Annotated in this window: 71 protein-coding genes and 1 other annotated feature (2 of these 72 cut by a window edge); of the genes, 2 read left to right on the forward strand and 69 right to left on the reverse strand. The window is 53.7% G+C overall.

The window, feature by feature from the left end; translation table 11 throughout:
* Positions 1-320 carry the 5' portion of a stage II sporulation protein M gene (locus NNL35_RS29730; protein ID WP_040730959.1) on the reverse strand. It extends 286 nt beyond the left edge of the window, so 320 of the gene's 606 nt are visible here — the first part of the coding sequence; its start codon is at positions 318-320; its stop codon lies off the left edge, out of view.
* 176 nt (positions 321-496) lie between these two features.
* Between NNL35_RS29730 and pdaB the strand changes: the two genes are divergently transcribed.
* Positions 497-1,300 (forward strand): polysaccharide deacetylase family sporulation protein PdaB, encoded by an 804-nt coding sequence (pdaB, locus tag NNL35_RS29735; protein ID WP_006676528.1) that lies wholly within the window; start codon positions 497-499, stop codon positions 1,298-1,300.
* 48 nt (positions 1,301-1,348) lie between these two features.
* On the opposite strand, the gene NNL35_RS29740 is transcribed toward pdaB, so the two are convergent.
* A complete protein-coding gene (locus tag NNL35_RS29740) occupies positions 1,349-1,951 on the reverse strand; it encodes a KinB-signaling pathway activation protein (protein WP_006676527.1) in 603 nt (200 codons plus the stop codon).
* Positions 1,952-2,086: 135 nt separating this feature from the next.
* Here NNL35_RS29740 and gerD point away from each other — a divergent pair, with 135 nt between their 5' ends.
* Entirely contained in the window at positions 2,087-2,785 is a 699-nt protein-coding gene (gerD, locus tag NNL35_RS29745) for a spore germination lipoprotein GerD (RefSeq protein WP_006676526.1), read from the forward strand.
* 73 nt (positions 2,786-2,858) lie between these two features.
* Here the strand turns inward: gerD and NNL35_RS29750 are convergent, their stop codons facing one another.
* The 67 genes from NNL35_RS29750 to NNL35_RS30075 form a co-directional block, all read right to left on the reverse strand.
* Positions 2,859-3,965, reverse strand: coding sequence for an Mrp/NBP35 family ATP-binding protein (locus tag NNL35_RS29750; RefSeq protein ID WP_006676525.1), 1,107 nt, complete (start codon positions 3,963-3,965; stop codon positions 2,859-2,861).
* A 76-nt stretch (positions 3,966-4,041) separates the two neighbouring features.
* Positions 4,042-4,812 (reverse strand): N-acetylmuramoyl-L-alanine amidase CwlD, encoded by a 771-nt coding sequence (cwlD, locus tag NNL35_RS29755; protein WP_006676524.1) that lies wholly within the window; start codon positions 4,810-4,812, stop codon positions 4,042-4,044.
* A gap of 108 nt (positions 4,813-4,920) precedes the next feature.
* On the reverse strand, positions 4,921-6,096 hold the full coding sequence (gene sat, locus NNL35_RS29760; RefSeq protein WP_254553961.1) for a sulfate adenylyltransferase: 1,176 nt from the start codon (positions 6,094-6,096) through the stop codon (positions 4,921-4,923).
* Positions 6,097-6,117: 21 nt separating this feature from the next.
* Positions 6,118-6,810 (reverse strand): phosphoadenylyl-sulfate reductase, encoded by a 693-nt coding sequence (locus NNL35_RS29765; RefSeq protein ID WP_006676522.1) that lies wholly within the window; start codon positions 6,808-6,810, stop codon positions 6,118-6,120.
* 236 nt (positions 6,811-7,046) lie between these two features.
* The gene (locus NNL35_RS29770) at positions 7,047-8,288 is read right to left on the reverse strand and encodes a DUF2264 domain-containing protein (RefSeq protein WP_006676521.1); all 1,242 of its coding nucleotides are present in this window, start codon (positions 8,286-8,288) and stop codon (positions 7,047-7,049) included.
* A 159-nt stretch (positions 8,289-8,447) separates the two neighbouring features.
* Positions 8,448-8,570, reverse strand: a complete 123-nt coding sequence (locus NNL35_RS30505) for a hypothetical protein (protein ID WP_274380378.1) — start codon at positions 8,568-8,570, stop codon at positions 8,448-8,450.
* A 75-nt stretch (positions 8,571-8,645) separates the two neighbouring features.
* Positions 8,646-9,038: a 30S ribosomal protein S9 gene (gene rpsI / locus NNL35_RS29775; protein WP_006284382.1), complete on the reverse strand. Its 393-nt coding sequence runs from the start codon at positions 9,036-9,038 to the stop codon at positions 8,646-8,648.
* 21 nt (positions 9,039-9,059) lie between these two features.
* A complete protein-coding gene (gene rplM / locus NNL35_RS29780; RefSeq protein WP_006676520.1) occupies positions 9,060-9,497 on the reverse strand; it encodes a 50S ribosomal protein L13 in 438 nt (145 codons plus the stop codon).
* A gap of 239 nt (positions 9,498-9,736) precedes the next feature.
* Positions 9,737-10,558: a tRNA pseudouridine(38-40) synthase TruA gene (truA, locus tag NNL35_RS29785; protein WP_006676519.1), complete on the reverse strand. Its 822-nt coding sequence runs from the start codon at positions 10,556-10,558 to the stop codon at positions 9,737-9,739.
* Between the two features lie 154 nt (positions 10,559-10,712).
* Positions 10,713-11,078, reverse strand: coding sequence for a 50S ribosomal protein L17 (gene rplQ / locus NNL35_RS29790; protein ID WP_006676518.1), 366 nt, complete (start codon positions 11,076-11,078; stop codon positions 10,713-10,715).
* A gap of 33 nt (positions 11,079-11,111) precedes the next feature.
* On the reverse strand, positions 11,112-12,056 hold the full coding sequence (locus NNL35_RS29795) for a DNA-directed RNA polymerase subunit alpha (protein WP_006676517.1): 945 nt from the start codon (positions 12,054-12,056) through the stop codon (positions 11,112-11,114).
* 137 nt (positions 12,057-12,193) lie between these two features.
* Complete coding sequence (gene rpsK / locus NNL35_RS29800) at positions 12,194-12,589, reverse strand: 30S ribosomal protein S11 (RefSeq protein ID WP_006676516.1); 396 nt, start codon at positions 12,587-12,589, stop codon at positions 12,194-12,196.
* Positions 12,590-12,608: 19 nt separating this feature from the next.
* Positions 12,609-12,977, reverse strand: coding sequence for a 30S ribosomal protein S13 (gene rpsM, locus NNL35_RS29805; protein ID WP_006676515.1), 369 nt, complete (start codon positions 12,975-12,977; stop codon positions 12,609-12,611).
* Between the two features lie 20 nt (positions 12,978-12,997).
* Positions 12,998-13,111, reverse strand: coding sequence for a 50S ribosomal protein L36 (gene rpmJ / locus NNL35_RS29810; RefSeq protein ID WP_003333770.1), 114 nt, complete (start codon positions 13,109-13,111; stop codon positions 12,998-13,000).
* Between the two features lie 97 nt (positions 13,112-13,208).
* On the reverse strand, positions 13,209-13,424 hold the full coding sequence (gene infA, locus NNL35_RS29815) for a translation initiation factor IF-1 (RefSeq protein ID WP_006676514.1): 216 nt from the start codon (positions 13,422-13,424) through the stop codon (positions 13,209-13,211).
* A 2-nt stretch (positions 13,425-13,426) separates the two neighbouring features.
* The gene (locus NNL35_RS29820) at positions 13,427-13,738 is read right to left on the reverse strand and encodes a KOW domain-containing RNA-binding protein (protein ID WP_006676513.1); all 312 of its coding nucleotides are present in this window, start codon (positions 13,736-13,738) and stop codon (positions 13,427-13,429) included.
* Between the two features lie 10 nt (positions 13,739-13,748).
* Positions 13,749-14,501: a type I methionyl aminopeptidase gene (map, locus tag NNL35_RS29825; RefSeq protein WP_006676512.1), complete on the reverse strand. Its 753-nt coding sequence runs from the start codon at positions 14,499-14,501 to the stop codon at positions 13,749-13,751.
* Positions 14,502-14,505: 4 nt separating this feature from the next.
* On the reverse strand, positions 14,506-15,150 hold the full coding sequence (locus NNL35_RS29830) for an adenylate kinase (RefSeq protein WP_006676511.1): 645 nt from the start codon (positions 15,148-15,150) through the stop codon (positions 14,506-14,508).
* Between the two features lie 141 nt (positions 15,151-15,291).
* Positions 15,292-16,587 (reverse strand): preprotein translocase subunit SecY, encoded by a 1,296-nt coding sequence (gene secY / locus NNL35_RS29835; protein WP_006676510.1) that lies wholly within the window; start codon positions 16,585-16,587, stop codon positions 15,292-15,294.
* Positions 16,587-17,030: a 50S ribosomal protein L15 gene (rplO, locus tag NNL35_RS29840; RefSeq protein WP_040730938.1), complete on the reverse strand. Its 444-nt coding sequence runs from the start codon at positions 17,028-17,030 to the stop codon at positions 16,587-16,589. The genes secY and rplO overlap by 1 nt, the downstream gene beginning before the upstream one ends.
* An 88-nt stretch (positions 17,031-17,118) precedes the next feature.
* Positions 17,119-17,304, reverse strand: coding sequence for a 50S ribosomal protein L30 (gene rpmD / locus NNL35_RS29845; RefSeq protein WP_006676507.1), 186 nt, complete (start codon positions 17,302-17,304; stop codon positions 17,119-17,121).
* Positions 17,305-17,317: 13 nt separating this feature from the next.
* Positions 17,318-17,815 carry a 30S ribosomal protein S5 gene (gene rpsE / locus NNL35_RS29850; protein WP_006284361.1) on the reverse strand — a complete coding sequence of 166 codons (498 nt, stop codon included), beginning with the start codon at positions 17,813-17,815 and terminating at the stop codon, positions 17,318-17,320.
* Positions 17,816-17,841: 26 nt separating this feature from the next.
* Positions 17,842-18,210 (reverse strand): 50S ribosomal protein L18, encoded by a 369-nt coding sequence (gene rplR, locus NNL35_RS29855; RefSeq protein WP_006676506.1) that lies wholly within the window; start codon positions 18,208-18,210, stop codon positions 17,842-17,844.
* A gap of 64 nt (positions 18,211-18,274) precedes the next feature.
* On the reverse strand, positions 18,275-18,817 hold the full coding sequence (gene rplF, locus NNL35_RS29860; RefSeq protein ID WP_006676505.1) for a 50S ribosomal protein L6: 543 nt from the start codon (positions 18,815-18,817) through the stop codon (positions 18,275-18,277).
* Between the two features lie 33 nt (positions 18,818-18,850).
* Positions 18,851-19,249 carry a 30S ribosomal protein S8 gene (gene rpsH, locus NNL35_RS29865; RefSeq protein WP_006676504.1) on the reverse strand — a complete coding sequence of 133 codons (399 nt, stop codon included), beginning with the start codon at positions 19,247-19,249 and terminating at the stop codon, positions 18,851-18,853.
* Positions 19,250-19,281: 32 nt separating this feature from the next.
* The gene (locus NNL35_RS29870; RefSeq protein WP_006676503.1) at positions 19,282-19,467 is read right to left on the reverse strand and encodes a type Z 30S ribosomal protein S14; all 186 of its coding nucleotides are present in this window, start codon (positions 19,465-19,467) and stop codon (positions 19,282-19,284) included.
* An 86-nt stretch (positions 19,468-19,553) separates the two neighbouring features.
* On the reverse strand, positions 19,554-20,096 hold the full coding sequence (gene rplE, locus NNL35_RS29875) for a 50S ribosomal protein L5 (protein ID WP_006676502.1): 543 nt from the start codon (positions 20,094-20,096) through the stop codon (positions 19,554-19,556).
* Between the two features lie 26 nt (positions 20,097-20,122).
* Positions 20,123-20,473, reverse strand: a complete 351-nt coding sequence (rplX, locus tag NNL35_RS29880) for a 50S ribosomal protein L24 (protein WP_006676501.1) — start codon at positions 20,471-20,473, stop codon at positions 20,123-20,125.
* 39 nt (positions 20,474-20,512) lie between these two features.
* A complete protein-coding gene (rplN, locus tag NNL35_RS29885) occupies positions 20,513-20,881 on the reverse strand; it encodes a 50S ribosomal protein L14 (RefSeq protein WP_006676500.1) in 369 nt (122 codons plus the stop codon).
* Between the two features lie 35 nt (positions 20,882-20,916).
* Positions 20,917-21,183: a 30S ribosomal protein S17 gene (gene rpsQ / locus NNL35_RS29890; RefSeq protein ID WP_006676499.1), complete on the reverse strand. Its 267-nt coding sequence runs from the start codon at positions 21,181-21,183 to the stop codon at positions 20,917-20,919.
* A gap of 61 nt (positions 21,184-21,244) precedes the next feature.
* A complete protein-coding gene (gene rpmC / locus NNL35_RS29895) occupies positions 21,245-21,445 on the reverse strand; it encodes a 50S ribosomal protein L29 (RefSeq protein WP_006676498.1) in 201 nt (66 codons plus the stop codon).
* Positions 21,445-21,870: a 50S ribosomal protein L16 gene (gene rplP, locus NNL35_RS29900; protein WP_006676497.1), complete on the reverse strand. Its 426-nt coding sequence runs from the start codon at positions 21,868-21,870 to the stop codon at positions 21,445-21,447. Before rplP ends, rpmC begins: the two co-directional genes overlap by 1 nt.
* A gap of 2 nt (positions 21,871-21,872) precedes the next feature.
* Positions 21,873-22,538, reverse strand: a complete 666-nt coding sequence (rpsC, locus tag NNL35_RS29905; protein ID WP_006676496.1) for a 30S ribosomal protein S3 — start codon at positions 22,536-22,538, stop codon at positions 21,873-21,875.
* A 13-nt stretch (positions 22,539-22,551) separates the two neighbouring features.
* The gene (rplV, locus tag NNL35_RS29910) at positions 22,552-22,884 is read right to left on the reverse strand and encodes a 50S ribosomal protein L22 (RefSeq protein WP_006676495.1); all 333 of its coding nucleotides are present in this window, start codon (positions 22,882-22,884) and stop codon (positions 22,552-22,554) included.
* Positions 22,885-22,919: 35 nt separating this feature from the next.
* Positions 22,920-23,198 carry a 30S ribosomal protein S19 gene (rpsS, locus tag NNL35_RS29915; protein ID WP_006284347.1) on the reverse strand — a complete coding sequence of 93 codons (279 nt, stop codon included), beginning with the start codon at positions 23,196-23,198 and terminating at the stop codon, positions 22,920-22,922.
* A gap of 71 nt (positions 23,199-23,269) precedes the next feature.
* Positions 23,270-24,100, reverse strand: a complete 831-nt coding sequence (gene rplB / locus NNL35_RS29920) for a 50S ribosomal protein L2 (protein WP_006676494.1) — start codon at positions 24,098-24,100, stop codon at positions 23,270-23,272.
* A gap of 32 nt (positions 24,101-24,132) precedes the next feature.
* Positions 24,133-24,423 (reverse strand): 50S ribosomal protein L23, encoded by a 291-nt coding sequence (rplW, locus tag NNL35_RS29925; protein WP_006676493.1) that lies wholly within the window; start codon positions 24,421-24,423, stop codon positions 24,133-24,135.
* Positions 24,423-25,046 (reverse strand): 50S ribosomal protein L4, encoded by a 624-nt coding sequence (rplD, locus tag NNL35_RS29930; RefSeq protein WP_006676492.1) that lies wholly within the window; start codon positions 25,044-25,046, stop codon positions 24,423-24,425. The genes rplW and rplD overlap by 1 nt, the downstream gene beginning before the upstream one ends.
* Before the next feature lie 25 nt (positions 25,047-25,071).
* On the reverse strand, positions 25,072-25,695 hold the full coding sequence (rplC, locus tag NNL35_RS29935) for a 50S ribosomal protein L3 (RefSeq protein WP_006676491.1): 624 nt from the start codon (positions 25,693-25,695) through the stop codon (positions 25,072-25,074).
* A gap of 48 nt (positions 25,696-25,743) precedes the next feature.
* The gene (gene rpsJ / locus NNL35_RS29940) at positions 25,744-26,052 is read right to left on the reverse strand and encodes a 30S ribosomal protein S10 (RefSeq protein ID WP_006676490.1); all 309 of its coding nucleotides are present in this window, start codon (positions 26,050-26,052) and stop codon (positions 25,744-25,746) included.
* Positions 26,053-26,366: 314 nt separating this feature from the next.
* Positions 26,367-27,716 (reverse strand): globin-coupled sensor protein, encoded by a 1,350-nt coding sequence (locus NNL35_RS29945; RefSeq protein ID WP_100226307.1) that lies wholly within the window; start codon positions 27,714-27,716, stop codon positions 26,367-26,369.
* 244 nt (positions 27,717-27,960) lie between these two features.
* Complete coding sequence (gene tuf, locus NNL35_RS29950) at positions 27,961-29,154, reverse strand: elongation factor Tu (RefSeq protein WP_006676488.1); 1,194 nt, start codon at positions 29,152-29,154, stop codon at positions 27,961-27,963.
* A gap of 96 nt (positions 29,155-29,250) precedes the next feature.
* Positions 29,251-31,326: an elongation factor G gene (gene fusA / locus NNL35_RS29955; protein WP_006676487.1), complete on the reverse strand. Its 2,076-nt coding sequence runs from the start codon at positions 31,324-31,326 to the stop codon at positions 29,251-29,253.
* A gap of 62 nt (positions 31,327-31,388) precedes the next feature.
* The gene (gene rpsG / locus NNL35_RS29960) at positions 31,389-31,859 is read right to left on the reverse strand and encodes a 30S ribosomal protein S7 (RefSeq protein ID WP_006676486.1); all 471 of its coding nucleotides are present in this window, start codon (positions 31,857-31,859) and stop codon (positions 31,389-31,391) included.
* Positions 31,860-31,981: 122 nt separating this feature from the next.
* On the reverse strand, positions 31,982-32,404 hold the full coding sequence (gene rpsL / locus NNL35_RS29965; protein WP_006676485.1) for a 30S ribosomal protein S12: 423 nt from the start codon (positions 32,402-32,404) through the stop codon (positions 31,982-31,984).
* Between the two features lie 141 nt (positions 32,405-32,545).
* Positions 32,546-32,800 carry a ribosomal L7Ae/L30e/S12e/Gadd45 family protein gene (locus NNL35_RS29970; RefSeq protein ID WP_006676484.1) on the reverse strand — a complete coding sequence of 85 codons (255 nt, stop codon included), beginning with the start codon at positions 32,798-32,800 and terminating at the stop codon, positions 32,546-32,548.
* A gap of 181 nt (positions 32,801-32,981) precedes the next feature.
* The gene (gene rpoC, locus NNL35_RS29975; protein ID WP_006676483.1) at positions 32,982-36,605 is read right to left on the reverse strand and encodes a DNA-directed RNA polymerase subunit beta'; all 3,624 of its coding nucleotides are present in this window, start codon (positions 36,603-36,605) and stop codon (positions 32,982-32,984) included.
* Between the two features lie 165 nt (positions 36,606-36,770).
* A complete protein-coding gene (rpoB, locus tag NNL35_RS29980; RefSeq protein WP_006676482.1) occupies positions 36,771-40,313 on the reverse strand; it encodes a DNA-directed RNA polymerase subunit beta in 3,543 nt (1,180 codons plus the stop codon).
* A gap of 379 nt (positions 40,314-40,692) precedes the next feature.
* The gene (locus NNL35_RS29985; RefSeq protein ID WP_006676481.1) at positions 40,693-41,298 is read right to left on the reverse strand and encodes a class I SAM-dependent methyltransferase; all 606 of its coding nucleotides are present in this window, start codon (positions 41,296-41,298) and stop codon (positions 40,693-40,695) included.
* Positions 41,299-41,494: 196 nt separating this feature from the next.
* A complete protein-coding gene (rplL, locus tag NNL35_RS29990; protein ID WP_006676480.1) occupies positions 41,495-41,860 on the reverse strand; it encodes a 50S ribosomal protein L7/L12 in 366 nt (121 codons plus the stop codon).
* Between the two features lie 70 nt (positions 41,861-41,930).
* On the reverse strand, positions 41,931-42,434 hold the full coding sequence (gene rplJ, locus NNL35_RS29995) for a 50S ribosomal protein L10 (RefSeq protein WP_006676479.1): 504 nt from the start codon (positions 42,432-42,434) through the stop codon (positions 41,931-41,933).
* Positions 42,435-42,494: 60 nt separating this feature from the next.
* Positions 42,495-42,659: a sequence feature (ribosomal protein L10 leader region), on the reverse strand.
* 101 nt (positions 42,660-42,760) lie between these two features.
* A complete protein-coding gene (rplA, locus tag NNL35_RS30000; protein WP_006676478.1) occupies positions 42,761-43,453 on the reverse strand; it encodes a 50S ribosomal protein L1 in 693 nt (230 codons plus the stop codon).
* Between the two features lie 62 nt (positions 43,454-43,515).
* Positions 43,516-43,941, reverse strand: coding sequence for a 50S ribosomal protein L11 (gene rplK / locus NNL35_RS30005; RefSeq protein WP_006676477.1), 426 nt, complete (start codon positions 43,939-43,941; stop codon positions 43,516-43,518).
* 77 nt (positions 43,942-44,018) lie between these two features.
* The gene (gene nusG, locus NNL35_RS30010; RefSeq protein WP_006284329.1) at positions 44,019-44,552 is read right to left on the reverse strand and encodes a transcription termination/antitermination protein NusG; all 534 of its coding nucleotides are present in this window, start codon (positions 44,550-44,552) and stop codon (positions 44,019-44,021) included.
* A 23-nt stretch (positions 44,553-44,575) separates the two neighbouring features.
* Positions 44,576-44,767: a preprotein translocase subunit SecE gene (gene secE, locus NNL35_RS30015; protein WP_040730953.1), complete on the reverse strand. Its 192-nt coding sequence runs from the start codon at positions 44,765-44,767 to the stop codon at positions 44,576-44,578.
* 38 nt (positions 44,768-44,805) lie between these two features.
* Positions 44,806-44,955 (reverse strand): 50S ribosomal protein L33, encoded by a 150-nt coding sequence (rpmG, locus tag NNL35_RS30020; protein ID WP_006676475.1) that lies wholly within the window; start codon positions 44,953-44,955, stop codon positions 44,806-44,808.
* A gap of 466 nt (positions 44,956-45,421) precedes the next feature.
* Entirely contained in the window at positions 45,422-46,081 is a 660-nt protein-coding gene (gene sigH / locus NNL35_RS30025) for an RNA polymerase sporulation sigma factor SigH (RefSeq protein WP_040730925.1), read from the reverse strand.
* Between the two features lie 136 nt (positions 46,082-46,217).
* Entirely contained in the window at positions 46,218-46,757 is a 540-nt protein-coding gene (locus NNL35_RS30030; protein ID WP_006676473.1) for an NYN domain-containing protein, read from the reverse strand.
* 2 nt (positions 46,758-46,759) lie between these two features.
* On the reverse strand, positions 46,760-47,497 hold the full coding sequence (rlmB, locus tag NNL35_RS30035; protein ID WP_006676472.1) for a 23S rRNA (guanosine(2251)-2'-O)-methyltransferase RlmB: 738 nt from the start codon (positions 47,495-47,497) through the stop codon (positions 46,760-46,762).
* A 108-nt stretch (positions 47,498-47,605) separates the two neighbouring features.
* A complete protein-coding gene (locus tag NNL35_RS30040) occupies positions 47,606-48,196 on the reverse strand; it encodes a Mini-ribonuclease 3 (RefSeq protein WP_006676471.1) in 591 nt (196 codons plus the stop codon).
* A gap of 11 nt (positions 48,197-48,207) precedes the next feature.
* Positions 48,208-49,626: a cysteine--tRNA ligase gene (gene cysS, locus NNL35_RS30045; RefSeq protein ID WP_006676470.1), complete on the reverse strand. Its 1,419-nt coding sequence runs from the start codon at positions 49,624-49,626 to the stop codon at positions 48,208-48,210.
* Positions 49,627-49,661: 35 nt separating this feature from the next.
* The gene (gene cysE, locus NNL35_RS30050) at positions 49,662-50,351 is read right to left on the reverse strand and encodes a serine O-acetyltransferase (RefSeq protein WP_006676469.1); all 690 of its coding nucleotides are present in this window, start codon (positions 50,349-50,351) and stop codon (positions 49,662-49,664) included.
* A 632-nt stretch (positions 50,352-50,983) separates the two neighbouring features.
* Positions 50,984-51,148, reverse strand: coding sequence for a hypothetical protein (locus tag NNL35_RS30055; RefSeq protein ID WP_158000442.1), 165 nt, complete (start codon positions 51,146-51,148; stop codon positions 50,984-50,986).
* Positions 51,149-51,516: 368 nt separating this feature from the next.
* Positions 51,517-52,971, reverse strand: coding sequence for a glutamate--tRNA ligase (gene gltX, locus NNL35_RS30060; protein ID WP_006676468.1), 1,455 nt, complete (start codon positions 52,969-52,971; stop codon positions 51,517-51,519).
* A gap of 57 nt (positions 52,972-53,028) precedes the next feature.
* A complete protein-coding gene (gene ispF / locus NNL35_RS30065) occupies positions 53,029-53,511 on the reverse strand; it encodes a 2-C-methyl-D-erythritol 2,4-cyclodiphosphate synthase (protein ID WP_006676467.1) in 483 nt (160 codons plus the stop codon).
* A gap of 37 nt (positions 53,512-53,548) precedes the next feature.
* Complete coding sequence (gene ispD, locus NNL35_RS30070) at positions 53,549-54,262, reverse strand: 2-C-methyl-D-erythritol 4-phosphate cytidylyltransferase (protein ID WP_006676466.1); 714 nt, start codon at positions 54,260-54,262, stop codon at positions 53,549-53,551.
* Positions 54,263-54,304: 42 nt separating this feature from the next.
* A protein-coding gene (locus NNL35_RS30075; RefSeq protein ID WP_006676465.1) for a PIN/TRAM domain-containing protein crosses the window boundary here: on the reverse strand, positions 54,305-55,131 show its 3' portion. 265 nt of this gene lie beyond the right edge of the window; the window shows 827 of its 1,092 coding nt (coding positions 266-1,092); its start codon lies off the right edge, out of view — the gene reads right to left on this strand; the stop codon is at positions 54,305-54,307.

Below are 55,131 nucleotides of genomic sequence, written 5' to 3' on the forward strand. Positions count from 1 at the left end.
AGGAGAAAACCGATGACCATCCCGTTGACCACAAGAAAGAAAGCGGGAAGCAACCCGAACAGAAACCCGGCAAACATGATGATAACCGCTTTGATCGCATTGTTGTAAAAGATGAATACGAAGAACGACAGCTCCTGATTCTCCGCCTTCATCAGCTGTTCCTTCACCTGTCCGAGACCGGCCAACTGATCGGTCACGAACTTCTGCAGAACATCAAGCCGGTTCCCGAGCACATAGCCAACTGCGAAGAGCAGCACGGACGCAAGCAAATACCAGCGCAATTCGGCCAATGTCTTCCACCATGAACGTAATGACAACATAAGTTCTACCCTTTCCCGCTCCGCGCCGGACGACTGCAGCCGATCGAATTCGGGTTGCCGCCCGGTAAGAGCTGTCATATTTTAATACCCCAAGCATACAGTGTACTAAACAAGCGTGACAAGCTTGCAGCTTATGATCCGTATCCTATTCATCGTAACGAGAGGAGCGCACTTGCATGAGTTCTTTTTACGTATTCAGCGGCAAAAAAATCAAACGCGTCTTTTTCCTCATTGCTGCCGCACTGCTGGCCGCCGGTGTGGTATATGTGGAAAGCGACAACATTACCGTCTTTTCCGAATCCAACCCTTCCGCGATTTACAGTGTGCCGACCGACAAAAAAGTCATTGCCCTGACCTTCGATATTAGCTGGGGCGACAAACGGGCCGAGCCGATCCTTGACATACTGAAGGAAAAGGGAGTGAACAAAGCGACGTTCTTCCTGTCATCCCCTTGGAGCAAGACGCATCCCGATATTGTGAAAAAAATGGTGAGCGCCGGTTATGAAATCGGAAGTCACGGCCATAAGCACGTCAACTACAGCAGCCTGAGCGATGAAGAGATTCGCAAGCAAATCACGACCGCCCATCAGCTTCTCAAGGAGGTTACCGGTCAGGACGCCAATCTGATCCGGATGCCGAACGGCGATTTCGACAAGCGGGTGCTCCGAATCGCGGACAACCTGAACTACAAAGTCATTCAATGGGATACCGATTCACTGGATTGGAAAAACCCTGGCGTCGATACGATCGTCAAACGCGTCGTCGGCAAAGCCCACCCCGGAGATATCGTCTTGCTCCATGCCAGCGATTCATGCAAGCAGACCCATCTCGCTCTCCCCACCATCATTGACAGTCTGCGGGCCAAAGGATATGAATTCGTCACGGTGTCGGAGCTGATTCAGCAGACCGACATGAAGAGCAAGCCGATTGAGGACAAGACGACGATGAGCGAGCACCTGCACAAGGCTGTTGGAATGTAGCATATGCACCTTTGCCTTGCCGCATGAAAAAAAGCTGGCGGAATTCCGTCAGCTTTTTGGTGTTCCCAATATACGGTTCAGCATGAGCACCTGATAGGCGTTGCATGCCGCGAGCGGCAGATAGACGTACCAGGTCGCGATCCCGCTAATATTCAAGGCGGACAGCGTCTCGACCGTCGTAATGGCGATCATGAAGAATAAGGTAGGAATGAATGCGGTCCTGTTGGTTGCCTTGACTTTAAAATAACCGACGATCAAGGCGACTGCGAGCACGGCCACACCAAGCAAAATATCGTTCATCGCGTCTCCGCCCCGCTGCGATGTATTATCCGCAAGCAGCATGCGCAGGAACATCAGATCCAGCAGAGCAATGACGGTGAGCACCACTTGTATGTACGGCCAGGTTTTTTTGAACAATCCGATGGCAATGAAGTTCAGCGTAAGATACGCGAAAAAGCCCATCTGCGAGTATACGCTTACAGTAAAGCCGCTCAAAATCAACTGCACTACATTCAATACCCCGTCCATCGGGCCATTGAAATTTTGGAACTCTCCCTGAATGATTTGCAGGGACAGACCCATCACTAATGTGATTCCGCCTCCGATAAGGAGCGTGGTCCAAAATAAGTAAAACCATTTTTTCAACGTCAAGGCGCTGCACCTCCGCAATGTTCATTATTTTACCAAGGTTCTCAGCAAAAAACTATAACTGTCAAACATAATTCACAATTCCTCCTGCCATACTACGCGTGAAGGTATGAATGGGACAGAAAGGAGTGCCGTGCCATGAAGACATCATTTATCCGTCTCGCGATGGTTGGCGCCATTATGATGCTGCTTCTTACCAGCTGCGGGGCCGAACAGCCCGCTGCCCAGAGCACCATGGATTATAAAGAACTAAAAAGCATGGTTATCGATATTCTCAAGAGCGAAGAAGGCCAAAAAGCCGTTCAATCGGCGTCATCCGGAGGATCTGGCGGCGGCATGCAGATGCAGGCGATGACGATGCAGCAGCAGGAGCAGATTCGTACGGCAGTGAAGGATACGCTCGTATCTCCCGAGTATGAGAAGGTGATCGAGGAGGTTATGAAGGATCCCAAATTCGCCGGAGAATTCGCCAAAGCCGTCAATAAAGAAAATAAGGAGCTCCATAAAGCGTTAATTAAAGATCCGACATACCAGCAGTCGTTCGGCGAAATGCTGAAATCTCCCGATATGACGAAGGCTTACCTTGAGATGATGAAGACCCCGGACTATCGCAAGCAGATGATGACGCTTGTCAAAGATGCCATGGGCAGCCCGCTGTTCAAGCTTGAAGTCATGGATTTATTAAGCAAAGTCGTCAAGGAAGAGCTTCAGCCGGAAGAAAAGAAGAAAAAGCAGGAAGGTGAAGGCGGCAAGGGTGGTCAAGAAGGCGGTGGTGGAGGCGGAGGCGGAAAAGAAGAGGGCGGAGGCGAATCCGGCGGCGGCAGCTCCGGTTCATAGACCTCCCCTCCCCGGCATATGGCAAAGGACTCCGCATGGGAGTCCTTTTGTGTTCAGCGATGATGCCGGCCATTCAGGACAAACGCCGAACGACTTCTTCGGCCAGCTCGGTATACAGCTTGCCGATAGCCGAATCCGCCTTGTACACTGAAGGCGAGAAGTCCGGCTCTGCCGGGTGATTGTCAGGCGAACCGAGCGGAATCTGGGCGAGCAGATCGGCATGAAGCGCTTCCGCCAGCTTGCCCCCGCCTCCGCGGCCGAATACGTACTGCTTGTCTCCGCATTGCCCGCACTCGACATAAGCCATATTTTCAACGACGCCTAAGATGTCATGCTTCGTATGGAGCGCCATCGAACCGGCCCGGGCTGCGACGAAGGCAGCCGTCGAATGAGGCGTCGTGACGATAATCTCCTTGCTGTTCGGGATCATCTGGTGAATGTCCAGTGCGATATCGCCCGTTCCCGGAGGGAGATCAAGCAGCACGATATCGAGCTCGCCCCACTCCACTTCCTGGAAGAAATTGCGGAGCATTTTGCCCAGCATCGGACCGCGCCATACGACCGGACTATTGTCTTCCACGAAAAAGCCCATCGACATCACTTTGACGCCGAACCGTTCAATCGGAATCACCATGTTGTCCTGCACGATCGGGCGGTCTTCAATCCCCATCATATCCGGGACGCTGAAGCCATAGATGTCGGCATCGATGAGTCCGACTCGCTTGCCCAGCCGGGCAAGGGCCGCCGCCAGATTGACGGTGACAGTCGATTTGCCGACGCCGCCCTTGCCGCTGGCGACGGCGATGAATTCCACGCCCGAAGCCGGATTCAGCAGCGGATGCCGCTCCATCCCGGCTCCATGCCCTGCCGGCTCGGCGCCTGGCCCCGACGCCTCTTCGGCTGGCTGCAGGCCGATGGCTTGCAGCTCCGCCGCCGTCGCCAGCCGGATGCGGACATGGACGTCGTCCAGACCGAGCGGCGACAAGCGGGTCTGAATCTCGCGGGTAAGCCGCTCGCGCGCTTCAGCATCCGCGGCCTGGGGAGCGATCAGAGCGGTCAGCTTCACTTCTCCCGGCTTGATCATCAGATCGCGAATCCATTGAATATGAGTCAAATCCTGGCCTGTCACGGGCTCCGTTAATCCATGCAGCGCTTGCAAAATATCTTCTTTCGTGATCATGATGGCACCTCGTCTCTATCAAGGTCAGCAGGCGGACATGCCGCTTCGTTACGTAGTCTATTATATCATAGGAACTCTATTTACCAATGTTTTCCCCTGCCATAAAGCGGAGTATTCCTTTGTAGACCGAGGCGGCCACCTTGCGCTGATACTGTTCATCCGCCAGCTTGCGGGATTCTTCCAGATTCGAGAGGAATCCCACCTCGACGAGCGCTGACGGAATCTCGACGTGATCCATCAGATACAAGCGCCGATCCACCGGCTTGGCCACCCGATCCGTATTTTCGAGATTGCGCCGGATCTCGGACTGAATCCATTTGGCCAGGCGCTCGCTCTCCGGGTGCTGCTTCGTATAGAACGATTGGGCGCCGCTCCACCTGCCCGACGGAATGCTGTTCATATGCAGACTAATCAGAATGTCCGCTTTCTTTTCCTGAACGAAGCTAACGCGCCGCTTCAAATCCTCTGTTTTGCGCTTTGCATACCCTTTGGTGTCCGGGGCCGCCAGATCGTAGTCCCCTTCCCGGGTCATGAAGACGATCGCTCCCGCCTGCTGCAAATAATCCCGCAAATATAAGGCGATAGAGAGATTGATATCTTTCTCAATCACTCCTTGCTTGCTGACCGCGCCGCCATCCGGCCCCCCATGGCCCGCATCAATGACGACGACCTTCCCGGATAACGGTATTGTCCAATAGGTCCATGTCTTCGTAGCCGGCATCTCGGCGGTCATGATGGCGATGACGGCCAGCACAAGGCAGAGGCTGACGAGCCATTTACGCACGCTGTGCAGGGATATCCACAAAATTGACGTTTTTTTGCTACGCTTCTCAGGCCATTTGATCATACAAAAAGTCCACCTCCGTTCCCATACAGACACTAATCATCTATATGGGACAAGGTGGACAAATATACATCGATTTAAGCTAACCATAGCAAGCTGGAGCGATCGGATCTACGCCTTCTGATTCGCCGGCTCCGACATGCCTTCGATCAAGATCCGGGCCACTTCCGGACGCGAAAATTCAGGCGGCGGACAAATGCCGTTCCGCAGCATCTCGCGCACCTTCGTCCCGGACAAGGCGACATGCCGCTCCTTCGGATGCGGGCATGTCTTGCTGGATGCCATATTGCCGCAAGCGGTGCAATAGAAGCTGTGCTCGAAGAAGAGCGGCATGATGCCGAGCTCTTCCGGATCGAATTCACGGAAAATATGCTGAGCGTCATAAGTGCCGTAATAATCGCCTACGCCGGCATGATCGCGGCCGACGATGAAGTGGGTGCAGCCGTAATTTTTGCGGACAATGGCGTGAAAAATCGCCTCTCTCGGACCCGCGTACCGCATCGCGGCCGGGAAGACGCCGAGAAAGACCCGGTCTCTCGGATAATAATGCTCCAGCAGACTGACATAACTGCGCATGCGCACATCCGCAGGCACATCGTCGGACTTCGTCTCGCCGACGAGCGGATTGAGGAACAGCGCGTCTACAATCTCCATCGCGCTCTTCTGGATGTACTCGTGAGCCCGATGAACCGGATTGCGGGTCTGGAAGCCGACGACGGTCCGCCAGCCGCGTTCCCGGAAGATCTGTCTCGTCTCGGCCGGATCGAAGTAATACTCGCCGAAGCGTTCCGGCTTCAGCCTGCGCAGCAAGCGAATGCTCCCGCCGACACAGAACGTCGGGCGCTCCAGCAGCTTCTGGACGCCCGGGTGAGCGGCATCCGTTGTGCGGAACACCTGCTCCGCCTCATGATACGGATCGATCTCGAAGATGCTCTGCACCTCGATCGTCCCGTACAATACGCCATCCTCTTCGCCTATGAGGGCCGCTTCCTCGCCGTTGCGCAGCCCGCTTGCGGTCTCCGCATCGACCGGGAGCGTAATCGGAAGGCTCCATACCGTGCCGTTCGCGAGTCTCATCCGTTCCACCACGTGACGGTAATCTTCTTCGTTCATGAAGCCCTGTAAGGGAGAAAATGCCCCTATGGCAATGAGATCGGCATCGGACAGCGTTCGTCGGTTGATTCGGATGGCGGGAAGGCCGGCAGCTTCCTGCTCGATTCGCCCGGCCTCCGCTTCCGGGACGAGCCTGGAGATGAGGTGGCCTCCATGCGGTAAGATTGTGCTCATAATTCGTTCTCCCTTCGCTAGTTACTGATGAAGCCCGCATTCCACCTTCCCGGTTCCGGACCAGCGCCCAGCGCGCGGATCTTCTCCAGGCCGCACCTGACGCGTGCAGTAGCTGCAGCCGATGCTGGGATAGTTCAGATCATGCAGCGGATTGTACACGACGTCATGCGAACGAATGTAGTTCCATACGTCTTCGGAAGTCCACGCGGCAAGCGGATTGAACTTCATCAGGCCGAACTTCGTATCATACTCCACCTTCTTGGTATGAGCCCGGGTTGGCGCCTGATCGCGGCGAATTCCGGTAATCCAGGCATCATATTGCCCGAGAATGCCGGTCAGCGGCTCGACCTTCCGTATATTGCAGCATAGATTCGGCTCTCGTTCCCACAGCGCTTCCCCGTGCAGCTCGGCCTGCTCTTCGGGCGAGAGCGCCGGAGCGACGCGGACGAACTCCAGATTGTAGCGCTCGCTCAGCCGATCGCGTGTCTCATAGGTCTCCCGGAAGTGAAAATCGGTATCCAAATAGAATATATCGGTTGACGGGCTGATGCGCTGCAGCATATCAACCAGGACAACATCTTCCGCGCCGAAGCTGCATGCGAAGGTCAATTTCGGAAACGTCTCGACCGCCCAGGCAATCAGTTCTTCCGGAGCCGTATGCTCGAATTGCTCTGCCTTCTCTTGTGCCAGCGCTTCCTTTTCCAACAGATTCATGTGTCGCTCCTCCACTCATGAATTATTCCGAGTTTTTCAATATGTTTTGTTTATTTAATTATAAGTCCTTTCCTATCTTTGTCAATTTATTTTTCTGCATATTGCAACGTCTCGATGTTACAGCATATACCGGGACATTGCCCCAGGTGAATGTTCACGGACAACAAAAATCGGGCTTGCCGTCAAGCCCGATCTCCTAGGTTCATTCGGTTCTCTAAAACAAATTCTCCTACTCGCTAATCCGCTATTGCCTCATCAATGGGGAACGGTTCTCCGGACCATGCCTTGCGCGAAGTCCAGGCTTCCTCCCCTTGCCAGAAAGAATGATCGGGAGTGAGGCCAAGCGGCAGCAATACCGTTGAGCATAAATAAAGGCTGCCCGTAGATATGTAGGCTTCACCGATACCTGGCTGATGGCCGCAGAAGCCGATGGTCAGCCACCCATCTGCGGTGAAGGTTCCTTCCGCCTCCAGCATGCGCTGCATGACCGCCGTCAAGCCGCAGCGCACCTGCGCCGGGGACAAGGAGGAAGGCAATTGATCCAGCCAGGCCAGCTGCGCCAACAAGTGGAATACGCCGCATCGATAGGCGAGCGATCGTCCGAGCGGCGGGAAGGTCCCTTCCGGCGAGATCATCCGCTCCAATTGCCCGGCATGCCGCTTGGCCCTCTTCCCTACCGCCGCCTTCAGGCGTTCCCAGTCCGGGTAGAGATGGCCGACCGCCGTCAACATATCCACCATCATCGGCTGGATGACGAAGCTGTTGTAATAGTCGGCATGGTAGGCCGGGCCGTCCCCATATGTGCCATCGCCCGCATACCATGATTCGTGCTGCTTCAAGGCGTAATCGATCCGCATCGCATCCCAATCGGCTTCGCCCGCTTGGTACAGGAATGCTTCGATAGCCGCAGAGAACAGCAGCCAATTGTTATAATGCGGCCGGATGCGCCGCGTCTCCCGCAGCGCGTTAACTACCTGCCGGCGGACCCTGTCGCCGAGCGGCAGCCACAATGCCTCTGGCGCCCTGAGTAGCGCCTGAGCCAGAAAAGCCGCATCCACCAGCGGTTGATACCCTTCGCTGAAGTTCAGCCGGTCCGGCGAATCCGGCGCGGTGGCCGCATCGATCGCCTCCATATACCACCCCATCATTCGCTCTCGCAGATCCGCCTCCTCCGGGGGACCGCCCGTCAGAGCCAGCCAAGGCGCGATGCCGGCCATCAAGCGGCCGAAGGCCTCCAGCCCGGCGTACGGGCCGCGCCCGTCCCCGCTGCTCTCCAGCGGCATATCCCGCTGCAAGCGCCGCTCTGCAAGCGCCTTCAAGACTGGCGTCGCCAATCGCTCCAGCACATGCAGCCAATAGGCCCGATTCCGAACGCCCGGATCGAAGTCAAGACCGCTTTTGGCGCACGTCTCTTCGCTCCGCGAACAATTCGAGCTTGCCGAGAGCAAGTGCCGCTCCGTCGTCTCTTGTGATGCCATCGCCATTCCTCCTGTTTGCACGTTTTCCAGACCCGAATTGAGCAGTACTGCATCTTCTCATTATAACGGATGCACCGGTCGGCATATATAACAAAACCACTGTTTCGCTGCACGGAAAGAGGGGTTGATTCCGACTAGAGTCTCAGGCGACACAGAGGTTCAATAATAGGGACTGCTGGCATTCTGCATGCCCATTCGGCAACAATCCAATGAAACCAGCCTTTCGGGAAGGAGGACCTGATTGGAATCGGCGGCCAACGCCACATCCGCTGCTTGCAGCATGTAGCCCTCCTGAAAAAATGAAAAGCCCCTGACCAACAAGGGCCAAGGGCGATAATCGTTGATATAACAGGCTTCTTAACGCTTCGAGAACTGAGGCGCGCGGCGAGCCGCTTTGAGGCCGTATTTCTTACGTTCTTTCATGCGCGGATCACGAGTCAGGAATCCGGCTTTCTTCAGCGAAGAACGCAGTTCCGGATCGGCTTTCAGCAGCGCACGGGAAATGCCGTGACGGATAGCTCCTGCTTGTCCGGAGATTCCGCCTCCGTGAGCCAATACGATTACATCATATTTGCCAAGAGTCTCCGTAAGGTTCAGCGGCTGCTTCACAATCAGCTTCAGCGTTTCCAAACCGAAGTATTCATTAATGTCACGTTTATTAATCACGATGCGGCCTTCGCCCGGTACGAGACGAACACGTGCTACCGAGTGCTTGCGACGACCTGTCCCATAGTATTGTACTTGTGCCATGAAACTGTCCTCCCCTTTCTATTATCCGCGAAGTTCGTAAACTTCAGGTTGTTGTGCTTGATGCGGGTGTTCTGCGCCGGCATATGCTTTGATGCGAAGCTTCATTTTGTTGCCCATGCGCGTCTTAGGCAGCATGCCTTGAACCGCAAGTTCAATCATACGCTCAGGCTTCTTGTTCAGCATTTCCTGTGCGCTTGTCACTTTCAGACCGCCTGGATAGAGGGAGTGACGATAGTATTTCTTGTCTTGCAGCTTATTGCCGGACAAGACGATTTTCTCCGCGTTGATAACAACGACGAAGTCGCCGCCGTCAACATGTGGTGTAAATGTCGGCTTGTGCTTGCCGCGGATAAGAGCCGCTGCTTCAGAAGCAAGGCGACCAAGTGTCTTGCCAGTTGCGTCGATAACGAACCATTTGCGCTCAACTTCAGCTGGCTTCGCCATATATGTGGTACGCATGAAACATCCTCCTCTGATGACCTTCGATACAGTGTGAACGGCACACTGCGTCGCATATCACAATCATTATTGATTACCATCGTTACGATAGTTCGTGTGTATATTCGTTCAGTACGTTCGTTCTCTTGATCTGTCAAAAAAAAATCTGTCAAAAACTGCCCTTGGGCAGCGTGATTTCTTTGCGGGGCCGTGGGAAAGCCTAAAGAAACACAGATGTTATTTTACCGTATTCGGTTCTATTATGCAAGGTCTTTTTTCCCTTCGGCAAGAACCGGGACGGCCTGATCCATCCGGTCTTCTCCGTCATATTCCACACTCCACAGCGTCAGGCCGTGGGGCACTGCCGTCGGTCCTGCGGACTCCCGGTTTTTCGCTGCAAGAATGGGCACAATATCATCAGGAGAGAACTTGCCCTCGCCCACCCAGATCAAGGTGCCCGCAATGATGCGTACCATGTTGTACAAGAAGCCGTTCCCCGTCACGAACACATGAATCCGGCCCCGGCCGGGCTCATGGTTCGCGTTCGGTTCATGCTCCAACCGCGCCTCGTAAATCGTGCGCACATTGGTCAGTTTCGGTGATTTGGGCGATGCGACTGACGTAAAGTCATGCTCTCCGACGAAGTGCTGAAGCGCCTGCCGCATCGCCTCAATATCAAGCGGTGCGGGATGATGGAATTCCACATTGCGCCGGAAAACATCACGCGTCCGCTCCGCCAGGATTGAATAACGATACGTCTTGCGCTTCGCAGAGAATCGGGCATGGAACGATTCGGGAGCTTCCCATGCATCCCGGATGACAATGTCATCGGGCAGACGCGAGTTCATCGCGGGACACCAACGTTCGATGGGTATCGATGACTCGGTCGCGAAGTTAACCACCTGCCCGAGCGCATGCACGCCGGCATCCGTACGCCCGGAAGCCGTAACGGCCGCATGCTCCTTCGTCAACATGTGAATCGCTTCTTCGATGCGTCCTTGTATCGTATCCCGACCCGGCTGCGTCTGGTAACCGCTGTATGCCGTGCCGTCATAGCTTAACAGCATTCCAATGTTACGCATATAGCACCTCCGTGGTGAACCGCATGCATGGCAGCGGGGTGCCTGGTCCGCTGACGACCGCGTCCCGAGGCGATTAAAAAGAAAAGCTCCTCATGGGAGCCTTCTTTCACGCCGCTGCTGCGTCGTTATCGTATCGCTAAACAGGACCGCGAACTTACGCGCGGTCAACCAGTTCCAAGTACACCATAGGCGCAGAATCGCCGCGGCGCGGTCCCAATTTCATGATGCGGGTGTATCCGCCTGGACGTTCTGTGTAGCGTGGAGCAATATCCGAGAACAACTTCTGGATTGCATCCTGTTCTCCGTTCAGAGTCTCGCGGCGAACGAATGCAGCCACCTGACGGCGAGCATGCAGATCCCCACGTTTCGCCAGCGTAATGAGCTTCTCCGCGATGGAGCGAACTTCTTTCGCTTTCGCTTCCGTCGTCTGAATGCGCTCATACAAGAACAAATCAGTTACCAAGTCGCGGAACAATGCTTTACGGGCACTGGAATCACGACCCAACTTTTGGTATGCCATTGCTATTTCCCCTCCTTCTAAGCCAAGTTCCTGTTAGTCTTCCATGCGAAGGCCCAATCCGAGTTCTTCGAGCTTCTCTTGAACTTCCTCCAAAGATTTGCGGCCCAGGTTCCGGACCTTCATCATATCTTCTTCGGTCTTCGTAATCAGCTCTTGAACCGTATTGATGCCTGCACGCTTCAAGCAGTTGTAGGAACGAACGGAGAGATCGAGCTCTTCGATTGTCATCTCAAGCACTTTCTCTTTTTTGTCTTCCTCTTTTTCAACCATAATTTCCGCGTCTTTCGCTTCATCCGTCAATCCGACGAACAGCATCAAGTGCTCCGTCAAAATCTTCGCACCGAGGCTCACCGCTTCTTCCGGTCGAATGCTTCCATCCGTCCACACTTCAAGGGTTAACTTGTCGTAGTTCGTCACTTGGCCGACACGCGTATTCTCCACGTTGTAGTTCACGCGGGAGATCGGCGTGTAAATCGAGTCAACCGGGATCACACCAATCGGTTGGTCTTCCCGTTTGTTCCCGTCAGCCTGCACATAGCCACGACCACGATTTGCGAAGATTCGCATATGGAGTCTGGAACCTTGCGCTAAAGTTGCAATGCGGAGATCCGGGTTCAAAATTTCCACATCGCTGTCCGCTCGAATATCGCCAGCCGTTACAATCCCTTCGCCATCCGCATCGATCTCGAGAACTTTCTCTTCATCGGAGTGGATTTTGAGCGACAGGGCCTTCAAGTTCAAGATAATTTCCGTGACGTCTTCATAGACTCCCGGAATCGTCGAGAACTCGTGCAGGACACCGTCGATTTGGACGGACGTCACCGCAGCACCGGGCAAGGAGGAGAGCAGAATACGGCGCAGGGAGTTGCCTAGCGTCGTTCCGTATCCTCGCTCCAGCGGTTCTACGACAAATTTGCCGTATGTGCCTTCCTCATTGACGTCCACGGTCTCAATTTTCGGCTTTTCGATCTCAATCACTGTATAACCCTCCTTCAAACGTCGCTGGCGTTTATCAACGTCAAACACCTACGGTCGGTCGATTCATGCAGTATGCCTAAACAACCATTATTCCCAACAGGCGCTAGCTTAATACTACACGCATCGGTGTGCCATCATTATACGCGACGACGTTTTGGCGGGCGGCAGCCGTTGTGCGGGATTGGCGTAACGTCTTTGATCATGCTGACTTCCAAACCTGCAGCTTGCAGGGAGCGGATGGCAGCTTCACGACCTGCGCCAGGGCCCTTAACCATTACCTCAACCGACTTCATGCCGTGTTCCATTGCCGTTTTGGCAGCGGATTCCGCAGCCATTTGCGCAGCGAACGGAGTCGATTTACGGGAACCTTTGTAGCCCAAGTTCCCGGAGCTTGCCCAAGAGATTGCGTTGCCGTGCGGGTCAGTAATCGTCACGATCGTGTTGTTGAACGTGGAACGAATGTGAGCCACACCACTCTCAATATTTTTACGGTCACGACGTTTTGTGCGTACGACTTTTTTCGCTTTAGCCATTGCTAGTTATCCCCCCTTATTACTTCTTCTTGTTCGCTACAGTACGACGAGGGCCTTTACGCGTACGAGCATTTGTCTTCGTACGTTGCCCACGAACAGGCAATCCGCGGCGATGGCGGATTCCGCGATAGCATCCGATTTCGACCAAACGTTTGATGTTCAAAGAGATCTCACGGCGGAGGTCACCTTCTACTTTAACATTTTTGTCAATCGCCTCACGGATTTTGTTCACTTCGTCTTCCGTCAAATCGCGAACGCGAGTATCCGGGTTCACACCTGCTTGCGCAATGACTTTCTCAGAAGTCGATTTTCCGATACCGAAAATGTATGTTAAGGCGATCTCAACGCGTTTATCACGTGGCAAGTCCACACCAGCTATACGAGCCATTAACGCTACACCCCCTTCTTTTATCCTTGTTTTTGTTTATGCTTCGGATTTTCACAGATTACCATAACGTTGCCTTTGCGTCGAATGACTTTGCATTTCTCGCAAATCGGCTTAACAGAAGGTCTTACCTTCATGCTGAATACCTCCTAGTTATCAAGTTGCACCCGTATCTCCAGCCCGCGTCTGACGGTCTGCAAGTGCATGCAAGTGCTCCTCGGCGATGGCCGGAAGCTACTTCCGATATGTGATGCGACCTTTGCTCAAATCGTATGGCGAAAGTTGCACGACCACTTTGTCCCCTGTCAGAATACGGATGAAGTGCATCCGCAGCTTGCCGGAAACATGGGCTAAAATTTGATGACCGTTCTCCAACTCAACTCGAAACGTTGCATTCGGCAACGGCTCAATGACCGTGCCCTCCACCTCAATTACATCTTCCTTGGCCAACGTCATTCTCCTTTCTGTTCAACATCTGCAGCGGCTGACTCTTCCGCAAATTTCGTCAGGACGTACCGGAGCTTACTGTTCGTAACCCGGCCGCTCTCCTGTAAACTTCGGACAACTTCATGGCTAATCTCGGGTAGCACCTCGAGATGAAGCAAGTTTTTTCGCTTAGGCTGGTCAAACTTCCGTTTGTCCCCATCCGCTATATTGACGTAGCGCGATTCTTCAATGCCGATGATGACTGCGAGCTTGCCCGCATCACGACCTCGAAGCACCTTGACGAATTGGCCGAGACGAGGGGTTGATTGTTCACTCATCGTCCATCACCTACTCAACCAGCTTCGTCAAAATTTCGCAACCTTCCGGCGTTACGGCTACCGTATGCTCGAAGTGAGCGCACAGCGTTCCGTCCGCCGTCACAACCGTCCAGTTGTCTGCGAGCGTCTTGACATACCGCTCACCGACAATGACCATCGGCTCTATCGCAAGCGTCATGCCCGGTTTGAGACGCGGGCCGCGGTCCGGAATCCCGTAATTCGGGATTTGCGGTTCTTCGTGAAGATCCGTTCCAATCCCGTGCCCAACGTATTCTCGCACGACGGAAAAACCTGCATCCTCGATTACCCGCTGGATCGCATGGGATATCGTGAAAAGACGAGTATCCGGCTTGACCAGCGCGAGCCCTGCATAGAGCGATTGCTCCGTAACCTCGAGCAGCCGCCGGGCTGTCTCCGAGATTGTGCCGACGCCATAGGTCCAGGCCGAGTCTCCATGGTATCCACGGTATTCCGCACCGATATCGATGCTGATGATGTCGCCTTCGTTTAACTTGCGTGTGCCGGGAATGCCGTGCACCAGTTCTTCGTTGACTGATACGCAGATGCTGCCGGGAAATCCGTTATAACCTTTGAACGAAGGTGTCGCCCCTTGGCTGCGAATGAACGTCTCTGCAATAGAATCGAGTTCACGAGTCGTGATCCCTGGCTTAATGGATTGGGCCAGAAGACGATGCGTTTCCGCTACAATTCGCCCAGCTTCTCTCATGAAGCCTAATTCTACTTCGGACTTACAGATGATCATCTTTTTAACCTCGCAGTAAAGATACGATTTCAGACGCCACCGTATCGATTTCCTTCTCCCCGTCAACCTGACGCAACAAGCCCTTGTTCCCATAGTATTCGAGTAAAGGAGCCGTTTTGTTGATATATTCGTCAAGGCGCGTGCCGACCTTCTCCTCGGTATCATCCGAGCGCTGGTACAGCTCACCTTGGCACTTATCGCAAACGCCTGCTTGTGTAGGCGGGTTAAATATGACATGGTACGTCGCGCCGCAAGACTTGCAGATACGTCGTCCCGTAAGACGAGCCAGCAATAAATCGCGGTCAACGCTCAGATTAATGACGTGGTCCAGCTTGCGGCCGAGCTCCGTCAGGATGCCGTCCAGCGCATCGGCTTGCGCCAATGTGCGCGGGAAGCCGTCCAGCAGGAAGCCTGCTTCGCAATCCGGCTGCGCGAGCCGTTCGCGAACGATGCCCACGGTCACGTCATCGGGAACGAGCAGACCTTGATCGATGTACTGCTTGGCTTTCAACCCGATAGGGGTGCCTTCGTTCATCGCTTTGCGGAACGCATCACCCGTCGAAATATGGGGGATGCCGAACTCGGCAACAATGCGTTCGGCCTGCGTCCCTTTCCCTGCCCCAGGAGGCCCCATGAATAGAATGTTCATCGAATGTCACTCCCCTTTATGCAAGCACAGGCTTAACTTCGCCGGAAGTGGGGTGCTTCGATGCCATTCGTTAAGCCTCTGCTATACAAGAAACAGCACAATAGGTGCCGATGAGCACAAGGCTTCATCAGAACCTATTGCCTATTTATTGATGAAACCTTTGTAATGGCGTTTAATCAATTGGCTTTCAATTTGCTTCATCGTGTCAAGCGCGACGCCGACGACGATGAGAAGCGAAGTTCCGCCGATTTGAACGGAACGAGGCAATCCGGCGAGTGATCCGAAGAACACCGGTATAATGGATACCACCGCCAGGAAGATGGCGCCGGCCAGCGTGATGCGAGTCATGACCCGCGTCAAATATGTGGCTGTCGCTTTCCCTGGACGGATGCCCGGGATATAACCACCGTTCTTTTTCATTTGATCCGCCATTTGTTGCGGGTTCAACTGCACGAACGTGTAGAAGAACGTGAAGCCGATAATCATGAGCACGTATAACACCATGCCCAGCGGTTTATCGATCATCATATGGGTGATTATCCATTTAGCCCACGCTTTATCCGCCCAGAACTGGGCAATCGTAGCAGGGAACATCAGCAGCGATGACGCAAAGATGACCGGAATAACCCCTGCCCCGTTGACTTTCAACGGAATATGCGTATTTTGTCCGCCGTACATTTTGTTCCCGACCACACGCTTCGCGTACTGGACCGGAATTTTGCGGTTACCTTGCTGAATGTAGATAACCCCGACGATGATGAGAACGATGAACAGCGCAATGATGATCATCTTAATGATGTTTAAGAACAGCTGATTGCCGTCAATGAACTGGCTCTGCGCGATCTCCTGGATATGCGTCGGAATACCTGACACGATACCGGAGAAGATGATAATGGAAATCCCGTTGCCGATTCCCTTCTCCGTAATCTGCTCGCCAAGCCACATCAGGAACGCTGTACCCGCCGTCAATACGATGGCGATTAGGATGTAATCCGCGTACGTGGCGTTCGGAACGAGCTCCAAGCCATATAGCCGGTTAAAACCAATCGCTGTACCGAATGCTTGGATCAGACCCAGAACCACGGTGCCATAACGCGTCATTTGGGCAATTTTCTTCTTGCCCACTTCTCCTTCTTTGGCCCATTCGGCGAATTTCGGCACAACATCCATCGTCAGCAACTGCATGATGATGGACGCCGTGATATACGGAAATATACCAAGCGCAAAGATGGAGAATTTAAACAACGCGCCGCCGGAGAACGTGTTCAGGAAGCCGAACAGCTCCGTGCCCTGATTGGCATTAGCAAAAACCGATGTATCCACACCGGGTACCGGGACAAAGGATCCGATGCGATAAACGATCAAGACCAAGAGCGTAAAAAGGATTCTACGTCTCAGATCTTCGACTCGCCATATATTCGATACGGTCTTAAACATTAAATCACCTCGGATTTGCCGCCGGCAGCCTCGATCTTCTCCACCGCAGATTGAGAGAACTTGTTCGCTTTCACTGTCAGCTTGACAGTCAAATCACCGTTGCCCAATACTTTGATTCCGCTCATTGGGTTTTTCACGATGCCTTGTTCCATCAACAGTTCCGGAGTAACTTCAGTACCAGCCTCGAAGCGGTTCAATTCCGTAACATTCACTACCGCATACTCTTTACGAGTTGGGTTGATGAATCCGCGTTTTGGCAAACGACGGTACAGTGGGTTTTGTCCGCCTTCGAAGCCTGGACGAACACCACCACCGGAACGAGCGTTTTGACCTTTGTGACCGCGGCCTGCCGTCTTCCCGTTACCAGTACCGATACCGCGTCCAAGGCGGCGCTTGCTCTCTTTACGGGAGCCAGGAGCCGGAGTAAGTTCATTCAACTTCATCGTTCGTCGCACCTCCTTAGTTATTTATGACTCTGCTATTTGTTGTCGCTATTGCGTGCGTTGCGTATGAAGCATGCATGAAGGAAGCTTACGCTTCGACTTCTTTGACGTCAACCAAGTGCTTCACTTGGTTCACCATTCCGCGGATCGCTGCGTTGTCGTCATGAACAACCGTCTGATTGATTTTGCGTAGACCCAATGTGTTCACCGTTGTACGATGCGTTTCTGGGCGGCCGATCAGACTGCGAACGAGGGTAATTTGCAACTTCGCCATTGTCGTCCCCTCCTTATCCTAACAGTTCCTCAACGGATTTGCCGCGCAGTTTCGCTACTTGCTCTGCCGTCTTCAGACGGGACAGACCTTCGAGCGTCGCGTTGACCATGTTGATGGAGTTCGAGGAACCAAGCGATTTCGTCAAGATATCGCCTACTCCCGCCAATTCCAACACGGCACGTACTGGACCACCAGCGATAACCCCCGTACCTTCGGATGCTGGCTTCAAGAGAACTCTGCCTGCGCCGAAATGTCCGATGACTTGGTGAGGAATCGTCGTGTTCACGAACGGAACATGGATGAGATTCTTTTTCGCGTCTTCGATGCCTTTGCGGATTGCGTCAGGTACTTCGGATGCTTTACCGATGCCTGCACCAACCCAGCCTTTGCCATCGCCGACGACTACGAGTGCGCTAAAGCTAAAGCGGCGTCCGCCTTTAACGACTTTAGCAACACGGTTAATTTGCACAACTTTTTCAGAAAGTTCTAACGTGTTAGGATCAACTCGCAAGTCGTTTACCTCCTTCGATTGAATTCTTAGAATTCAAGGCCGGCTTCGCGTGCTGCTTCAGCCAATGCTTGAATTCGGCCATGATACAAGTAACCGCCGCGGTCGAATACGACATTGTCGTACCCTTGCGCCTTGGCGCGTTTTGCGATCAATTCGCCTACTTTGCTTGCAGCTTCTACACTGCCGCCGTTCTTGATCTCTTCGCGAAGCTCTTTATCCATCGTCGATGCAGCTGCGATTGTTACGCCTTTTACATCATCGATAACCTGAGCGTAGATGTGCTTGGAGGAACGGAATACGTTCAAACGCGGACGTGCTGTCGTACCTTCGATTTTCTTGCGAACACGAAGATGTCTTTTCAAACGCGCTTTATTTTTATTCGCCTTAGTAATCATCTGATTGATTCACTCCCTTCGGAATAACCGTTAAGCTGCTAAGACAAGCGAGCTAGGCAAGAGTTTATTTCTTCTTGCCTGCTTTACCTTCTTTGCGGAGAATGCGCTCGCCTTCGTACTTGATCCCTTTGCCTTTGTAAGGTTCTGGTTCACGTACGGAGCGGATTTTTGCCGCATATTCACCAACGCGCTCTTTGTCGATGCCTTTGACGATAATTTTCGTCTGAGCAGGCAATTCGAACTCGATGCCCTCTTCTGGTGTAATCTCAACCGGATGGGAGTATCCGACGTTCAACACGAGTTTGTTGCCGGTCTTGTTCGCACGATAACCAACACCAACGAGCTCCAATGTTTTGGAGAAACCTTCCGTTACTCCGTTAACCATGTTGCTGATGATGCTGCGAGTCGTGCCGTGCAAAGAACGGTGAAGTTTATTGTCAGAAGGACGCTCAACATGAATCACGTTCTCTTCAACGGACACTTTCATGTCCTTATGAATTTCACGGGATAAGCTTCCTTTTGGTCCTTTGATAGTAATCACGCTATTGTCCAGAGTGACAGTGACGCCGCCTGGAACTGTAATTGGCTTACGACCAATACGAGACATATGTTGTTGCACCTCCAATCTTATGCGAATGGTTTACCAAACGTAGCAGACAACCTCGCCGCCAGTTTTTGCTTGGCGAGCTTCTTTGTCAGTCATAACGCCCTTGGACGTCGAGATGATAGCAATCCCGAGGCCACCCAGAACGCGTGGCACCTCAGTGGACTTCGTGTACACGCGCAGTCCTGGCTTACTGATGCGCTTCAAGCCTGTGATGACACGCTCGTTGTCGGCACCATATTTCAGGAAAATGCGGATAAGCCCTTGTTTGTTGTCTTCGATATATTCTGCATCGCGGATAAATCCTTCGCGCTTCAAGATTTCAGCAATTTGCTTCTTCATCGTCGAAGCAGGCATCTCCACGGTCTCATGACGTACTGTGTTAGCATTGCGAATGCGTGTAAGCATATCAGCAATCGGATCGGACATAACCATTAGTGTAAACCTCCTTCCCGCAACAGGGTTGATTACCAGCTAGCTTTTTTAACGCCAGGAATCTGGCCTTTGTATGCCAATTCGCGGAAACAAATTCTGCAAATTTTAAACTTACGTAATACAGAGTGTGGACGGCCGCAGCGTTCACAGCGTGTGTATGCCCGTACTTGAAACTTCGGTTTGCGTTGTTGCTTGATTTTCATCGAAGTTTTTGCCACGTGAGTTGACACCTCCTAAATCGTGTCCAAGATATCGATTCATGGAATCGTTCCGTTCGTATTACCTTGTTCGCCTTCGACGCGAATTACTTCGCGAAAGGCATGCCGAGTTGCGTCAACAATTCGCGGGACTCTTCGTCCGTTTTCGCCGTCGTTACGACAACGATGTCCATACCGCGCACTTTGTCTACTTGATCGTACTCGATCTCAGGGAAGATGATTTGCTCCTTCAGACCAAGCGTGTAGTTGCCGCGGCCGTCAAATGCTTTGTTCGAGATACCGTGGAAGTCACGGACACGAGGAAGCGTGACGTTGAACAATTTGTCCAGGAAGTGATACATGCGCTCACCGCGCAAAGTCACTTTCACACCAATCGGCATTCCTTCACGAAGCTTAAAGCCTGCGATAGACTTCTTCGCACGTGTAATTACTGGTTTTTGACCCGCGATCAATTGCAGTTCAGCAACAGCCGAATCCAAAACTTTGGAGTTTTGAACAGCCTCACCCATACCCATGTTGATGACGACTTTCTCCACTTTTGGTACCTGCATAACGGATGTATAGTTGAACTTCTGCATCAGCGCAGGAGTAACTTCGTTCAAGTAACGTTCTTTCAGACGAGCTGCCATAAGGCACTGACCTCCTTTCTTAGCGATTAGTCGATGATTGCGCCAGAGCGCTTAGCGACGCGCACTTTTTTGCCGTTCTCCACTTTGTAACCGATGCGCGTTACTTTACCGGACTTCGGATCCACGTGCATGACGTTGGATGCGTGGATAGGCGCTTCTTGCTCGATGATACCGCCTTGCGGATTCGCAGCGTTCGGCTTCTGGTGCTTCTTCACCATGTTGACTCCTTCAACGAGAACACGGTTCTCGCGCGGATACGCAGCAATAACGCGGCCTTTTTTACCTTTGTCCTTACCCGTGATGACGATGACTGTATCGTCCTTCTTCACGTGCAGCTTATTGTTATGCGACTCGAGAATTTTCTTCAGTCGTGGCATGTGTCACACCTCCTGCATCTTGCCTGGCCGGCAAGTTGATTAGATCACTTCCGGAGCCAGGGAAACGATTTTCATGAAGTCTTTCTCGCGAAGTTCACGAGCAACCGGTCCGAAAATACGAGTTCCGCGTGGGCCCTTGTCTTCTTTTACGATAACTGCCGCGTTTTCGTCAAACGAGATGTAAGAACCATCTTTCCGACGAACGGAGCGCTTCGTACGAACGATTACAGCTCTTACAACGTCGCCCTTTTTGACAACGCCGCCTGGTGTTGCTTGTTTTACAGAACATACGATCAAATCACCAATGTGGGCCGCTTTGCGTCCGGTTCCGCCCAACACGCGAATACACATCAATTCTTTCGCACCAGAGTTATCTGCGACCTTCAAACGTGTGAATGGTTGAATCATTCGATTGTCCTCCTTTCGTTGAAGCTATTCGCTGCTTAAACGATGACTGCTTTTTCTACGATTTCAACGAGTCTCCAGCGCTTGTCTTTCGACAACGGGCGAGTCTCCATGATTTTCACAGTATCGCCGATTTTTGCTTCGTTGTTCTCATCATGCGCTTTGAACTTCTTCGTATAACGGATGCGCTTGTGATACAGGTCATGCTTCTTGTATGTTTCGACCGCGACGACGACGGTTTTGTCCATTTTATCGCTGACGACTTTGCCGACTTGCACTTTACGAGCGTTACGTTGTTCACTCATGAGTGTTGGGCCTCCTTCCTGCATACAGGATCTCTATATTCCGATTCGACATCAAGGTCGATTAACTAGTAATCCCAAGTTCTCTTTCACGAAGAACCGTATGTGCGCGAGCAATCGCTTTGCGTACATCACGGATACGAGTCGGGTTGTCAAGCTGTCCGGTAGCCAATTGGAAACGGAGGTTGAAAAGTTCTTCCTTGAATCCGGCAATCTTTTGTTCAATTTCAGCAGTGGTCAAGTTGCGGAATTCACTAGCTTTCATTATGCTTCACCACCCATTTCTTCACGTTTCACGAACTTCGTCTTGACTGGCAGCTTGTGAGCGGCAAGACGCATTGCTTCGCGAGCTACTTCCTCGGAGACACCAGAAAGTTCGAACATGATCTTGCCTGGTTTAACCACAGCTACCCATTTCTCAACGTTACCTTTACCGCTACCCATCCGAACCTCAAGCGGCTTCGCCGTGATTGGTTTGTCAGGGAAAATTTTAATCCATACTTTACCGCCACGCTTGATGTAACGAGTCATCGCGATACGGGCAGCCTCGATTTGACGGTTCGTGATCCACGTCGGTTCCAATGCTTGGAGACCGAAATCGCCAAAGTTAAGCGTTGTGCCGCCTTTCGCTTGACCTTTCAAGCGTCCTTTGAATTGCTTGCGGTGTTTTACACGTTTAGGTACCAACATGATTAGTTGCCTCCTTCCTGAGCAGCCTTTTTCTTAGCCGTAGGAAGTACCTCTCCACGATAGATCCATACTTTTACGCCCAGACGGCCGTAAGTAGTATGTGCTTCCGCTGTGCCGTAGTCAATGTCAGCGCGAAGCGTATGAAGTGGCACAGTCCCTTCGCTGTAACCTTCCGAACGAGCGATTTCAGCACCGCCCAGACGACCGCTAACTGCAGTTTTGATTCCTTTTGCACCAGCACGCATCGAGCGTTGAAGCGCTTGTTTCAGAGCGCGACGGAACGATACGCGGCGCTCCAGTTGTTGTGCAATGCTCTCAGCGACGAGGATTGCATCCAAATCTGGAGTTTTGATTTCCGAAATGTTGATGTGCACTTTTTTGCCGCCAGCGATAGTTGTTACTTCGCGACGAAGGGCTTCAACTTCGGAACCGCCTTTACCGATGACCATGCCCGGCTTAGCTGTGTGAATCGTCACGTTCACGCGGTTAGCCGCGCGTTCGATTTCGATGCGGGATACGGCTGCATCCTTCAATTTGTTTTTCAAATACTCACGAATCTTTACGTCTTCGATAAGCAAGGTACCGAAGTCTTTTTCCGCGTACCACTTGGATTCCCAATCACGGATGATACCAACTCGAAGTCCGACTGGATTTACCTTTTGACCCACTCGTTATCCCTCCTTATTTTTCAGATACCACGATGGAAATGTGGCTGGTTCTCTTATTGATACGGCTTGCACGTCCCATAGCGCGCGGACGGAATCGTTTCAAAGTAGGACCTTGGTTCACGTACACTTGCTCAACTACGAGCTTGTTCACGTCCATTTGATAGTTATGTTCTGCATTGGCAATCGCCGAGTTGAGCAGCTTCTCCACTACCGGAGATGCCGATTTAGGCGTGTGGCGCAGAATCGCAATCGCTTCGCCCACTTGCTTGCCGCGGATCAAGTCAATCACCAGCTTGACCTTGCGCGGAGAAATGCGAACATTATTCGCATGTGCCTTCGCTTGCATGGAAGTACCTCCCCTCAAATGCTATATAGTCAAAATTAGCGTCTTGTTTTTTTGTCGTCGTTCGTGTGGCCTTTGTACGTGCGTGTCGGCGCAAATTCGCCGAGCTTGTGTCCGACCATATCTTCCGTCACGTACACTGGCACGTGCTTGCGTCCATCATATACACCGAACGTATGACCGATGAATTGAGGGAAAATCGTGGAGCGGCGCGACCAAGTCTTAACAACAGCCTTCTTGTTGGACTCGTTCATTTGCTCGACTTTCTTCATCAAATGACCATCGACGAATGGTCCTTTTTTCAAACTGCGACCCATGTGTGAATCCTCCCTTCACAAAACCTTATGCTTGCGTGCGTTACGCCGCAGAGTATGCAGTCGGGTAAATATTATTTCGTGCGATGACGTACGATATATTTATCGGAATGCTTACCTTTTTTACGCGTTTTGTAACCGAGCGTCGGTTTGCCCCATGGAGACATAGGCGTTTTGCGGCCGATAGGAGCTTTACCTTCACCACCACCGTGAGGGTGATCAACCGGGTTCATGACGACACCGCGAACGGTAGGACGCTTGCCCAACCAGCGGCTGCGGCCGGCTTTACCGATTTTGATAAGCTCATGGTCGCCGTTGCCGACGGAACCGATTGTCGCGCGGCACACTTTGAGGACCTTGCGAACTTCGCCAGAGGACAGGCGAACCGTTACATATTTATCTTCTTTACCGAGCAATTGAGCTTCCGTTCCCGCTGCGCGAACCAGCTGGCCGCCCTTGCCTGGCTTCAACTCGATGTTGTGGATAACTGTACCTACTGGAATGTTCTCAAGCGGCATTGCATTGCCTGTCTTGATGTCCGCTCCAGGACCCGATACGATCACGTCGTTCACTTTCAGACCTTTTGGCGCGAGGATGTAACGCTTCTCACCATCTGCATAATGAATCAACGCGATGTTGGACGTACGGTTCGGATCGTATTCAATCGTAGCAACGCGGCCTGGAATGCCATCCTTGTTGCGTTTGAAGTCGATGATCCGGTATTTACGCTTATGTCCGCCGCCACGGTGACGAACCGTAATTTTTCCTTGGCTGTTACGTCCTGCTTTTTTGCTCAAAGGAGCAAGCAGGGACTTCTCTGGCACATTTGTTGTGATCTCTTCGAACGTAGATACGCTCATACCACGACGAGCCGGAGATGTCGGTTTGTACTTTTTGATAGGCACTGGTTTTCCCTCCTTACTTTACGAGTGTGTCATTATACCGTTTCGAAGAATTCAAGAGGCTTGCTGTCTTTCGCCAGCGTGACAAATGCTTTCTTCCATTCGGTTGTATATCCGGAGTAGCGGCCATAGCGCTTCGGCTTGGCTGGCACGCGAAGCGTGTTCACGTTCGCTACCTTAACTTTGAAAATCGACTCAACGGCTTGCTTGATTTCCGTCTTATTCGCACGGATATCGACTTCAAATACATATTTCAGGTCGTTCATCATGTCGGCTGTGCGTTCAGTGATGATAGGACGCTTAATGATATCGCGAGGGTCTTTCATTACGCGAACACCTCCTCTACCTTCTGAACCGCATCCTTCGTAATGATGAGCTTCTCATGGCGAAGCACGTCATATACGTTCACACCGTCAGCTGCAACGAGCTTCACAGAAGGAATGTTGCGAGCGGAGAGTGCCACGTTGTCATTGTACTCAGGGACAACGACCAACGCTTTGCGGTCCACTTTCAGATTGTTCAAGATTGCAGCGAATTCCTTCGTCTTCGGCGCATTCATCGTCAATTGATCCAATACGATGATTTGCTCTGCCAGAACTTTGGAAGACAGTGCGGATTTGATTGCCAGACGGCGTACTTTCTTAGGAAGCTTATACGCATAGCTGCGTGGTGTCGGACCGAATACCGTACCGCCGCCTTTCCATTGTGGCGAACGAATGGATCCTTGACGCGCGCGTCCAGTTCCTTTTTGTTTCCAAGGTTTGCGGCCACCACCGCTAACTTCAGAACGGGTTTTCACTTTGTGCGTACCTTGACGCATCGATGCAAGCTGCATAACAACCGCATCATGAAGCACGTGCTTGTTCGGTTCGATACCGAATACCGTGTCAGCCAGTTCGATCTCGCCGACTTGCGCACCGCTGATGTTGTATACTGCTACTTTTGGCATTCTGAGCTCCTCCTTTCCTTACGGATTACTTTTTGATAGCTTGCTTAACGTTAACGAAGCTGTTTCTCGGACCCGGAATGGAACCTTTAACGAGGATGACATTGCGTTCTGCATCCACTTTCACAACTTCGAGGTTTTGAATCGTTACGGTTTCGCTTCCCATGTGGCCTGGCAGGCGTTTGCCTTTAGGCACGCGGTTCGCTTGGATGGAACCCATGGAACCAGGACCGCGGTGATAACGGGAGCCGTGAGACATTGGTCCGCGGCTTTGTCCCCAGCGCTTGATTACGCCTGCGAATCCTTTACCTTTGGAGATACCTGTAACGTCAACGAATTCACCTTCTGCAAAGATGTCGGCCTTCAGCTCCTGGCCAACTTCGAATTGAGAAAGATCCACACCACGAAGTTCTTTTACGTAGCGCTTAGGCGTTGTGTTAGCTTTCTTCGCGTGGCCGACTTCCGGCTTCGTCGATCTTTTTGCTTTTTTATCAGCATAGCCGATTTGGATAGCTTCATAACCGTCGTTCTCAACGTCTTTCTTTTGAAGAACGACGCAAGGACCTGCTTCGATAACAGTTACCGGCACTACGTTACCTTCTGGGGTAAACACTTGAGTCATGCCGAGCTTTTTACCTAAGATACCTTTCATGTTGACACCTCTTTTCGTTCCTTAATCCGAATCAATGTAATGCAAAGCTTACAGCTTAATTTCGATATCTACACCGGACGGCAAGTCCAGACGCATCAGCGCATCCACCGTTTGCGGCGTTGGATTCACGATGTCGATCAGGCGCTTATGCGTGCGCATTTCGAACTGCTCGCGGGAATCCTTGTACTTGTGCACCGCACGAAGAATCGTGATAACTTGCTTCTCCGTTGGCAACGGGATTGGCCCGGATACTCCTGCACCGGAACGTTTTGCCGTCTCAACGATTTTCTCAGCGGATTGATCAAGAATTCTGTGATCGTATGCTTTCAAGCGGATACGAATTTTTTGCTTTGCCATTTTAGTCCCTCCTTTTATCGCCCAATTTTGCATCGGACATACTCCGTGAAAATTTTCCGACCGCACCGCCATGGCAAAGGGGCCGGGTGTGTCGGTAACCTCTCACTTCATCGCAACGTCGACGAACAACATTCACTATTATAAATAAATGTCCCGGCTTTTGCAAGCTTTTTTCATAACTGTTTTCGTAACAGTCCTTACCATGCCGGAACAGCGTCCGCATCGGGTATTTTCAGACGTCCGGTACGCCAATTTGCTCGTTCAATATATTGATTCTCTCTATATAATAGGAGGACCTATGACGATAGATTTGATTACAAATGAAGCGCGGTCTCATTCAGCCTCTCTGCCGAAGCGGCCACCTCGTTCGTAGCTTGTACGATGTTATCCGTCATCGCCTGCAGCGATTGCATTTGCGCCATGAAGCGTTCCAACTCCTGCACGCTCTGAACGGCCTGCCGCACAATGTCGCCGAAGGCCTCCTTCGTTCCATCCGCCTGCTCATGCACGGCCGCAACGTTGTCCTTCACCAGCCGGATCCGGTGAACAACCGCGTTCGTTGCCAGCGTGGAGTTGCCCATAAGCTCTTCGATGTCGGCCACCGTATCCTTCGTATGAGCGGCCAGCTTGCTTACTTCCTTCGCCACGATCGCAAATCCGGCGCCCTGCTCTCCCGCCCTTGCGGCCTCGATGGATGCATTCAGCGCCAGCAGCCCTGTCTGGTCGGCTATCTCCTTCACGGCGCCTACAATCGAGCGGATCCGGAGCGCTGTATTCTTCAATTCCGTGATCTGAGACTGCATCTCCTGCGCATTAAGATCGATATCCCGGATCCCGTCCGAAAATTGAACCATTCGTTCCATTCCCCTGTGCGCCTTGTCCTGCGTCTTGGTGGCGGATTGTGTGGTCAGAGCGATCTTGTCCTTCATTTCCAGTCCTTTCCGCGTGAACTGCAATATCGTCTCATTCGTGTCCGTTGTCAAGCGGGCCAGCTCCCCGCTTAACTGCGAGACGCTTCCTTTCAGCTCCTCCTTCACCTCCTGGTAGCTCTGCTCCCGTTCCATCCGGCTCCGCTCTTCATATGCTTGCACGACGAGCTGCAGCTCCAGGCTCAGAATGCGATTAACGGCCAGGATGGCTTCGATTCTCCTCGCCTCCTCGCCGATATGAATGTAGAGAATAGCCGTCAATTCGTTCTGAAGGGTTTGGAACGCCCCGATATACCATTTTGTCTCCAATCCGATCTGCCGGTGCATCTCGGCGATTTTGATTCTCTTCATTATATAGGCGTGATCGATAAGCCCGTTGAACATCTCGCTTACATGCCGTTCCAGCGTCGACTGCAATCGTTCCAGGGTGCTGTGGGCCATGATCATATCCCGAAGTTCGTTAATATCGGTAATTTGGGAGTAAAAAGTGCGGGTGACATCCTTCATATAAGGAAGAATATGAGGCTGAATGCGTCGGAGCAGTGTCAAATCGGCTTCGGTCAGGCCGCTCAACCTGATTTGACCGTACAGCGGATGGCCCGAAGGCAGGCGAATCTCTCCATGGACCGGTTGTCCGTCATCCTGCATATTCCACCTGTCGCGCTGCGGTGCGGCAGCCTGCCCGGCCGCGGCCGAACGTCTTGAATGTAAATGAGTTCTGAGTCTTCTCCACATCTTTGGTGCTTCTCATCCTTTCCCTTTCTCTTCGATACGCGCATGGCCTCTGCAGAATGCTCGATTTTTCCAATAATATTGTACATTGCCGATCTATACAGAGTATATAATCGATGTCATTCGCAGACATGCCGCACATCGTCAATTCCGTGAACAGCCCGGGAAAGGACGGCCGATCGTATGAAAAAGCCCCTCATTCCGAAGAATGAAGGGCCGGGGACCGCCGGCTCGCGCCGGCAGTTCATTATTTAATGATGGATGCAACCGCACCTGCACCTACTGTACGGCCACCTTCGCGGATAGCGAAGCGAGTACCTTCTTCGATCGCGATAGGAGCGATCAGATTTACAGTAACGGTGATGTTGTCGCCAGGCATAACCATTTCCGTGCCTTCTGGCAGGTCAATGATACCTGTTACGTCCGTTGTACGGAAGTAGAATTGTGGACGGTAGCCAGTGAAGAAAGGCTTATGACGGCCACCTTCTTCTTTGGTCAATACGTACACTTGAGCAGTGAACTCAGTGTGCGGCTTAACGGAGCCTGGCTTAGCCAATACTTGACCGCGCTCGATTTCTTTACGGTCAACACCACGGAGCAATGCGCCGATGTTGTCGCCCGCTTGAGCGGAATCCAGAAGCTTACGGAACATTTCAACGCCCGTAACAACGGATTTTTTCGTTTCTTCTTGGATACCAACGATTTCGATCTCGTCGCCAACTTTAACCGTACCACGCTCAACACGGCCAGTAGCAACCGTACCGCGGCCTGTGATGGAGAATACGTCCTCGACAGGCATCAGGAAAGGCTTGTCAGTGTCGCGCTCTGGAGTTGGGATGTAAGTGTCGATTTGATCGAACAGCTCGGTGATTTTGTCAGCCCAAGGGCCGTCTGGGTTTTGCAACGCTTCACGCGCAGAACCGCGAACGATTGGAGTGTCGTCGCCTGGGAATTCGTATTCGCTCAGAAGGTCGCGAATTTCCATTTCTACCAGTTCGAGCAACTCTTCGTCTTCAACCATGTCGCATTTGTTCATGAATACGACGATGTAAGGTACGCCTACTTGGCGGGAGAGCAAGATGTGCTCACGAGTTTGCGGCATTGGGCCGTCAGCTGCGGATACGACGAGAATTGCGCCGTCCATTTGAGCAGCACCCGTGATCATGTTCTTAACGTAGTCGGCGTGACCTGGGCAGTCTACGTGTGCGTAGTGACGAGTAGCGGACTCATACTCAACGTGGGACGTCGAGATTGTGATACCGCGCTCGCGCTCTTCTGGAGCTTTGTCGATTTGGTCGTAGGCGATTGCGCTGCCACCGCCATACTTTTTCGTCAATACTGTCGTGATTGCAGCTGTCAAAGTCGTTTTACCATGGTCAACGTGACCGATCGTACCGATGTTAACGTGCGGTTTCGTACGTTCAAACTTAGCCTTTGCCATTTGAACCAGTTCCTCCTTAATAAGTGGAATAAGTATGTTGCGGCGGGCACATGACTTGTCATGTGCGCCAGCCGTTGCAAACATCAGGTCGGCGAATTACACGCCTTTGCTCTTCGAAATGATCTCTTCCGAGATATTCCGCGGAACTTCTTCATAGTGAGAAATTTCCATCGAGAATACACCGCGGCCTTGCGTACCGGAACGAAGCGTTGTGGAATATCCGAACATCTCTGCGAGAGGCACCTTGGCACGGATAATCTGTGCGCCTGCACGGGAATCCATACCTTCGATGCGACCGCGACGGGAGTTCAGCATACCCATTACGTCGCCCATGTACTCTTCTGGCACGGTAACTTCGACCTTCATGATTGGCTCGAGAAGAACAGGATTACACTTCTCCTTCGCTGCTTTAAGCGCCATGGAACCGGCAATCTTAAACGCCATCTCACTGGAGTCGACATCGTGGTAAGAACCGTCCACGATCGTTGCTTTGATGTCTACGAGCGGATAACCGGCCAAGACACCGTTCTGCATCGCTTCTTCGATTCCCGCTTGTACCGGCGCAATGTATTCGCGCGGTACAACCCCACCGACGATCTTGTTCTCGAATGCAAATCCTGCGCCTGGCTCTTGTGGTGCGAACTCGATCCATACGTGACCGTATTGACCGCGACCACCAGACTGACGCACGAACTTACCTTCAACCCGTGCAGGTGTACGGAATGTTTCACGATAAGCAACTTGCGGATTACCGATATTCGTTTCCACTTTGAACTCGCGGCGCATACGGTCGATGATGACGTCAAGGTGAAGCTCACCCATACCGCCCAGGATCGTTTGACCTGTCTCTTCGTCCGTGTGAGCGCGGAGCGTTGGATCCTCTTCCGTCAGCTTCGCCAAGGCGACGCCAAGTTTGTCTTGGTCCGCTTTGGTCTTCGGCTCAACGGCGATATGGATAACCGGCTCAGGGAAGTTCATGGATTCCAGAATAATCGGATGTTTCTCGTCGCACAGCGTGTCGCCTGTGCCCGTATCTTTCAAGCCAACGGCAGCCGCGATGTCGCCGGAGTAGACGATATCAATTTCTTCACGGCTGTTCGCGTGCATTTGCAGGATACGGCCGATGCGCTCGCGCTTGCCCTTCGTTGCATTCAATACGTAAGAACCGGAGTTCAATACGCCAGAGTATACGCGGAAGAATGTCAGCTTACCAACGTAAGGGTCTGTCATAATCTTGAACGCAAGTGCCGAGAACGGCTCTTCGTCCGAAGAATGACGAACCGATTCCGTTCCGTCTTCGAGATGGCCTTGAATATCAGGCACATCCAATGGAGACGGGAGGTAGTCGACAACAGCGTCGATCATCATCTGAACGCCTTTGTTGCGGTAGGAAGAACCGCAGACAACCGGGAAGATTTGAACATTGCATACCCCTTTGCGGAGAGCGGCTTTCAGTTCAGGAACTGTAATCTCTTCGCCTTCAAGGTATTTCATTGTCAAGTCTTCGTCGAGCTCTGCAATCTTCTCAATCAATTCCAGACGGAGTTCTTCCGCTTTGTCTTTCAACTCAGCCGGAATTTCCGTCTCTTCGATTTCTTTTCCGAGATCGTCTTTGAAGATGTACGCTTTTTCCGTCATCAAATCGACGATACCTACGAAATCATTCTCTGCGCCGATAGGCAACTGAAGCGCCACGGCATTCGCTTGCAAACGGTCTTTCATGGACTCGATGACATTAAGGAAGTCAGCGCCAATGATGTCCATTTTGTTGACGTAAGCAATACGAGGTACGCCGTAACGGTCGGCTTGACGCCATACCGTCTCGGATTGTGGCTCAACGCCTTCTTTTGCAGAGAAAACGCCTACGGCTCCGTCCAATACGCGAAGGGAACGCTCAACCTCTACCGTAAAGTCAACGTGGCCCGGAGTGTCGATAATGTTAACGCGGTGACCTTTCCATTGTGCGGTCGTTGCCGCCGATGTAATCGTAATACCGCGCTCTTGTTCTTGCGCCATCCAGTCCATTGTCGCGGAACCTTCATGGGTTTCACCAATCTTATGAGTACGACCGGTGTAGAACAGAATACGCTCCGTTGTCGTTGTTTTACCGGCATCGATGTGAGCCATAATCCCGATATTACGCGTATTTGCCAAGGAGAACTGTCTTGCCATGGAGTGATCTCCCTTCAAATTGGGTTAGGTAACTCAATAATCGAGACCTGCTCAGCTGAATCCTACCAGCGGTAGTGAGCATACGCTTTGTTTGCTTCAGCCATTTTATGCGTATCTTCGCGCTTCTTAACAGCAGCGCCTGTATTGTTGGAAGCATCGATGATCTCTGCTGCCAGACGTTCTTGCATGGTCTTCTCTCCGCGGTTGCGAGAGTAGTTGACCAACCAGCGCAATCCCAACGAAGTGCGGCGCTCCGGCTTCACTTCGATAGGCACTTGATAGTTCGAACCGCCGACACGGCGAGCCTTAACTTCAAGGACCGGCATGATATTCTTCAATGCTGCTTCAAACACTTCCATAGGATCTTTCCCCGTGCGTTCTTGAATGACCGCGAAAGAATCATATAGAATAGTTTGAGCAACACCACGTTTACCGTCGATCATGATGCGGTTAATCAGGCGAGTAACCAGCTTGCTGTTATACACCGGATCCGGCAGCACGTCGCGCTTAGGAACTGGACCTTTGCGTGGCATGTGAATCCCCCTTTCCAAATAACTTCACAAGCAGAAGCGAGTCCGTCTTCCTCTCCCGAGGAAAGCGTCTCTCTCTGTAACGGAACAAGATAGATGTACTACCCTATTCCCGGTGATCGCGATTAGGATTTCTTCGCTTTCGGACGCTTCGTACCGTACTTGGAACGAGCTTGCATGCGGTTGTTCACCCCAGCAGTATCCAATGCACCGCGAACGATGTGGTAACGAACCCCTGGAAGGTCCTTAACCCGGCCCCCGCGCACGAGTACAACGCTGTGCTCCTGCAGGTTGTGGCCGATACCTCCGATGTAAGCAGTAACCTCAACACGGTTCGTCAAGCGAACACGGGCATACTTACGAAGTGCAGAGTTCGGTTTCTTCGGTGTCATCGTACCTACACGAGTGCAGACACCGCGTTTTTGAGGCGCGCTCAAATCCGTTTCTTCACGCTTCAGAGCGTTGTATCCTCTTTGCAAAGCTGGGGACTTGGATTTTGTTACTTTGTCTTTGCGGCCTTTACGTACCAATTGGTTAATTGTTGGCATGTTGGCACCCCCTTCCTATAAGTTTCAACACCTTTTACAATTCATTCACTTAAGCCCACAGATCCAGGTGGTTCATAAATGAACAAATGAAATGTTTTTGCCATAGGACTTCCCCTTCGACAAAAACAATAGGTTTGCTTCTCAATTCGCGTTAACGACAGCCACTGCAGCTGCGCCGACCTCGATGCCGCACGCCTTGCCGAGATCGCGCATCGTCGCCACATACGTCAGCTTGATGCCCTGCTTCTCGCACAGCGTGATAATCTTCGAAGTCACCCGCGCATCGGCGTCTTCCGCCACATACACCTCGGCGGCCAAGCCTTGCTCTACGATCTTCAGTGTCTGCTTGGTCCCAATCTTAATCTTCTCATCCTGTAACCCTTTATCATAAGACATGAATCATGTTCCTCCAAAAGTACAGGTCATTGCCTTGGGCACACTACGATATAGTAGCACTTTAGATTTCATGTGTCAAGAAATTATTTTGAGTTGAAAGAGAGCCCTAAAACGGCACCGTGAAGCATGCCGCCAGGCCGCCCCTCAAGCGGGCGGCCGGCGGCATGTTCGCACGATTCTATTATTCGGCGACGCCGACACCGGCGGTGTCAAGCGCTTCTTCCGTCTCTTCTTCCATCAGCGGGTTGATCAGCTTCACGCTGCGGTAGCGGTTCATGCCGGTACCAGCCGGGATCAGCTTCCCGATGATGACATTCTCCTTCAGGCCGAGCAGCTGGTCGACCTTGCCCTTGATGGCAGCGTCGGTCAGGACACGTGTCGTCTCCTGGAACGATGCGGCTGACAGGAAGGAATCGGTCTCCAGCGACGCCTTCGTAATACCGAGCAGCACCGGCTTGGCGACAGCCGGCTCTTTGCCGGACAGGATCGCTTCCTTGTTCGCTGCTTCGTATTCATGAAGGTCGACGTACGAGCCAGGCAGAAGTGTCGTGTCTCCCGCGTCGACGATGCGGATCTTCCGCAGCATCTGCTTAATCATGACCTCAACGTGCTTGTCGTTGATTTCTACCCCTTGGTTCCGGTATACGCGCTGAACTTCCTGAAGAATGTAGTTCTGCACGCCGCGGATACCTTTGATGCGCAGCATCTCTTTCGGGTCGATGGAGCCGTCCGTAATCTCGTCCCCGGCTTCGATGGCCATGCCTTCGGTGACACGGATACGGGAGCCGTACGTAACGGAATATACTTTGGTCTCCGCTTCGCCTTGAACCTCTACCTCGCGGCGGTCCTTCGCTTCGCGGATCTCCTTGACGACGCCGTCGATCTCGGAAATGATCGCTTGCCCCTTCGGATTGCGCGCTTCGAACAACTCCTGGATACGCGGCAAACCTTGGGTAATATCGTCTCCTGCGACGCCCCCGGTATGGAACGTACGCATCGTGAGCTGGGTTCCCGGCTCACCGATCGATTGCGCGGCGATAATGCCTACCGCTTCCCCGATCTCAACGTGCTTGCCTGTCGCCAAGTTGCGGCCGTAGCAGATTTTGCAGACGCCGTGACGGGCGCGGCAGCTGAGCACAGAGCGAATCATGAGCTTCTTCACGCCGGCATTGACGATGGCTTCGGCCTTGTCGGTATCGATAAGCTCGTTCCGGTTCACCAGTACTTCGCCCGTCTCCGGATGACGCACCGTCTCGAACGAATAACGTCCCTCGATACGGTCATACAAGCCTTCGATAACTTCCTTGCCGTCAGAAATATTGCTGACGAGGAAGCCTTTGTCCGTGCCGCAATCGTCCTCGCGCACGATCACGTCCTGCGCGACGTCGACGAGACGGCGGGTCAAGTAACCCGAGTCCGCCGTACGAAGCGCGGTATCGGCGAGACCTTTCCGCGCGCCGTGCGTCGAGATGAAGTACTCCAAGACGGTAAGGCCTTCGCGGAAGTTGGATTTGATTGGCAATTCAATAATCCGTCCGGACGGGTTCGCCATGAGACCGCGCATCCCGCCGAGCTGGGTAATCTGCGATTTGTTACCCCGCGCCTTGGAATCGACCATGAGCATGATGGAGTTATAGCGGTCCATCGATTTCATGAGGATCTCCGTGATGCGGTCCTTCGTATCCGACCAGATCTCGATAACACGGTCATACCGCTCGTCGTTCGTAATCAGACCGCGACGGTATTGATTCGTAATCACCTTGACCTTCTCTTCGGACTCCTTGAGGATCTCCACCTTCTCCTGCGGCACGATAACGTCCGCGACCGCGATCGTAATGCCTGCACGGGTGGAGTACGTGAATCCAATCTGCTTGATACGGTCCAGGATGACCGAAGTAAGCGTCGTATGGAATATATCGAAGCAGCGGGCAATAATTTGACCGAGATAGTCTTTGCCTACCGCACCCGATTGCGGAATGCTCTGGAGAATCTCCTGAATATTCGCGCCCTTTTCATGAATAAAGTAGAGATCCGGCGTTCCCTCGAACAAGTTGCGCTTAGTAGGCTCGTTGATATAAGGGAATTCCGGCGGGAATATTTCATTGAAAATGATACGTCCCACTGTCGTCACGAGCAGCGCTTCCTGCTGCTTATCCGTGAACGAGGTCTTGTTCAGCGCCTTGGCCGGAATGACGACGCGCGCATGCAAGGAGGCCGTTCCGCGCTGGTAGGCGGATACCGCTTCATTGACAGAGGCGAAGATCATGCCGGAGCCTTTGGCTTCCTTGTTGTCCATCGTCAGGTAGAACGATCCGAGAACCATATCCTGGGATGGTGTAACGACCGGTTTGCCGTCTTTCGGGTTCAAGATGTTGCCGGACGCCAGCATGAGCAGGCGGGCTTCCGCTTGCGCTTCCGCGGACAACGGCACGTGAACCGCCATCTGGTCGCCGTCGAAGTCGGCGTTGTACGCCGTACAGACGAGCGGGTGAAGACGGATCGCGCGGCCTTCGACAAGGATTGGCTCGAACGCCTGGATACCGAGACGGTGAAGCGTCGGAGCGCGGTTCAACAGAACCGGATGCTCGCGGATCACTTCTTCAAGGACGTCCCATACTTCCGGACTGACGCGCTCGACTTTGCGCTTCGCGCTCTTGATGTTATGCGCCAAGCCTTTGTTCACGAGCTCTTTCATGACGAAAGGCTTGAACAGCTCCAAGGCCATTTCCTTCGGCAGACCGCATTGATACATCTTCAAATACGGGCCGACGACGATAACAGAACGTCCGGAATAGTCAACGCGCTTCCCGAGCAGGTTCTGACGGAAGCGGCCTTGCTTTCCTTTGAGCATATGGCTGAGCGACTTGAGCGGACGGTTCCCCGGTCCGGTAACCGGACGGCCGCGGCGCCCGTTGTCGATCAGAGCATCGACGGCTTCCTGCAGCATCCGCTTCTCGTTCTGCACGATGATGTCCGGCGCGCCCAGATCGAGCAGCCGCTTGAGGCGGTTGTTCCGGTTGATGACGCGGCGGTACAGATCGTTCAAGTCGGAGGTCGCGAAGCGTCCGCCGTCCAATTGAACCATCGGACGAAGCTCCGGCGGAATGACCGGCAGCACGTCGAGGATCATCCATTCCGGCGCATTGCCCGAATTGCGGAATGCCTCGATGACTTCCAGACGCTTAATCGCGCGGTTGCGGCGTTGGCCTTGGGCCGTGCGCAGCTCTTCCTTCAGCATCGCCAGCTCTTTTTCCACGTCCAGATCCTGCAGCAGCTTCTTGACAGCTTCCGCGCCCATGCCGGCCTGGAATGCATGGCCGTACTTCTCGCGGTAGCTGCGGTATTCCTTCTCCGACAACAGCTGCTTCTTCTCCAGCGGCGTATCGCCCGGATCCGTCACAACATAGGAGGCGAAGTAAATAATCTCTTCCAGCGAACGGGGCGACATGTCGAGGGCCAAGCCCATACGGCTCGGAATGCCCTTGAAATACCAAATATGCGAGACGGGAGCAGCCAATTCGATATGGCCCATCCGTTCGCGGCGCACTTTCTGGCGCGTAACTTCAACGCCGCATCGATCACAGACGACGCCTTTGTAGCGCACCCGCTTATATTTGCCGCAGTGACATTCCCAGTCTTTCGTCGGTCCGAAGATCTTTTCGCAGAACAGGCCTTCTTTTTCCGGCTTGAGCGTGCGGTAGTTGATCGTCTCCGGCTTCTTGACTTCGCCACGGGACCAAGAGCGAATCTTGTCGGGAGAGGCGAGCCCAATCTTCATATATTCAAAATTGTTGACGTCCATCAAGGAGCGACCCTCCTTAATTTGTACTAGAGTTCGCCGCTGTTGCACTTCACACAGGAGCGGCAGTCTGTGTTCCAATCTATAGGGGCTGACGGTGGCCAGCAGCCGCTGTATTCAGCCCGGCTTCCGGCCACCGTCGATACCAACGTGTCCTGATGCAGTTGCGGCTTATTCCGCCACGTATTCGTCATCCATGCCAAGGTTCAGCTTGTCTTGCGGAATATCATCGTCATCGTCGAATTCACGCATTTCGATTTCTTCCTCGTTCTCCGTCAAAATCTTGACATCCATACCTAAGCTTTGCAGCTCTTTGATCAAGACCTTGAAGGACTCTGGAACACCTGGCTCCGGCACATTCTCGCCCTTGACAATCGATTCATATGTCTTCACCCGGCCGACAACGTCGTCGGATTTGACGGTAAGGATCTCTTGCAGCGTATAGGCGGCGCCGTAAGCTTCAAGCGCCCACACCTCCATCTCCCCGAAGCGCTGGCCGCCGAACTGGGCTTTACCGCCGAGCGGCTGCTGCGTAACGAGCGAGTATGGACCTGTGGAACGGGCGTGAATCTTGTCGTCAACCATGTGCGCGAGCTTAATCATGTACATGACGCCGACCGTAACTTCACGCTCGAACGGCTCGCCTGTGCGGCCATCGTACAGGATGGTCTTGCCGTTGCGCTGCATGCCGGCTTCTTCCATCGTGTCGAATACGTCGTACTCGGTCGCGCCGTCGAAGACCGGCGTAGCCATATGCATGCCGAGGTAACGGGCGGCCATGCCCAAGTGAACCTCGAGCACCTGGCCGATGTTCATCCGGGAAGGAACGCCGAGCGGGTTCAATACGACTTGAACCGGCGTGCCATCCGGCAGGAACGGCATATCCTCTTCCGGCAGAATGCGGGCGATGACCCCTTTGTTACCGTGGCGTCCCGCCATTTTATCCCCTTCGGATATTTTCCGCTTTTGGGCAATATAAGCACGTACCAGTTGGTTGACGCCTGGAGGCAGCTCATCGCCGTTCTCCCGCGTGAACACCTTGACGTCGACGACAATCCCGTCGGTTCCGTGCGGAACGCGCAGGGACGTGTCGCGCACCTCGCGCGCTTTTTCGCCGAAGATCGCGTGCAGGAGACGCTCTTCCGCCGTCAGCTCGGTAACCCCTTTTGGCGTTACTTTGCCGACGAGGATGTCGCCAGCCTTAATCTCGGCGCCGACACGGATAATGCCGCGCTCGTCAAGATTCTTCAGCGCTTCTTCCCCGACGTTCGGGATATCGCGCGTAATCTCTTCCGGCCCCAGCTTCGTGTCGCGGGCTTCCGACTCGTACTCCTCGATATGGATTGAGGTGTAGACGTCTTCTTTGACCAATTTCTCGGACAGCAGAATCGCATCCTCGTAGTTGTACCCTTCCCAAGTCATGAAGGCAACGACGACGTTGCGGCCCAGCGCCAGTTCGCCCACTTCCGTGGACGGACCGTCCGCCAAAATATCGCCCTTCTTGACGATATCGCCTTTCTTCGCCAGCGGACGCTGGTTAATGCAGGTTCCTTGGTTGGAACGCATGAACTTCTGCAATTTATATTTGACGAGGTCACCCTTGACCTCTTTGCCGTCAATCATTTCAATGCGGCGGACTTGAACCTCGTTCGCCGTAACGCGCTCCACGATGCCGTCCACTTTGGATACGATGCAGACGCCAGAGTCCTTCGCGGACTTGTGCTCCATTCCGGTTCCGACGAACGGCGCTTCCGGCACCAGCAGAGGCACCGCTTGCCGCTGCATGTTGGAACCCATGAGCGCACGGTTGGAGTCGTCGTTCTCCAGGAACGGAATGAGCGCGGTCGCAACCGACACGACCTGCTTCGGCGAGACGTCCATATAGTCAACGCGCTCGCTCGGCATCGTCAAAATATTGTCGGACTGCTTGTTGTAGCGGACAATAACCATATCGTCCTGGAACGAGCCGTCTTCATTCAACAGCGCGTTCGCCTGGGCGATGACGTAGTTGTCTTCCTCATCCGCCGTCATATAATCAATCTGTTCCGTGACCTTGCCGTTCTTCGGGTCGACCCAACGATACGGAGCTTCGATGAAGCCGTACTCGTTGACGCGAGCGAAGGTGGACAAGGAGTTGATCAGACCGATGTTCGGACCTTCCGGCGTCTCGATCGGACACATCCGCCCATAGTGCGAGTGGTGAACGTCGCGGACTTCGAAGCCGGCGCGTTCCCGCGTCAGACCGCCCGGACCGAGCGCGGACAGACGGCGCTTGTGCGTCAATTCCGCCAGCGGGTTCGTCTGGTCCATGAACTGGGACAGCTGCGAGCTGCCGAAGAACTCCTTGATCGAGGCGATGACCGGACGGATGTTAATCAGCGCTTGCGGCGTAATGACGCTCGCATCCTGAATGGACATCCGTTCACGCACGACGCGTTCCATCCGGGACAGACCGATGCGGAACTGGTTCTGCAGCAATTCGCCGACCGAACGGAGACGGCGGTTGCCCAGATGGTCGATATCATCCGTGCTGCCGATGCCGTGCAGCAGGTTGATAAAATAGTTGATCGAGGAGATGATATCGGCCGGCGTAATGTTCTTCACCGATTTGTCGATGTTGCCGTTGGAAATGACCTTGATGACTTTGCCTTCCTCATGCGGCGAGAATACGTCGACGACCTGCATCGGAATATCATCCGACTCCATTACTCCGCCTGCGACGTGATACGTCTTGAATCCGACTCCGCTCTCCAGGCGCGGCATAATCTCATCCAGCAGACGGCGATCGATCATCTGTCCGGCTTCGGCCACGATCTCGCCCGTCTCCACATCGATAAGCGTCTCGGCGAGGCGCTGGTTGAAGAGCCGGTTCTTGATATGAAGCTTTTTATTAATCTTGTAACGGCCCACGTTGGCCAGATCATAACGTTTAGGATCGAAGAAACGTGCGATGAGCAAGCTTCTCGCATTATCCAATGTCGGCGGTTCACCTGGACGCAGGCGCTCATAGATTTCAATCAGCGCTTTTTCCGTAGAATCGGTATTGTCTTTATCCAGGGTGTTCCGGATATATTCGTCCTGGCCAAGCAGCTCCAGAATCTGCTCATCCGTACCGAAGCCCAAGGCGCGAAGAAGGACGGTGACCGGAATCTTGCGCGTACGGTCAATCCGGACATAAATGATATCCTTGGCGTCCGTCTCCAGCTCAAGCCATGCTCCACGGTTCGGGATGACGGTTGCCGTATATGTCTTCTTCCCGTTCTTGTCGACTTTCGTACTGAAATAGACACTTGGGGAGCGAACCAACTGGCTGACAATAACACGTTCCGCACCATTGATGATGAACGTGCCTGTCTCCGTCATGAGCGGGAAATCACCCATAAACACTTCTTGCTCTTTGACTTCTCCGGTCTCTTTATTGAGGAGACGCACTTTGACCCGGAGCGGTGCTGCATACGTTACATCGCGTTCCTTCGATTCATCGACCGAATACTTAGGCTCGCCCAAGCTGTAATCGATAAACTCCAGAACCAAGTTACCCGTGAAATCCTGAATCGGCGAAATGTCTTGGAACATCTCACGCAATCCTTCGTCCAAAAACCATTCGTACGATTTCTGTTGGATTTCAATCAAGTTCGGGACTTCGAGTACCTCTTTGATGCGCGCGTAGCTGCGCCGAGTGCGTCGACCATACTGAACAAGATGTCCTGCCAACTTTAACTCACCCCTCATGTCTACTCACAAAAATTGGATTGCGAATCCTTTTCGGTATCCTTTATAATAAAGTCCACGAAAGAGACTCTGAAAACGAGAAAATGGGTTTATCAAACAAAAAGAAAAACGTACGCTCACGATAAAACGCCTTTTCCGATGGACGCCGTTTCTCCGTGCCGTCGTTTCCTGTTGTAGAACATCCTTCATATCCGATAGACTTGCCCAAAATGTAAACATTATACTTCATTTCACGAAAATGTATTCGTCTTTTCAAAAAAAAGCTTGACATTTTGGTCATGTAAAGACATGAAGGCCATCCTAATACTGACATTTTATAATAATACCATAATGGGCATGTCGAGTCAACTTCGAATTTAAACTATTCTTTGACAGCCCGATAGATGCGGTACCCCTTCTCTTTGGCTACCAACTCCACTCGCTCCTCGCCGAACAGCTCCCGAAGCTTGGCTTCTGCAGAAGGCGCCCCCTGCTTCTTCTGAATGACGATCCACAACGCTCCTCTATCATTCAAATGAGCATGTGATTGTTCAAAAATCCGGTGCACGACTTCTTTGCCGGCACGTATCGGCGGGTTCGTCAAAATGACGTCGAAGGTTGACGAGCCGATGCCGTCCAATCCGTCGCTCTTCCGCACCGTCACATTGGATATGCCGTTGCGCTCCGCATTTTCCTGAGCCAGTTCCAACGCCCGTTCATTCACATCCACCATCGTTACATGTCCTTGCGTAGCGAGCTTGGCCGCCGCCAGCCCGATCGGACCGTAACCGCAGCCGACATCCAGCACCTGCGCGCCGTCCGGAATGTCCATATTCTCAATCAGCACGCGGCTTCCGAAGTCAACTCCGCCCTTCGAGAACACGCCGGCATCCGACACGAATTGCAGTGTATGCCCGCGCAGCTCCGCCTTCCAGTATTGCCGATCATGCGGCGTATCCGGCCGGTGACTGTAATAATGTCCCGTCAACTTCAACCCTCCTTCCTCTGCGTTCAAAGTGCTGCTGTTCATTGGCTAAGATGCGCTAGCCTCTGTGATGCTTCAACCCCGTTCTCTGTCCTCCATCCGAATGATACGGCAAGGACAGGCGCGTCGTGACGTCGTATCCTAGACAACGAACCCCTTGAATGTTCTTCAAGGGGTTCCGCACTTCAGCAAGCAAATACTATTTCAGTTCTACAGTTGCGCCAGCTTCTTCGAGCTTCGCTTTTACTGCTTCTGCTTCGTCTTTGCTTACTTTTTCTTTCAATGGTTTTGGTGCGTTGTCTACGAGATCTTTCGCTTCTTTCAGGCCGAGACCTGTGATTTCGCGAACGACTTTGATGACGTTGATTTTGCCAGCGCCTGGGTTCGTCAGGATTACGTCGAATTCTGTTTGCTCAGCTGCACCAGCATCGCCAGCGCCGCCAGCCATAACTGCTACAGGAGCTGCAGCTGTTACGCCGAATTCTTCTTCGATTGCTTTAACCAGGTCGTTCAGTTCCAATACGGACATGCCTTTGATGGCTTCCAAGATTTGCTCTTTGCTCATGGTTAAACCTCCATATTCATAGTAAGTTATAGTAGAAAATGTTCACGTCCCCGCATGGGCACGGAGTCTCTTACGCTTCTGCTTCTTGCTTCTCTGCGACCGCCTTGACGGCGAGTGCGAAGTTGCGCACAGGCGCTTGGAGCACGCTGAGCAACATGGACAGCAAGCCTTCGCGGGAAGGAAGCTCGGCCAGTGCTTTGATTTGAGCTACATCGACAACGCGGCCTTCGACCACGCCACCTTTGATCTCAAGAGCGTCATTCTTCTTCGCAAAATCGTTCAAAATCTTCGCAGGAGCTACTGCGTCTTCCGGGCTGAAAGCGATAGCCGTCGGTCCGGACAACACTTGATCCAGCTCAGACAATTCCGCTTGCGCTGTCGCACGGCGAACCATGGTGTTTTTCAACACTTGGAACTCGATGCCTGCTTCGCGCAATTGCTTGCGAAGTTCAGTCACTTGAGTCACGTTCAAACCGCGATAGTCGGCAACAACCGTCGTTACGCTGCCACGCAATTTCTCTGCGATTACTTCTACTTCTTGCTGTTTCGCTTCGATAATTTTTGCGTTTGCCACTCGATCCACCTCCTACAAGTTCTTATCTAACCGCATCCTGGACTATTATGTTCTGCCTACACGAGCATAAGAAAAGCCTCTGCAGCAATCTACAGAGGCATCACGAATGCAGCGGCGCTTGATCACGCATGTTCCCATGCGCCACCGCATCTTCTATTTCGAACACCTCGGTAGGAGATTAAGCCTTACGGCACCTACTGTCTATGGTACGATTATTCATTTTCAACACACACGCGAATCTCACAACCTCATTAGGATACCATAGTCAGCCAACTTGTGTCAACCTTAACTATAGTTTAAACGAAGAATGCGAGATGCTGCCGAACTTAGCGATAGTTCGCTGTGTTCACGCGTGCGGCAGGTCCCATCGTGGAAGATACCGCGATGTTCTTCATGTATACGCCTTTAGCCGCTGCCGGCTTCGCACGGTTCAGCGCGTCGATGAGTGCTTTCAGGTTCTCATTCAACTGTTCAGCACTGAAGGACGCTTTCCCGATAGGCGCATGAATTTGGCCTGCTCTGTCCAGACGGTACTCGATTTTACCCGCTTTGATCTCTTGGATCGCTTTGGCAACGTCGAATGTAACCGTGCCGGCTTTCGGGTTAGGCATCAGGCCTTTACCGCCGAGGATACGGCCCAATTTACCTACTTCGCTCATCATGTCCGGTGTAGCCACGCAGACATCGAAGTCGAACCAGCCTTGCTGGATTTTGTTGATCATGTCCTGATCGCCTACAAAATCAGCGCCAGCCGCTTCCGCTTCTTTCGCTTTTTCGCCTTTTGCAAAGACGAGAACGCGCTTCGTCTTACCTGTTCCGTGAGGAAGCACGACTACCCCACGCACGTTTTGGTCCTGTTTGCGCGGGTCAACGCCCAGGCGCACAGCAACTTCAATCGTTTCATCAAATTTAGCCGTAGCCGACTTTTTCACCAATTCAATGGCTTCCGCCGGCTCGTAAGTTGCATCTCTATCGATCAACTTCGCGGCTTCTTCATACTTCTTGCCACGTTTTGCCATGATTATGTTCCTCCTTTGTGGTAATAGCGGTTGAACCTCCCACATCTGTCACGCAGACCCGATTAGTCTTCGATGACGATACCCATGCTGCGGGCTGTGCCTTCAACCATGCGCATAGCCGATTCTACGGATGCCGCATTCAGGTCTGGCATTTTTTGCTCAGCGATTTGGCGAACGGTGTCGCGCTTCACTGTAGCCACTTTCTTTTTGTTCGGCTCGCCGGAACCTTTCTCGATCTTGGAAGCCACTTTCAGCAACACTGCTGCTGGAGGCGTCTTCGTGATGAACGTGAAAGAGCGATCCTCGAATACTGTGATTTCAACAGGAATGATAAGGCCTGCTTGATCTGCAGTCTTCGCGTTGAATTCCTTACAGAACGCCATGATGTTCACGCCTGCTTGACCCAGTGCTGGACCGACCGGCGGCGCAGGATTCGCTTTCCCTGCAGGAATCTGCAATTTTACCACTTTGATGACTTTTTTTGCCATTGTCGTACACCTCCTTGCGCTAATATGTGAGCCCGGAGCAAGCTCCCTCTCACATCAGAAAACCTGTCAAAGATGTATTAAATCTTCTCCACCTGATGGTAATCCAGTTCAAGCGGGGTTTCCCTTCCAAACATGTTAACATGGACCTTCAACTTCGCTTTATCGAGAAGGATCTCTTCGACCGTGCCGACAAAGTTAGCGAAAGGCCCTACCTTAATGCGTACCGATTCCTTCAATTCGAAATCGACCTTCGGCTTCGGCTCTTCCATTCCCATCTGCCGCAAAATCTGTTCAACCTCTTCCGGCATCAGAGGAATCGGCTTGGAGCCGGATCCTGTGGAACCGACAAATCCAGTGACGCCCGGCGTATTGCGAACAACATACCAGGATTCATCCGTCTGGATCATCTCAACCAAAACATAGCCAGGGTAAACTTTGCGCATGACGGTTTTTTTCTTGCCGTCTTTGTTCACCAATTCTTCTTCCATCGGAACAAGAACCCGGAATATCTTGTCTTCCATTCCCATGGATTCGACGCGCTTTTCCAGATTGGCCTTCACTTTGTTCTCATACCCGGAATAGGTATGAACAACGTACCATCTCTTTTCCATAACCAAGCCACCTTGGGACTTTATTAAATAATCGCTTCGACGATCGCGGAAATACCGATGTCAAGGACCCAGAAATAAAGCGTCATAAAGAAAACCGTTCCCAATACGACCAGCGTATAGCTTGTCAGCTCTTTACGATTGGGCCAGCGAACTTTTTTTAATTCACCCCAGCTGTCGGCAAAGAAGGAAAACAATGAACTGAAAGGTTGTTTCAGTTTCCCGAAGAAAGCCACGGACTACACCTCCATCAGACTTATCTCGTTTCGCGATGAGAAGTATGCTCGTTGCAGAACTTGCAGAATTTCTTCAACTCAATGCGGTCTGGGTGATTGCGCTTGTTCTTTGTCGTCGTGTAGTTGCGTTGTTTGCAGCTCGTGCAAGCCATCGTAATAATTACCCGCATGTAGTACACCTCCTGAAGACACCTTATTGTGATAAGAAGCGTCGAAATTATAGTCTAACGAATACGGATACGCCCTCCTGCCCGATGACAGGGAGCTTCCGTTCCCGCAAGCTGAATAAGCAAAGCTTACTCAGTAATACGTACGCATATTTAGGCCTACCTAAAACACTTTATCACAAGGGTCAATTGAAGTCAATGAAAAGATAGCGCTGCTGTGGGGTTCGCAGGGCTTCCTTGCTATGCCGTAGAACAGCTGCTTGCCGGTAAATCCGCTCTCTCGAAATCGACTATTATTCATTATTGTGGAATCTCTGCAAATCTAAACCTGTGACGATGAGGCAATCGACAGACATGCGATTGGGGCGTTCAGCAGAAGGGGCAGATTGGATAAAAAAGAAAGCGTCCGGCCTTCTCCTCTTAGAGGATATTCAAACACGCATGGTTATGCATTACACGGACACTTCTTCTACTCTTCTCCGTCGCCGTCCCGCAGTTCCAGATAGCGCTCCAGCTTGCGCTTGACGCGCTGGAGGGCGTTGTCTATCGACTTGACATGGCGATCCAGGTCAACGGCAATCTCCTGATAGGATCGTCCATCCAAATACAACATTAGCACTCTGCGCTCAAGATCGCTCAAAATCTCGGCCATCTTGTCTTCCAGTCCGACGAATTCTTCCTGATTGATAATCAGCTCTTCGGGATCCGACACGCGGGAGCCTCCGATAATATCAAGAAGCGTCCGGTCCGAATCCTCATCATAGATCGGCTTGTCCAAGGATACATAGGAGTTCAATGGAATGTGCTTCTGGCGCGTTGCCGTCTTGATTGCGGTAATGATCTGCCTCGTGATGCACAGTTCGGCAAACGCCTTGAATGAAGCCAACTTATCGCCCTTGAAATCCCGGATTGACTTATATAATCCGATCATACCTTCTTGTACGATATCCTCGCGATCGGCTCCTATCAAAAAATAAGAGCGTGCCTTGGCACGTACGAAATTACGGTACTTGTTAATTAAATACTCTAGCGCTTCGCTGTCTCCCTCACGAACTGCGTCGACGAGAAGTTCATCCGACAACCGTTCGTACGGACAGGGGGTGCTCAATGCTCTGAGGTCAACACTCACTAGCAATCCCTCCGGCCTGCAACGCAATTCACCGTTACATCACAAATGATAGATTCAGTATATATGAATCTATCTCGCACCGTCAACCAAGGAAAGCCTTATCCGGCGCGGAATTCCAGCTATTCGACAAAATGTCCTAATCTTCTTCCCCCCGGCGCATCCGTTCGAGCTTCATCAGTTGGTCGAGGCTGAGCTTCCCTTCCAGTGGATTGCGCTTCACCGGCTGGGAGGCATGCTCGCGAATCCGGCTCTCCACCTCCCGCCTCGATTGCTCCACGATGAGCCGAAGCTCGCGGGCCGATATGCGCAGCGCGCCGAGGCCGAGGACGACGCGCTGCTCCGTCATATCTGATGTCGCCACATAGATCTGGCGCCGGCGGTGGGAGAGCTCCTTGACAAGACGCTCGATGCATTCATCCGCCGTTTCCTTCTCCTTCGTGAAGTAGACTTCGATCTTGCCCTGCGTGTAGGTAGCTCCCAGACCGGGGACGCGGTAGGCGTCAAATACGGCGATGACGCGCCGGCCGGAATATGCCTGGTACTCCGCCAGGTTGTCCAGCAGGCGGTCGCGCGCATCCTCGAGCCTCCGGTCGGCCAGCTGCTTCAGCTCATGCCAGGCGCCGATCATATTGTAGCCGTCCACCAGCAGCACGTCGCGCCAATCTTGCTGCCGCATTCTCAGCCGCGGCGCCGGCGCACGACCTCATACATGAATATCCCGGCGGCGACCGACGCATTTAACGAATTGATCTGTCCGGCCATCGGAAGCTTCAGCAGCGCATCGCAGGTCTGTGTGACGAGGCGGCCCATGCCCTTGCTCTCGTTCCCGATAACCAACGCGAGCGGCATCGTGAACAGGTCGGTCTCGTACAGGTCCTGGGTCGCGGACACATCCGTTCCGACGAGCCAGATGCCCCGCTCCTTCAACTGCTCCATCGTCTGCGCCAGATTCGTTACCCGCGCGACCGGCACATACTCTACTGCGCCGGCGGATGTCTTGGATACGGTGGCGGTCAAGCCGACCGAACGCCGCTTCGGAATGATGACGCCATGCACTCCCGTGCAGTCTGCCGTCCGCAGAATCGATCCGAGATTATGCGGATCCTCGATCTCGTCGAGGACCAGGAGGAACGGCGTCTCCCCCTTCGCTTCCGCCCGGGCGAGAATATCGTCCACCTCCACATAGCCGTACGCGGCTACCTGGGCGACGACCCCTTGATGCTGCACGCCCTCTGCCATCTGATCCAGCTTGCGTTTGTCCGCGGTCTGAACGATGACGCCCGCCTTCTTCGCTTCCGCGATAATCGGCTGCGTCAGATGCTTCTGCGCGTTGTCCGCAATCCATATTTTATGAATGGTACGGCCGGAGCGGAGCGCCTCGGTGACCGAGTGCTTCCCGGCAATGTATTCTTCCATATCTATGCTGCCTCCCGTAATGTTGCTTCCTCTTGCCGTTCAATCGGCTTGACCGGGCTTGGCCCGGGTTGTCCAGGCTTAAGCGGATAATGCCCTCGCCCGGATCCGTCAATCCCGCTTCTCCGGCCGCTCAGCCGGCTTCGCTGCTTCCGGCTTCCCCGGCGCATCCGTCTGTGCCGGCGGCTCCTCCTCTTCCGGGGCCTGCACGACCATCTCGGCCAGCTGCCGGATGCGGTCGCCCCGGCCGCTGAAGTACAAGTAGCCGAACAGCGCCTCCAGCGCCGTCGCCTGACGGTACTCATTCACATTGGCGCTCTTCGGCACCGCAGACTTGGCATTGCGCCCCTGGCGGACGATGTCCGCCTCCTCCGGCGTCAGCAGCGGCGTCAGGCGCCCAAGCGCCCGCGCCTGCGACTTGGCCGACACGTAGCGTGTCGCCTGCCGGTGCAGCACATGCGGGCGATGGTTCGGCAGCGAGATGAGATACTGCCGAATCGCCATCTCATAGACTGCATCGCCCATATACGCCAGCACGATCGGCGGCAGCAGCTTCGGCTCCTTCGCCGGCGGGTAAGGGAACAGCCACGTTCCCCCCGCCTCGGCGCCGTCCAGGTTCTCTATGTCCATTCCCTGTTCCTCATTGTCATTCACATTGTCATTCATCACGTCTGTTGCTCCGTCCTTCGCATCCGGCTGCACCCGCGGCTCCCTCATTTGCGGCGCCAACGGATGCCTTGCGGCGTATCTTCCAGGATAATGCCCTGGGCGGTCAGCATATCGCGAATCTCATCGGCACGCGCCCAGTTCTTCGCCTTGCGCGCGTCCGTGCGCTCTTGAATCAGGCGGTTAATCTCCTCGTCAAGCAGGTCCTCTTCCTCCTGCTCCGGGACGAGCCCAAGCACATTGTTCATCGCCTCGATCGCATCGAGCAGCGCTTGCAGATTCGCCGTCTGCCGATCGTCCTGGCTTCCCTGCTGCATCGTGCTGTTCACCAAGTTAACCCAATCGAACACGGCCGTAATCGCATCGGCCGTATTGAAATCGTCCTGCATCTTCGCATCGAACGTATCGAGGATGTCGGCCAGCTTCTGCTGCAAGGCTTCGTCCGGCTCCCGCTCCGCCGCGTCCTCCGCCGACTTGAGCAGATGGCGGAGATTCTGGACCGCATTGACGATGCGGCCTGCGCTCTTCTCGGCCTGCATCATCGCTTCCTCGCTGAAATTCAGCGGATTGCGGTAATGGGTGGCGAGGATGAAATAGCGAATCGCCTCCATCTTGTAGCGCGCGCGGAGTTCCTTGACGATCACGCCGTTGCCGAGCGATTTCGACATTTTTTCGTTGTTGATATGAATGTACCCGTTATGCATCCAAATATTCGCGAGCGGCTTGCCGGTCAGCGATTCGGATTGCGCCACTTCGCATTCGTGATGCGGGAACTGCAAATCCTGGCCTCCGCCGTGAATGTCCAGCGTGTCTCCCAAAAATTTGCGCGCCATGGCGGAGCATTCGATATGCCAGCCCGGACGTCCTTCGCCCCACGGGCTCGGCCACGAGATTTCCCCCGGCTTCGCCGCCTTCCAGAGCACGAAATCTTCCGGATTCTCCTTCCGCTCGTCGACCTCGACCCGAATGCCGTGCTGCAGCTCCTCCAGGTTCTGATGGGACAGCTTGCCGTATTCGGCGAAGCGATTCGTGCGGAAATAGACATCCTTGCCGGACTCATAAGCAAAGCCTTCCTCCACCAGATTGGCGATGAAGGCGATAATTTCCTCGACATGATCGAGCACGCGCGGGTTGTGGGTCGCGCGGCGCACGCCGATGCCATCGATATCTTCGTAGAACGCCTGGATGAACTTTTCCGCGATGACAGGCACGGGATCTCCCGTCTCCATCGACTTGCGGATGAGGCGATCGTCCACATCGGTGAAGTTCACGACATAGTTCACCTCATAACCGATCTGTTCCAAATAGCGCCGCACCACATCGAATACGATCTGGGGCCTGGCATTTCCGATATGAATATAATCGTACACGGTCGGACCGCACACATACATGTTCACCTTATCCGGATGGATCGGCACGAATGTTTCTTTGCGGCGCGTCATCGTGTTGTAAATCTGAAGCGTCATGTTGAGTTAACCTCCCTGTTCATGTGCCCTTCGGGCTATTGACGTTGCGCAAACTCCTCGGAGCCCCTGCGAAGGGCTGCCGTCTCCTGCTTGTGTTGATCCAGCTCGGCGCGCAGCGCATCGATCTCCTGCTGCATCCCGCGCAGCATGTCGATGACCGGATCCGGCAGCTGAGCATGGTTGAGCCGGTCGACACGGACGCCGTCCTGCTTCACGATCCGTCCCGGGATGCCGACGACCGTACAGTTGGCCGGCACCTCCCGCAGGACGACGGAGTTGGCGCCGATGTTCGAATTATCGCCCACCTTGAACGAACCGAGCACCTTGGCCCCGGAGGCGATGACGACGTTGTTGCCGATCGTCGGGTGGCGCTTGCCTTTCTCCTTGCCGGTTCCGCCGAGGGTGACCCCTTGATAGATAACGACATCGTTCCCGATCTCGCAGGTCTCGCCGATTACGACGCCCATGCCGTGGTCGATGAACAGCCGTTCTCCAATGCGGGCGCCGGGATGAATCTCGATGCCCGTTATGAAGCGGCTCACCTGGGAGATGATGCGGGCAAGCGTGAACCAACGGTGCTTATAGAACCAGTGCGCCATCAGATGCGCCCAGATCGCGTGCAGGCCGGAGTACGTAAAGATGACTTCAAATCGGCTGCGTGCCGCCGGGTCGTTCTCGAATACGGCCCGGATGTCGGATTGCATTCTTCGGTAAATGCGTCGCATGACCCGTCCCCCTCTTCTCAGTCGGCTTGATTCGTTCATAAATGCGGTGGCCGGAGAACACGATTTTCAGGATTCTCGCATACGTGTACTCCAAACGCGGCCTTCAAACGTTGACTCCAATCGTGTACTTCAATCGCGTCTTCAATCGTGTACTGCATACATGTACCTCAATCGTGTATGCAAACATTTACTCCAAATGTGTGCTCCAAAATACTGTAAAATTACATGATTTTCACAAACACCGGTGAACGGCCTAATGAATCCTGCAAATATACAGGAATTCTCGCTGTTCTTGCCAGTTCCGCCTAAATCCCGGAAAAATACTGCACTTTTGCAGCATTTCACGCTAATTCTCGCTCCGGGACGAGAAATTGCTGCGTTTTTGCAGGATTGACGGCAGTCCAAGAACAAGCTCCCGGACTACAGACCAAGAACAGGCCCCCGGGCCCCTTCGAGCCCCTCATACAAAAAACGCCTCCGCAGCCCGTATCGGCTGCAGAGGCGCAAGGCGCGGTTCCACTCTGCATAGACAGCGATGAAGCGCCCGGCAGCCCCCTTACCAGGATCCGGCTGCGCGAACGGATATCGCTATCCATCTTCACTGTCCCGTAACGCGGACAACCCGCCGTCCCCTACCCGTGCCGATGCACGCTCAAGGACGGAGCTTCCGGGCGCAACGCGCCAGCCGCGAACCGGAACGACTTGCAGCCTTGCCAGGCCTCGGCTGTCTTGTCTGCCGAGGCCTGCCCGGTCGTTCTCTCTGTGCGGTTCGGTATCGCTGACGCTCTCCCGTTCAACGCCTCTGTTGGATGATTCGAATTGCTATCGTCAATCTTAGTTCATAATCCCGTCTATCCTGATGCTTATCAGTATATCGGATCGGTCCGCCGGCTGACAATAAGAAGTTGGCCCCTTAGAGGGAGCCGACCGTTATGCCACCTTGGCGGAGGCGGCCCGCCGTTATGCCTCTTGGGCGAAATGCCACCTTGGCCAAGACTGGCCCGGAGCTATGCCCCTTGGCGGAGACGGCCAACAGTTATTCCCTTACCCGGGACCGCCCGCAGTTATGTCCCTGGCCAAAGCGGCCCCGCATCTGCGCAGTGTCGGTTCCGCAGCTACACGTCTAGGCGCTGACAGACCGCGGGTCCTGCCGCTGCCGGACCGCCTACGCGCCTTGGCGGAGACGGTTCAGTACGGTCTCTTTGCCGAGGAGCACGATCGTCTCGTTCAGATCCCGTCCGTGCATCTGGCCGGATACGGCGACACGGACCGGCATGAACAGCCCTTTGCCCTTGGCGCCGGTCTCCTTCTGCACTTCCTTCAGCGCCGCCTTGACCGTGTCGGCGTCCCACGCCTCCGCTGCTTCGAGCTTGGCGTGCAGCGCCTGCAGCACCGCCGGAACCTGCGGCTCCTCGAGGATGGCCTTCGCCTCTTCCTCTATCGCCAGCTCATCGCGGAAGAACATCTCCGACAGCTCAACGATGTCCGACGCGCAGGTCATCTGCTCTTGATACAGCTTCACGAGCGCCTTCGCCCAAGCATGCTGCTCTTCGCTCAGCGTCTCCGGCAAGAGCCCCGCCTTCTGCAAATGCGGGATGGCGAGCGCCGCAATCCGCTCCGGATCCGCCTGCTTCATGTATACGTTATTCAAGTGAGCCAATTTGTTCGTGTCGAATACGGCCGGACTCTTCGACAGCCGGTTCGCATCGAAGATCCGAATTAGTTCCTCGCGAGAGAAAATCTCCTCTTCCCCTTCCGGAGACCAGCCAAGCAGCGCGATGAAGTTCAGCATCGCTTCCGGCAAATAGCCAAGGTGCTCGTACTGCTCCATGAACTGGATGATCGACTCGTCCCGCTTGCTCAGCTTCTTGCGGTTCTCGTTCACAATGAGCGTCATATGCCCGAATACCGGCGCTTCCCAGCCGAACGCTTCGTAGATCATCAATTGGCGCAGCGTATTGGTGATATGATCTTCGCCGCGCAGCACATGCGAGATGCGCATCAAATAATCATCCAGCACGACCGCGAAGTTGTAGGTCGGGATGCCGTCCTTCTTCACGATGACCCAGTCGCCGGTCGTCTCGGACTCGAACGTAATCTCGCCCTTGACGAGATCGTGGAACGTATAGGAGCGCTGCTCCGGCACCGCGAAGCGGATGCTCGGCTGGCGGCCTTCCGCTTCCAGACGCGCCCGGTCCTCTGCCGTCAGATGGCGGCAGGTGCCGGCGTACTTCGGCGTCTCCCCTCGCGCCATCTGCGCTTCCCGCTCCGCCTCCAGCTCCTGCTCCGTACAGTAGCAGCGATAAGCGAGGCCGCGCTCCAGCAAATCGTCCACATGCTTGTTATAAATATCGAGACGCTCAGTCTGACGGTACGGCCCGTATTCGCCGCCGACATCGACGCTCTCGTCCCAATCCATGCCGAGCCATTTCATATACTTGAACTGATTCTCTTCGCCGCCTTCCACATTGCGCTTCACGTCCGTATCCTCGATGCGGACGATAAAGTCGCCGCCGTGATGGCGTGCGAATAAATAGTTGAATAATGCCGTGCGCGCATTGCCGATATGCAGATGTCCTGTCGGACTTGGCGCATACCGGACACGAATGTCGTTGCTCATTAGGATTCCCCTCCGGACACATTGCCTAGTCTTGATCTATCCAATAATGATACCATATCACTGCGAAACGTGAAATAAGCACACAACCGCTTGCGCCGCGATGCCTTCTCCCCGTCCCGTGAAGCCGAGCTGCTCGGTTGTCGTCGCCTTGACGTTGATCTGCGACACGTCCGCTTCCAGAAGACGGGCCAGATTGGCGGCCATCTCCGGCACATACGGCAGCATCTTCGGCTTCTGCGCGATAATCGTGCAGTCGAGGTTGCCGAGCCGGTAGCCCCGCTCCTTGGCCAGCGCCCACACCTTCTCCATCAGGACGCTGCTGTCCGCGTCCTTATATGCTTCGTCCGTATCCGGGAAGTGCTTGCCGATATCGCCCAGCCCGAGCGCCCCGAGCACCGCGTCGCTGACCGTATGCAGCAGCACGTCCGCATCGGAGTGCCCCAGCAGCCCTTTGTCATACGGAATATGCACGCCTCCGATAATGCAAGGACGGCCTTCCACCAATTGGTGGACGTCGAAGCCTTGTCCCACTCGTATCATGTTCTGCCTCTCCCTTCGTCGTTCCATCCATCCGTTGTTACCGCTGTTCTCCTGGCCGCCCCGCACGGCGGGCGAGCCACCAGGACGCCCATTCCAGATCGTCGGGCGTCGTCAGCTTCACATTCGTGTATTCCCCTTCCACGATGCGGACCTGCATCCCGGCCCGCTCCACCAGCATCGCATCGTCGGTGCCGATGAATCCGTCCGCAGCGGCCTGTTCATGCGCCGCCATCACGTCGGCAAGACGAAAAGCCTGTGGGGTCTGAATCGCCCACAAGCTGCGTCGGTCCGGCGTCGCCGTAATGACGCCTCCGTTCACCTGCTTAATCGTATCTTTCACCGGCACGGCGAGTACGGCCGCCCCATGCTCTCTGGCAGCCCGGTAGCATGCTTCTGCACTGTCCGTCTCCACGAACGGCCGCACGCCATCGTGAATCAGCACATAGTCCAGCCCTTGGGCCCGGACCGCCTGAAGCCCGGCGTATACGGAATGCTGCCGCTCCGCGCCGCCGGCGACGATGGCCCGGACCTTGTCCAAGCCGTACTCCTCCTGCCAAGCGGCGCAGCGGGCCGTATCCTCCGCGGAGACGACCCAGACGATAGCTTCGCATGCCGGCATCATCTGGAACCGCTCCAGCGTATGTATAATGACCGGCTTGTCCAGCAGCGGCAAATATTGCTTGCTCTCCGCGGCGCCCATGCGCGATCCTCTGCCGGCCGCCACGATAACCACTCCAAAGCCCTGTTCCATCCCTGTCAACCTCCATGATGGTGCTCTTCCCATCATACCTGTTTATTGGGCTTTTTCCAACAGTTTCGGCTTGGCAAAAATCATGCGTCCGGCCGACGTCTGCAGCACGCTCGTCACGAGCACCTCCATCGTCATGCCGATATACTCGCGCCCGCCTTCGACGACGATCATGGTGCCGTCATCCAGGTAAGCGACGCCTTGGCCGTGCTCCTTGCCGTCCTTGATGACCTGGACGACGATTTCTTCGCCCGGCAGAACAACCGGCTTGACCGCATTGGCCAGGTCGTTGATGTTCAGGACCGACACGCCCTGCAGCTCGCATACTTTGTTCAGGTTGAAGTCGTTCGTGACCACTTTGCCTTTCAACACTTTGGCCAGCTTCACCAGCTTGCTGTCCACCTCGGAGATTTCCTCGAAGTCCCCTTCGTAGATCAGCACCTTCACTTCCAGTTCTTTCTGGATCTTATTCAAAATATCCAAGCCTCTCCGGCCGCGGTTCCGCTTCAGCAGGTCCGACGAATCGGCGATATGCTGCAGCTCCTCCAGCACGAACTCCGGGATGACGATCGTCCCTTCAATGAATCCCGTCTTGCAGATGTCGGCGATGCGGCCATCGATAATGACGCTCGTGTCCAATATTTTATGCTCTTCGAAGCGCACCTCCTCTTCCTCCGCCTCCGGCTCGCTCAGCCATGGCAGGGCGGCGATCCATTCCGCCATATCCTGCTGCTTCATCAGCGCGATCTGCAAGCCCGCGCTGGCGAACAGCACCAGCAGAACAGCCGACAGCATCAGCCCGGCGCTTCCGAATTCACGCAGCAGCGGCGTCAGCAGCGCGGCGAAGCAGATTCCGGCGAAGGCGCCTGCCG

Source organism: Paenibacillus dendritiformis, assembly GCF_945605565.1.
Classification (GTDB): Bacteria; Bacillota; Bacilli; order Paenibacillales; family Paenibacillaceae; genus Paenibacillus_B; species Paenibacillus_B dendritiformis_A.

Excerpts from the sequence above, each read along its gene's own strand:
- rpsQ (WP_006676499.1), bottom strand. The coding sequence starts at position 21,183 with ATGAGTGAACAACGTAACGCTCGTAAAGTGCAAGTCGGCAAAGTCGTC.
- ispD (WP_006676466.1), bottom strand. The coding sequence starts at position 54,262 with ATGGAACAGGGCTTTGGAGTGGTTATCGTGGCGGCCGGCAGAGGATCG.
- rpsJ (WP_006676490.1), bottom strand. The coding sequence starts at position 26,052 with ATGGCAAAGCAAAAAATTCGTATCCGCTTGAAAGCATACGATCACAGA.
- rpsK (WP_006676516.1), bottom strand. The coding sequence starts at position 12,589 with ATGGCTAAAGCGAAAAAAGTCGTACGCACAAAACGTCGTGACCGTAAA.
- cwlD (WP_006676524.1), bottom strand. The coding sequence starts at position 4,812 with ATGATCAAATGGCCTGAGAAGCGTAGCAAAAAAACGTCAATTTTGTGG.
- rplW (WP_006676493.1), bottom strand. The coding sequence starts at position 24,423 with ATGAAAGACCCTCGCGATATCATTAAGCGTCCTATCATCACTGAACGC.
- NNL35_RS30030 (WP_006676473.1), bottom strand. The coding sequence starts at position 46,757 with ATGCGGCAGCAAGATTGGCGCGACGTGCTGCTGGTGGACGGCTACAAT.
- map (WP_006676512.1), bottom strand. The coding sequence starts at position 14,501 with ATGATCATCTGTAAGTCCGAAGTAGAATTAGGCTTCATGAGAGAAGCT.
- rplX (WP_006676501.1), bottom strand. The coding sequence starts at position 20,473 with ATGCCACGACTGAAGAAAATTCTCGAGTCGCATAACAATAAGCTGCAC.
- rpsG (WP_006676486.1), bottom strand. The coding sequence starts at position 31,859 with ATGCCACGCAAAGGTCCAGTTCCTAAGCGCGACGTGCTGCCGGATCCG.
- rpsH (WP_006676504.1), bottom strand. The coding sequence starts at position 19,249 with ATGGTTATGTCCGATCCGATTGCTGATATGCTTACACGCATTCGCAAT.
- rplR (WP_006676506.1), bottom strand. The coding sequence starts at position 18,210 with ATGATTACTAAGGCGAATAAAAATAAAGCGCGTTTGAAAAGACATCTT.
- NNL35_RS29830 (WP_006676511.1), bottom strand. The coding sequence starts at position 15,150 with ATGAACATTCTATTCATGGGGCCTCCTGGGGCAGGGAAAGGGACGCAG.
- truA (WP_006676519.1), bottom strand. The coding sequence starts at position 10,558 with ATGCGTAACATTGGAATGCTGTTAAGCTATGACGGCACGGCATACAGC.
- NNL35_RS30505 (WP_274380378.1), bottom strand. The coding sequence starts at position 8,570 with ATGCTGCAAGCAGCGGATGTGGCGTTGGCCGCCGATTCCAATCAGGTC.
- cysE (WP_006676469.1), bottom strand. The coding sequence starts at position 50,351 with ATGCGACGCATTTACCGAAGAATGCAATCCGACATCCGGGCCGTATTC.
- gerD (WP_006676526.1), top strand. The coding sequence starts at position 2,087 with ATGAAGACATCATTTATCCGTCTCGCGATGGTTGGCGCCATTATGATG.
- NNL35_RS29820 (WP_006676513.1), bottom strand. The coding sequence starts at position 13,738 with ATGAGTGAACAATCAACCCCTCGTCTCGGCCAATTCGTCAAGGTGCTT.
- NNL35_RS29765 (WP_006676522.1), bottom strand. The coding sequence starts at position 6,810 with ATGAATCTGTTGGAAAAGGAAGCGCTGGCACAAGAGAAGGCAGAGCAA.
- rplN (WP_006676500.1), bottom strand. The coding sequence starts at position 20,881 with ATGATTCAACCATTCACACGTTTGAAGGTCGCAGATAACTCTGGTGCG.
- rplL (WP_006676480.1), bottom strand. The coding sequence starts at position 41,860 with ATGAGCAAAGAGCAAATCTTGGAAGCCATCAAAGGCATGTCCGTATTG.
- rplM (WP_006676520.1), bottom strand. The coding sequence starts at position 9,497 with ATGCGTACCACATATATGGCGAAGCCAGCTGAAGTTGAGCGCAAATGG.
- rplO (WP_040730938.1), bottom strand. The coding sequence starts at position 17,030 with ATGAAGTTGAATGAACTTACTCCGGCTCCTGGCTCCCGTAAAGAGAGC.
- NNL35_RS29770 (WP_006676521.1), bottom strand. The coding sequence starts at position 8,288 with ATGGCATCACAAGAGACGACGGAGCGGCACTTGCTCTCGGCAAGCTCG.
- rplK (WP_006676477.1), bottom strand. The coding sequence starts at position 43,941 with ATGGCAAAAAAAGTCATCAAAGTGGTAAAATTGCAGATTCCTGCAGGG.
- gltX (WP_006676468.1), bottom strand. The coding sequence starts at position 52,971 with ATGAGCAACGACATTCGTGTCCGGTATGCGCCAAGTCCGACAGGACAT.
- rpsM (WP_006676515.1), bottom strand. The coding sequence starts at position 12,977 with ATGGCTCGTATAGCTGGTGTGGACTTGCCACGTGATAAACGCGTTGAG.
- rplF (WP_006676505.1), bottom strand. The coding sequence starts at position 18,817 with ATGTCTCGTATTGGTCGTAAGCCAATTACAGTTCCAGGCGGCGTCACT.
- rplE (WP_006676502.1), bottom strand. The coding sequence starts at position 20,096 with ATGGCAGCTCGTCTGAAAGAACGTTACTTGAACGAAGTTACTCCTGCG.
- cysS (WP_006676470.1), bottom strand. The coding sequence starts at position 49,626 with ATGACGCTTCAGATTTACAACACGATGACGCGCCGCAAAGAAACATTC.
- NNL35_RS29970 (WP_006676484.1), bottom strand. The coding sequence starts at position 32,800 with ATGTCTTATGATAAAGGGTTACAGGATGAGAAGATTAAGATTGGGACC.
- rpsL (WP_006676485.1), bottom strand. The coding sequence starts at position 32,404 with ATGCCAACAATTAACCAATTGGTACGTAAAGGCCGCAAAGACAAAGTA.
- tuf (WP_006676488.1), bottom strand. The coding sequence starts at position 29,154 with ATGGCAAAGGCTAAGTTTGAACGTACGAAACCGCACGTTAACATCGGT.
- fusA (WP_006676487.1), bottom strand. The coding sequence starts at position 31,326 with ATGGCAAGACAGTTCTCCTTGGCAAATACGCGTAATATCGGGATTATG.
- NNL35_RS29750 (WP_006676525.1), bottom strand. The coding sequence starts at position 3,965 with ATGATCACGAAAGAAGATATTTTGCAAGCGCTGCATGGATTAACGGAG.
- rplQ (WP_006676518.1), bottom strand. The coding sequence starts at position 11,078 with ATGGCATACCAAAAGTTGGGTCGTGATTCCAGTGCCCGTAAAGCATTG.
- rplC (WP_006676491.1), bottom strand. The coding sequence starts at position 25,695 with ATGAAAGGTATCTTAGGTAAAAAGCTCGGCATGACTCAAGTGTTTACC.
- rlmB (WP_006676472.1), bottom strand. The coding sequence starts at position 47,497 with ATGGAAGAATACATTGCCGGGAAGCACTCGGTCACCGAGGCGCTCCGC.
- pdaB (WP_006676528.1), top strand. The coding sequence starts at position 497 with ATGAGTTCTTTTTACGTATTCAGCGGCAAAAAAATCAAACGCGTCTTT.
- ispF (WP_006676467.1), bottom strand. The coding sequence starts at position 53,511 with ATGATACGAGTGGGACAAGGCTTCGACGTCCACCAATTGGTGGAAGGC.
- rplA (WP_006676478.1), bottom strand. The coding sequence starts at position 43,453 with ATGGCAAAACGTGGCAAGAAGTATGAAGAAGCCGCGAAGTTGATCGAT.
- sat (WP_254553961.1), bottom strand. The coding sequence starts at position 6,096 with ATGAGCACAATCTTACCGCATGGAGGCCACCTCATCTCCAGGCTCGTC.
- rpmD (WP_006676507.1), bottom strand. The coding sequence starts at position 17,304 with ATGGCGAAGTTGCAAATTACCCTCGTTCGCAGTCTGATCGGCCGCCCA.
- rplP (WP_006676497.1), bottom strand. The coding sequence starts at position 21,870 with ATGTTGGTACCTAAACGTGTAAAACACCGCAAGCAATTCAAAGGACGC.
- rpmC (WP_006676498.1), bottom strand. The coding sequence starts at position 21,445 with ATGAAAGCTAGTGAATTCCGCAACTTGACCACTGCTGAAATTGAACAA.
- nusG (WP_006284329.1), bottom strand. The coding sequence starts at position 44,552 with ATGGAAAAGAGATGGTACGTTGTTCATACCTATTCCGGGTATGAGAAC.
- rpsI (WP_006284382.1), bottom strand. The coding sequence starts at position 9,038 with ATGGCACAAGTACAATACTATGGGACAGGTCGTCGCAAGCACTCGGTA.
- rpsS (WP_006284347.1), bottom strand. The coding sequence starts at position 23,198 with ATGGGTCGCAGTTTGAAAAAAGGACCATTCGTCGATGGTCATTTGATG.
- rpmG (WP_006676475.1), bottom strand. The coding sequence starts at position 44,955 with ATGCGGGTAATTATTACGATGGCTTGCACGAGCTGCAAACAACGCAAC.
- NNL35_RS29945 (WP_100226307.1), bottom strand. The coding sequence starts at position 27,716 with ATGTGGAGAAGACTCAGAACTCATTTACATTCAAGACGTTCGGCCGCG.
- secY (WP_006676510.1), bottom strand. The coding sequence starts at position 16,587 with ATGTTTAAGACCGTATCGAATATATGGCGAGTCGAAGATCTGAGACGT.
- rplV (WP_006676495.1), bottom strand. The coding sequence starts at position 22,884 with ATGCAAGCGAAGGCACATGCGAATAATGTTCGCATTTCTCCGCGCAAG.
- rpmJ (WP_003333770.1), bottom strand. The coding sequence starts at position 13,111 with ATGAAGGTAAGACCTTCTGTTAAGCCGATTTGCGAGAAATGCAAAGTC.
- rplD (WP_006676492.1), bottom strand. The coding sequence starts at position 25,046 with ATGCCAAAAGTAGCAGTATACAACATCAGCGGTGCGCAAGTCGGCGAG.